This window comes from Gordonia alkaliphila, assembly GCF_023017165.1.
Lineage (GTDB): Bacteria > Actinomycetota > Actinomycetes > Mycobacteriales > Mycobacteriaceae > Gordonia > Gordonia alkaliphila.
This window is the reverse complement of the sequence record NZ_JALKBW010000001.1, coordinates 1,196,780-1,254,186: the sequence shown is the minus strand read 5'-3', so window position 1 is coordinate 1,254,186 and position 57,407 is coordinate 1,196,780. Positions and strand designations below refer to the sequence as shown.

Annotated in this window: 50 protein-coding genes and 3 pseudogenes (2 of these 53 running past the window's edge); 29 read left to right on the top strand and 24 right to left on the bottom strand. The window is 69.1% G+C overall.

All coding sequences use genetic code 11. The features are described from left to right. Positions 1–102 carry the end of an SDR family NAD(P)-dependent oxidoreductase gene (locus MUG78_RS05555; protein WP_246992952.1) on the top strand. It extends 711 nt beyond the left edge of the window, so only the last 102 of its 813 coding nucleotides appear in the window; its start codon lies off the left edge, out of view; the stop codon is at positions 100–102. A 21-nt stretch (positions 103–123) separates the two neighbouring features. On the opposite strand, the gene MUG78_RS05550 is transcribed toward MUG78_RS05555, so the two are convergent. Then, the gene (locus tag MUG78_RS05550) at positions 124–507 is read right to left on the bottom strand and encodes a YidH family protein (RefSeq protein WP_246992950.1); all 384 of its coding nucleotides are present in this window, start codon (positions 505–507) and stop codon (positions 124–126) included. A 116-nt stretch (positions 508–623) separates the two neighbouring features. Between MUG78_RS05550 and MUG78_RS05545 the strand changes: the two genes are divergently transcribed. The 3 genes from MUG78_RS05545 to MUG78_RS05535 are packed head-to-tail and all read left to right on the top strand — an operon-like array spanning position 624 to position 2,789. Next, positions 624–1,436, top strand: a complete 813-nt coding sequence (locus tag MUG78_RS05545; protein ID WP_246992947.1) for an SDR family NAD(P)-dependent oxidoreductase — start codon at positions 624–626, stop codon at positions 1,434–1,436. 1 nt (position 1,437) lies between these two features. Further along, complete coding sequence (locus MUG78_RS05540) at positions 1,438–2,295, top strand: LLM class F420-dependent oxidoreductase (protein WP_246992945.1); 858 nt, start codon at positions 1,438–1,440, stop codon at positions 2,293–2,295. After that, positions 2,292–2,789: a nuclear transport factor 2 family protein gene (locus MUG78_RS05535; protein ID WP_246992943.1), complete on the top strand. Its 498-nt coding sequence runs from the start codon at positions 2,292–2,294 to the stop codon at positions 2,787–2,789. The genes MUG78_RS05540 and MUG78_RS05535 overlap by 4 nt, the downstream gene beginning before the upstream one ends. A 19-nt stretch (positions 2,790–2,808) precedes the next feature. Here the strand turns inward: MUG78_RS05535 and MUG78_RS05530 are convergent, their stop codons facing one another. Then, positions 2,809–3,273 carry a MarR family winged helix-turn-helix transcriptional regulator gene (locus MUG78_RS05530; protein ID WP_246992941.1) on the bottom strand — a complete coding sequence of 155 codons (465 nt, stop codon included), beginning with the start codon at positions 3,271–3,273 and terminating at the stop codon, positions 2,809–2,811. A gap of 114 nt (positions 3,274–3,387) precedes the next feature. On the opposite strand from MUG78_RS05530, the gene MUG78_RS05525 reads away from it, so the two are divergent. From MUG78_RS05525 to MUG78_RS05510, 5 genes and pseudogenes are all read left to right on the top strand, one after another. After that, entirely contained in the window at positions 3,388–3,774 is a 387-nt protein-coding gene (locus MUG78_RS05525; RefSeq protein WP_246992939.1) for a DUF5313 family protein, read from the top strand. A gap of 80 nt (positions 3,775–3,854) precedes the next feature. Further along, on the top strand, positions 3,855–5,003 hold the full coding sequence (locus MUG78_RS05520; protein ID WP_246992937.1) for an acyl-CoA dehydrogenase family protein: 1,149 nt from the start codon (positions 3,855–3,857) through the stop codon (positions 5,001–5,003). Positions 5,004–5,045: 42 nt separating this feature from the next. Next, positions 5,046–5,255: pseudogene (locus MUG78_RS18410) on the top strand (glycohydrolase toxin TNT-related protein); the annotation flags it as partial. A gap of 75 nt (positions 5,256–5,330) precedes the next feature. Further along, a complete protein-coding gene (locus MUG78_RS05515; RefSeq protein WP_246996860.1) occupies positions 5,331–6,350 on the top strand; it encodes an IS30 family transposase in 1,020 nt (339 codons plus the stop codon). 31 nt (positions 6,351–6,381) lie between these two features. Then, complete coding sequence (locus MUG78_RS05510) at positions 6,382–6,915, top strand: hypothetical protein (RefSeq protein WP_246992934.1); 534 nt, start codon at positions 6,382–6,384, stop codon at positions 6,913–6,915. A gap of 387 nt (positions 6,916–7,302) precedes the next feature. Here MUG78_RS05510 and MUG78_RS05505 read toward each other — a convergent pair whose 3' ends face one another. From MUG78_RS05505 to MUG78_RS05485, 5 genes are all read right to left on the bottom strand, one after another. Next, positions 7,303–7,758 (bottom strand): MaoC family dehydratase, encoded by a 456-nt coding sequence (locus tag MUG78_RS05505; protein ID WP_246992933.1) that lies wholly within the window; start codon positions 7,756–7,758, stop codon positions 7,303–7,305. Further along, on the bottom strand, positions 7,755–8,663 hold the full coding sequence (locus MUG78_RS05500) for an HTD2 family dehydratase (protein ID WP_246996858.1): 909 nt from the start codon (positions 8,661–8,663) through the stop codon (positions 7,755–7,757). The genes MUG78_RS05505 and MUG78_RS05500 overlap by 4 nt, the downstream gene beginning before the upstream one ends. Continuing rightward, a complete protein-coding gene (gene fabG / locus MUG78_RS05495; protein WP_246992931.1) occupies positions 8,656–9,399 on the bottom strand; it encodes a 3-oxoacyl-ACP reductase FabG in 744 nt (247 codons plus the stop codon). The genes MUG78_RS05500 and fabG overlap by 8 nt, the downstream gene beginning before the upstream one ends. Continuing rightward, positions 9,396–10,568 (bottom strand): acyl-CoA dehydrogenase family protein, encoded by a 1,173-nt coding sequence (locus MUG78_RS05490; protein ID WP_246992928.1) that lies wholly within the window; start codon positions 10,566–10,568, stop codon positions 9,396–9,398. The genes fabG and MUG78_RS05490 overlap by 4 nt, the downstream gene beginning before the upstream one ends. A gap of 62 nt (positions 10,569–10,630) precedes the next feature. Then, on the bottom strand, positions 10,631–11,827 hold the full coding sequence (locus MUG78_RS05485; protein WP_246992926.1) for an acyl-CoA dehydrogenase family protein: 1,197 nt from the start codon (positions 11,825–11,827) through the stop codon (positions 10,631–10,633). A 95-nt stretch (positions 11,828–11,922) separates the two neighbouring features. Between MUG78_RS05485 and MUG78_RS05480 the strand changes: the two genes are divergently transcribed. The 4 genes and pseudogenes from MUG78_RS05480 to MUG78_RS05465 all read left to right on the top strand — a co-directional run. Beyond that, positions 11,923–13,134 (top strand): acetyl-CoA C-acetyltransferase, encoded by a 1,212-nt coding sequence (locus MUG78_RS05480; protein WP_246992925.1) that lies wholly within the window; start codon positions 11,923–11,925, stop codon positions 13,132–13,134. Between the two features lie 3 nt (positions 13,135–13,137). Beyond that, the gene (locus MUG78_RS05475; protein ID WP_246992923.1) at positions 13,138–14,352 is read left to right on the top strand and encodes a CoA transferase; all 1,215 of its coding nucleotides are present in this window, start codon (positions 13,138–13,140) and stop codon (positions 14,350–14,352) included. A gap of 83 nt (positions 14,353–14,435) precedes the next feature. Then, a complete protein-coding gene (locus MUG78_RS05470; RefSeq protein ID WP_246992921.1) occupies positions 14,436–15,113 on the top strand; it encodes a hypothetical protein in 678 nt (225 codons plus the stop codon). Positions 15,114–15,128: 15 nt separating this feature from the next. Continuing rightward, positions 15,129–16,904: pseudogene (locus MUG78_RS05465) on the top strand (YhgE/Pip family protein); the annotation flags it as partial. Between the two features lie 237 nt (positions 16,905–17,141). Here MUG78_RS05465 and rnhA read toward each other — a convergent pair. Continuing rightward, positions 17,142–17,588 carry a ribonuclease HI gene (rnhA, locus tag MUG78_RS05460; protein ID WP_246996856.1) on the bottom strand — a complete coding sequence of 149 codons (447 nt, stop codon included), beginning with the start codon at positions 17,586–17,588 and terminating at the stop codon, positions 17,142–17,144. A 49-nt stretch (positions 17,589–17,637) separates the two neighbouring features. On the opposite strand from rnhA, the gene MUG78_RS05455 reads away from it, so the two are divergent. Beyond that, entirely contained in the window at positions 17,638–18,192 is a 555-nt protein-coding gene (locus MUG78_RS05455; RefSeq protein WP_246992919.1) for a DUF1697 domain-containing protein, read from the top strand. A 114-nt stretch (positions 18,193–18,306) separates the two neighbouring features. On the opposite strand, the gene MUG78_RS18255 is transcribed toward MUG78_RS05455, so the two are convergent. The 7 genes and pseudogenes from MUG78_RS18255 to MUG78_RS05415 all read right to left on the bottom strand — a co-directional run bounded on the left by MUG78_RS18255 (position 18,307) and on the right by MUG78_RS05415 (position 28,151). Next, positions 18,307–20,988, bottom strand: coding sequence for a multicopper oxidase domain-containing protein (locus MUG78_RS18255; RefSeq protein ID WP_308221332.1), 2,682 nt, complete (start codon positions 20,986–20,988; stop codon positions 18,307–18,309). 85 nt (positions 20,989–21,073) lie between these two features. Then, entirely contained in the window at positions 21,074–21,415 is a 342-nt protein-coding gene (locus tag MUG78_RS05440) for a hypothetical protein (RefSeq protein WP_246992917.1), read from the bottom strand. 158 nt (positions 21,416–21,573) lie between these two features. Beyond that, positions 21,574–23,493, bottom strand: coding sequence for an ABC transporter ATP-binding protein (locus MUG78_RS05435; RefSeq protein ID WP_246992915.1), 1,920 nt, complete (start codon positions 23,491–23,493; stop codon positions 21,574–21,576). Next, positions 23,490–25,222, bottom strand: a pseudogene (locus MUG78_RS05430) (ABC transporter ATP-binding protein). Before MUG78_RS05430 ends, MUG78_RS05435 begins: the two are co-directional and overlap by 4 nt. A 54-nt stretch (positions 25,223–25,276) precedes the next feature. Then, positions 25,277–26,074 (bottom strand): family 1 encapsulin nanocompartment shell protein, encoded by a 798-nt coding sequence (locus tag MUG78_RS05425; protein WP_246992913.1) that lies wholly within the window; start codon positions 26,072–26,074, stop codon positions 25,277–25,279. Between the two features lie 35 nt (positions 26,075–26,109). Beyond that, positions 26,110–27,087: a Dyp-type peroxidase gene (locus MUG78_RS05420; RefSeq protein WP_246992911.1), complete on the bottom strand. Its 978-nt coding sequence runs from the start codon at positions 27,085–27,087 to the stop codon at positions 26,110–26,112. A 98-nt stretch (positions 27,088–27,185) separates the two neighbouring features. Continuing rightward, positions 27,186–28,151, bottom strand: coding sequence for an alpha/beta hydrolase (locus tag MUG78_RS05415; protein WP_246992909.1), 966 nt, complete (start codon positions 28,149–28,151; stop codon positions 27,186–27,188). A gap of 210 nt (positions 28,152–28,361) precedes the next feature. On the opposite strand from MUG78_RS05415, the gene MUG78_RS05410 reads away from it, so the two are divergent. Next, positions 28,362–30,065 carry an FAD-binding dehydrogenase gene (locus MUG78_RS05410; RefSeq protein ID WP_246992907.1) on the top strand — a complete coding sequence of 568 codons (1,704 nt, stop codon included), beginning with the start codon at positions 28,362–28,364 and terminating at the stop codon, positions 30,063–30,065. Positions 30,066–30,134: 69 nt separating this feature from the next. Here MUG78_RS05410 and pgfA read toward each other — a convergent pair whose 3' ends face one another. Both pgfA and MUG78_RS05400 read right to left on the bottom strand, forming a co-directional pair. Beyond that, positions 30,135–31,700: a cell envelope lipid trafficking protein PgfA gene (pgfA, locus tag MUG78_RS05405; protein ID WP_246992905.1), complete on the bottom strand. Its 1,566-nt coding sequence runs from the start codon at positions 31,698–31,700 to the stop codon at positions 30,135–30,137. A 10-nt stretch (positions 31,701–31,710) separates the two neighbouring features. Continuing rightward, positions 31,711–33,081, bottom strand: coding sequence for an ABC1 kinase family protein (locus MUG78_RS05400; RefSeq protein WP_246996852.1), 1,371 nt, complete (start codon positions 33,079–33,081; stop codon positions 31,711–31,713). 93 nt (positions 33,082–33,174) lie between these two features. On the opposite strand from MUG78_RS05400, the gene MUG78_RS05395 reads away from it, so the two are divergent. From MUG78_RS05395 to pntB, 9 genes are all read left to right on the top strand, one after another. Further along, positions 33,175–34,779 (top strand): L-aspartate oxidase, encoded by a 1,605-nt coding sequence (locus MUG78_RS05395; RefSeq protein ID WP_246992903.1) that lies wholly within the window; start codon positions 33,175–33,177, stop codon positions 34,777–34,779. Positions 34,780–34,814: 35 nt separating this feature from the next. Continuing rightward, positions 34,815–35,741: a hypothetical protein gene (locus tag MUG78_RS05390; RefSeq protein ID WP_246992901.1), complete on the top strand. Its 927-nt coding sequence runs from the start codon at positions 34,815–34,817 to the stop codon at positions 35,739–35,741. 206 nt (positions 35,742–35,947) lie between these two features. After that, positions 35,948–36,238 carry a metal-sensitive transcriptional regulator gene (locus tag MUG78_RS05385; RefSeq protein ID WP_246992891.1) on the top strand — a complete coding sequence of 97 codons (291 nt, stop codon included), beginning with the start codon at positions 35,948–35,950 and terminating at the stop codon, positions 36,236–36,238. A gap of 59 nt (positions 36,239–36,297) precedes the next feature. Then, positions 36,298–36,501: a heavy-metal-associated domain-containing protein gene (locus MUG78_RS05380; RefSeq protein ID WP_246992889.1), complete on the top strand. Its 204-nt coding sequence runs from the start codon at positions 36,298–36,300 to the stop codon at positions 36,499–36,501. Then, entirely contained in the window at positions 36,498–36,698 is a 201-nt protein-coding gene (locus MUG78_RS05375) for a hypothetical protein (RefSeq protein ID WP_246992888.1), read from the top strand. Before MUG78_RS05380 ends, MUG78_RS05375 begins: the two co-directional genes overlap by 4 nt. After that, the gene (locus MUG78_RS05370; RefSeq protein ID WP_246992886.1) at positions 36,685–38,979 is read left to right on the top strand and encodes a heavy metal translocating P-type ATPase; all 2,295 of its coding nucleotides are present in this window, start codon (positions 36,685–36,687) and stop codon (positions 38,977–38,979) included. Before MUG78_RS05375 ends, MUG78_RS05370 begins: the two co-directional genes overlap by 14 nt. 42 nt (positions 38,980–39,021) lie before the next feature. Continuing rightward, entirely contained in the window at positions 39,022–40,491 is a 1,470-nt protein-coding gene (locus MUG78_RS05365) for an FAD-binding protein (protein WP_246992884.1), read from the top strand. Positions 40,492–40,732: 241 nt separating this feature from the next. Then, a complete protein-coding gene (locus MUG78_RS05360; protein WP_246992882.1) occupies positions 40,733–42,265 on the top strand; it encodes a Re/Si-specific NAD(P)(+) transhydrogenase subunit alpha in 1,533 nt (510 codons plus the stop codon). 6 nt (positions 42,266–42,271) lie between these two features. Further along, positions 42,272–43,726: a Re/Si-specific NAD(P)(+) transhydrogenase subunit beta gene (gene pntB, locus MUG78_RS05355; protein ID WP_246992880.1), complete on the top strand. Its 1,455-nt coding sequence runs from the start codon at positions 42,272–42,274 to the stop codon at positions 43,724–43,726. 225 nt (positions 43,727–43,951) lie between these two features. Here the strand turns inward: pntB and MUG78_RS05350 are convergent, their stop codons facing one another. Beyond that, complete coding sequence (locus tag MUG78_RS05350) at positions 43,952–44,389, bottom strand: hypothetical protein (RefSeq protein ID WP_372493131.1); 438 nt, start codon at positions 44,387–44,389, stop codon at positions 43,952–43,954. On the opposite strand from MUG78_RS05350, the gene MUG78_RS05345 reads away from it, so the two are divergent. Then, positions 44,366–45,516, top strand: a protein-coding gene (locus MUG78_RS05345; protein ID WP_110477080.1) for an IS3 family transposase whose coding sequence is annotated in 2 segments (ribosomal slippage) — positions 44,366–44,636 and positions 44,636–45,516 — 1,152 coding nt in all. Because the reading frame shifts where the segments join, the coding sequence is not laid out codon by codon here. The genes MUG78_RS05350 and MUG78_RS05345 overlap by 24 nt on opposite strands. Before the next feature lie 10 nt (positions 45,517–45,526). Here the strand turns inward: MUG78_RS05345 and MUG78_RS05340 are convergent. The 4 genes from MUG78_RS05340 to MUG78_RS05325 form a co-directional block, all read right to left on the bottom strand. Next, positions 45,527–46,759: a DUF222 domain-containing protein gene (locus tag MUG78_RS05340; RefSeq protein WP_246992878.1), complete on the bottom strand. Its 1,233-nt coding sequence runs from the start codon at positions 46,757–46,759 to the stop codon at positions 45,527–45,529. Positions 46,760–47,005: 246 nt separating this feature from the next. Further along, positions 47,006–47,752 (bottom strand): metallophosphoesterase, encoded by a 747-nt coding sequence (locus tag MUG78_RS05335; protein ID WP_246992876.1) that lies wholly within the window; start codon positions 47,750–47,752, stop codon positions 47,006–47,008. Between the two features lie 143 nt (positions 47,753–47,895). Continuing rightward, a complete protein-coding gene (locus MUG78_RS05330; RefSeq protein ID WP_246992874.1) occupies positions 47,896–49,053 on the bottom strand; it encodes a glycerate kinase family protein in 1,158 nt (385 codons plus the stop codon). A gap of 52 nt (positions 49,054–49,105) precedes the next feature. Further along, positions 49,106–50,650, bottom strand: a complete 1,545-nt coding sequence (locus tag MUG78_RS05325) for an SLC13 family permease (protein ID WP_246992872.1) — start codon at positions 50,648–50,650, stop codon at positions 49,106–49,108. Positions 50,651–50,817: 167 nt separating this feature from the next. Here MUG78_RS05325 and MUG78_RS05320 point away from each other — a divergent pair, with 167 nt between their 5' ends. Genes MUG78_RS05320 through MUG78_RS05310 form a run of 3 tightly spaced genes read left to right on the top strand, consistent with a single transcriptional unit; the run spans position 50,818 to position 53,367 of the window. Then, a complete protein-coding gene (locus tag MUG78_RS05320) occupies positions 50,818–51,207 on the top strand; it encodes a hypothetical protein (RefSeq protein ID WP_246992871.1) in 390 nt (129 codons plus the stop codon). Further along, the gene (locus MUG78_RS05315; protein WP_246992869.1) at positions 51,182–52,711 is read left to right on the top strand and encodes a sensor histidine kinase; all 1,530 of its coding nucleotides are present in this window, start codon (positions 51,182–51,184) and stop codon (positions 52,709–52,711) included. The genes MUG78_RS05320 and MUG78_RS05315 overlap by 26 nt, the downstream gene beginning before the upstream one ends. Further along, complete coding sequence (locus tag MUG78_RS05310) at positions 52,708–53,367, top strand: response regulator transcription factor (RefSeq protein ID WP_246992867.1); 660 nt, start codon at positions 52,708–52,710, stop codon at positions 53,365–53,367. Before MUG78_RS05315 ends, MUG78_RS05310 begins: the two co-directional genes overlap by 4 nt. Here MUG78_RS05310 and MUG78_RS05305 read toward each other — a convergent pair. Next, positions 53,352–54,593 (bottom strand): GAF domain-containing protein, encoded by a 1,242-nt coding sequence (locus MUG78_RS05305; RefSeq protein WP_246992865.1) that lies wholly within the window; start codon positions 54,591–54,593, stop codon positions 53,352–53,354. The genes MUG78_RS05310 and MUG78_RS05305 overlap by 16 nt on opposite strands. A 176-nt stretch (positions 54,594–54,769) precedes the next feature. On the opposite strand from MUG78_RS05305, the gene MUG78_RS05300 reads away from it, so the two are divergent. Further along, complete coding sequence (locus MUG78_RS05300; RefSeq protein ID WP_246992863.1) at positions 54,770–56,629, top strand: NAD(P)/FAD-dependent oxidoreductase; 1,860 nt, start codon at positions 54,770–54,772, stop codon at positions 56,627–56,629. Between the two features lie 25 nt (positions 56,630–56,654). Here MUG78_RS05300 and ligD read toward each other — a convergent pair whose 3' ends face one another. Then, a protein-coding gene (gene ligD / locus MUG78_RS05295; RefSeq protein ID WP_246992861.1) for a non-homologous end-joining DNA ligase crosses the window boundary here: on the bottom strand, positions 56,655–57,407 show its final stretch. The gene runs 1,143 nt beyond the window's last position; the window shows 753 of its 1,896 coding nt (coding positions 1,144–1,896); the start codon falls outside the window, past its right edge; the stop codon is at positions 56,655–56,657.

Below are 57,407 nucleotides of genomic sequence, written 5' to 3'. Positions count from 1 at the left end.
AAGGACGCGCACGTCTTCGACGTGCTGGGTCGGTTCAGCACCAACCTCGCCGAGCGGGTGTCGTACCTGCAGGTGGCGAGCTTCGTATACAAGGACCGGTAGGACGGTCGACGTCGGCTCGGCCTACGTCCAGAAGGCGAAGCCGATCGCGACGACGACGATCAGGCCGGTCAGCGCCCAGATGGGCCACGGTCCCGGGAGCGGCCCGCCGAGTTTGAGTGCGCGGTCGATCTCGTACCAGCGCAGCGCGCCGACGATCGCGGTCGCGGCGCCGACGATGAGCAATGCGATGCCGAGTCCGGTGCGTGTGCCGCTCTGGCCCATCGGCTCGAGGAGATGGAGCACCGCGACGCCGGCGGCGATCAGGCCCAGCGCGGTCCGCAACCACGCCAGCATGGTGCGTTCGGAGGCGAGGGTGAAACGCGCGTCGACGGCGCCGGGCAGCAGGTCGGGGCCGTCCGGACCACTGTCGTGATCCATCGGGGGTGGCTGATCCGTACCGCTCATCGTCGATCCCCTCGTATATCAGGTGGGCGCTTTTCAGCGTGCCATAGGTCCCAAACAAGAACGTGTGTCAGTGTGAAAGTCTCTGAAGTGAGAACCATTTCCGAGAGGACGCTGCTATGTCAGATTTGAGTGAATACGGTCCGTGGGCGGTCATCGCCGGAGGCTCCGAAGGCGTGGGGCGAGCCTTTGCCGAGCAACTCGCTGACGCCGGTGTGAACCTGGTGCTGATCGCGCGCAAGCCCGGTCCGCTGGAAGAGACGGCCGAAGCGGTGCGGGCGCGCGGCGTGGGGGTACGGACGCTGTCGGCCGACCTCACCGATCGGGCGGCGATCACCGCGATCCAGGAGCTCACCGTCGACCTCGAAGTGGGTCTGTTGATCTACAACGCGGGCGCCAACTCGTACGGCAACGAGTTCATCTCCGGCGACCTGGACGGTTTCCAGCAGGTGATCGATCTGAACATCACCGCGCCACTGGCACTGGTCCGCCACTACGGCGCGGCCATGGCCGAAGCCAAGCGCGGCGGCATCCTGCTGGTCGGCTCGATGAGCGGTTACCTGGGCGGTCCGACGCTGAGCGTGTACTCCGGCGTCAAGGCGTTCGGTCGTGCGTGGGCCGAGTCGCTGTGGCTCGAGATGCGCGAATACGAGGTCGACGTGCTGGAGCTGGTGCTCGGCGTCACCCGCACCCCGGCGATGGCGCGGGCCGGCCTGGACTTCGACGTCCCCGGCATCGACGCCGCCGATCCGGACGACGTGGCGCGCGAGGGCCTCGCGAACCTGAAGAACGGTCCGATCCACATCGCCGGCGGCAACGAGGCGCGGGTGCATGCGAGCAGCGGGCACAATCGTGCCGAACTGCTGCTGGGCCAGCAGCGCATGATGAAGAAGCTCCTCGCTCGCGTCCCACGCGGTGGAGCGGAGGCCTGACGTGCGAGTGGGGTTGGCGACGCCGATCGTCACCCGGCTGCCCGGGGTGGTCTCCGATTGGGAGGCCACCGCCGGACCGGCCGAATTGGCGCGCATCGCCCAGGCGGCCGACCGCCTGGGCTTCGCGCATCTCACGTGCAGTGAGCACGTCGCAGTGCCGACCCCCATCGCCGCCGAGCGCGGCGGCACGTACTGGGATCCGTTGTCCACCTTCGGTTTTCTCGCCGGACAGACGCAGCGGATCCGCTTCTTCACCCAGGTGCTGGTGCTCGGTTATCACCACCCGTTGGAGATCGCCAAGCGCTACGGCACGCTCGATCTGGTCAGCGGCGGACGCGTCACTCTCGGCCTGGGTGTCGGTTCCCTGAAGGAGGAGTTCGAGCTCCTCGAGGTGCCTTTCGCTGGGCGCGGTGCGCGCGCCGACGACGCGATCCGTGCCCTTCGTGCGTCCTTCGGGACTGCTGAACCGGAATACTCCGGCGACCACTACAGCTTCGGCGGCATGCAGGTGGATCCGCATCCGAGCGCCGCCGGGATGCCGCTGTGGATCGGCGGGCAGACGCCGCGTTCGCTCCAGCGCGCGGTGGAGCTCGGCGACGGCTGGACGCCGTTCGCGCTCGGCCGTCGGCAGGTGCGGGAGATGCTCGACGCGGTGTCGCCGCCGTCGGGCTTCGATGTGGTGTTGGCGACCCCGCCGCTCGATCCGATCGGCGACCCCGACGGTGCGGCCCGCGCGTTGCACAATGCCGTCGGCGCCGGTGCCACGGTGATCAACGCCGCGGTGCGCGCGACCTCGGCGGACAACTACGTGGCCGCGCTGGAGGCGCTGGCCCCGCTCGCGGAACTGGAGACGGCATGAGTCACCTCGAAGCCCGGTTGGCGGCCCTCGAAGCTCGGCTGCAACTGCTCGAAGACGAACGCGAGATCGCGGCGCTGATCTCCTCGTACGGTCCGCTGGTGGACGACGGCGCCGACGCCGACGTGGCGGCGCTCTGGCTCGACGACGGCGTCTACGAGGTGGACGCCTACCTGATGGACGGGGCCGCGGCGGTCGCCGAGATGGTCCGCTCCGCGCCGCACCAGGGCCTCATCGCCGGCGGCTGCGCGCACTTCCAGGGGCCGTCGCACGTGCAGGTCGACGGTGATTCCGCCGTGGCTGTCGGATACTCGTTGCTCATCACGCATCGGGCCACGGAATCGGGCAGCCCGCGCTTCGCCGTCGCCCGTGCCACCGCCAATCATTGGGCGCTGCAACGGGTTTCGGGCACGTGGCGGGTGGAGCGTCGGACCAGCCGTCTGATCGACGGCCAGGCCGCCGCCCACGAGCTGGTGGCCGGGCCGCTCAAAGCCTGAGCTCCGGGCCGATCGCGGCTCAGACCGCAGCGGCCTCGGCGGCCAAGGCGGCCGCGTTGACGCGGGTCAGCACGTCGTGCAGTTCGCCGAGGTCGTCGAGCGAGACACCGAGCGCGGCCACCACCTGGCCGGGGACCTCCAACGCCTGTGTCCGGAGATCGGCACCGGCGTCGGTGAAGACGATGTCGACGCTGCGCTCGTCGTCGTCGCGGCGTCGTCGTTCGATCAGACCGGCTGTTTCGAGGCGCTTGAGCAGCGGCGAGAGCGTCGCCGAGTCGAGCTGCAGTAGTTTGCCGATCTCCTTGACCGGCAGCGGCGCGTGCTCCCAGAGGGCGAGCATCACCAGGTACTGCGGATGGGTGAGGCCGAGCGGTTCGAGGATGCGGCGATAGATCTTGAGCACCGAGCGGTTGGCGACGGCCAGCGCGAAGCACACCTGGCTCTCCAAGAGCAGGGGGTTCTCGTCGAAGGCGGTGCTCTCCATGGCTTCAGTCTAGCCGCTTCGCCGATATAAATCGGGCGCGATTGAATTGCACCCGCCGCGGGTGGCATACTCGATAGCGCACGATCTATCTTCCCCAGCAGAAAGCGCGCCGCGATGAGCAAGCGACCGAATCCGATCCAGTGGATCGGCTACGTGTACGGGGCCAAGCTGCCCGAGAGCCAGACGGACTGGGTGGCGAACGACCTGATGGGTCCGCACGCCTTCCTCCGGCACATGATTCGGTCGCAGGTCTCCTTCGTTCCCGTGTACCTGGTGCTGTTCTTCGCCTTCCCGAGCGGGCCGGTCTGGGTGCGCCTGCTGATGGTGCTGCTGGGCGCCTGCCTGGCGCTGATCTTCTCGGTGTCGTATATGGATCAGAATCGCGTCCGCCGCCTCCAGAAGCACGGTCTGGGCAACACTCCGGAGACGTACCGGCAGCGCGCGGAAGCCGAACACCTCAAGACGCAGTACGAGAAGATCTACGGCGCGCGCAACGGGTGACCTGAGGCCGCCCGCGACCACTTTGTAGTGTCGGAGACATATCGGCGTGCGTCGGGTGCTCCGGGAATCGAGGTCGGTCGGTGGCGTTAAGTGCGGACGAGCTGGAGATGGTCGCGTTGGTGCGCGACTTCGTCGATCAGCGGGTCGTGGGTCGCGTACGCGATTACGAACAGGACGACATCTATCCCGAAGAATTCATCGAGGAGATGAAGACCCTCGGCTTCTTCGGCCTCCTGGTCCCGGCCGAGTACGGCGGCGTCGACGTCAGCACCGCATGTTTCTCGGCGGTCACCGAGGAATTGGCGCGCGGCTGGATGAGCCTGGCCGGCGCGATCGGCGGACACTCGGTGATCAGCTTCCTGGTGAAGACGTTCGGCACGCAGGAACAGAAGGAGCGGCTGCTGCCGCAGATGGCCGACGGCCGGATGCGGGCCACGATGGCGCTCACCGAGCCCAGCGGTGGCAGCGATCTGCAGGCCATGCGCACGTTCGCGACTCCGGTCGAGGGTGGCTACTCGATCACCGGTTCCAAGACGTGGATCTCGAACGCGGCGCACTCGGGCCTGATCGGGCTGCTGTGCATCACTGATCGCTCGGCCGAGTCCGCGCACCGCGGGATGAGCGTGATTCTGGTGGAGCCGGGCGACGGCATGACGATCTCCAAGAAGCTGCCCAAGCTGGGCTATCGCGGCGTGGAGGCCTGTGAGCTGGTCTTTGATGAGATGTTCGTGCCCGCGAGTGCCGTGCTCGGCGGTGAGGCGAATCTCGGCTGGGGCCACATGATGCGCGGACTCGAGATGGGTCGCATCCAGGTGGCTTCGCGCGCGCTCGGCGTCGGGCAGGCCGCGCTGGAGGCCGCGGTGAAATATGCGCAGGAGCGCGAGTCCTTCGGTAAGCCGATCTGGAAGCACCAGTCGGTGGGCAATCTGTTGGCCGACATGGCCACCAAGCAGCAGGCCGCGCGCCTGCTGACGCTGGACGCGGCCGACAAGCTCGATCGCGGCGAGCGCGCCGACATGGAGGCCGGCATGGCCAAGCTGTTCGCGTCGGAGACGGCGATGGCCATCGCGCTCGACGCGGTGCGCGTGCACGGCGGCTACGGCTACTCCCGCGAATACGAGGTGGAGCGCTACTTCCGCGACGCGCCGCTGATGATCGTCGGCGAGGGCACCAACGAGATTCAACGCAATGTGATCGCCGCGCAGCTGATCGCGCGCAACGCGATCTGAGCGTGCACGAGACCCTCCGCAGCGGCTCAATGCACGGTCCGGCGCGGTCTCCCTCCAGATGCATTGCGGCGCGACTATCGTGTCTTCACGATCGGTGATGTTCCGCTGCCGGAAGGGTGGCGCTTAGAGCTCGGCCGAATCGCGCCCGGATTCGAACAGGTCGGGGGAGGGATGCAGGTGAAGATACACCCCCCGAAGGATTTTGCACTGCTCTACAATACGACGATTCTCGAGTACCTGGCGGTGTCATAGCGTCGTAGCAACACTGCAGGCCACCAGGGGTTGCAGGTAGCACGACGGGAGACCCGGGTGGGGCTTGGACGGATGATGCTGACGGTGGCGGATCGAACGGAGATCGCCGTCGGCAGACGGGCGGGGATGACGGTCACCGCGATCGCCGAGCAGATCGGCCGGGACAAGTCGATCGTGTCGCGAGAGATCAAACGCAACGCCACCAAAGCCGGCACCTATCGCGTCATACACGCCGACAAGCAAGCGAAGGCACGACGAGCCCGCCCACAGACCAGAACGATCGACACCGACTCGGTACTCGCCGAACGAGTACGATCCGACCTGCGCGCATCGCGGACACCCAGACAGATCGCTGGCCGATTGAAACTCGAGTCCGAAGACTCCACAGTGGACCCCATGACGGGATCACCGAACGCCCACGGACGCCGCATTTCACACGAATCGATCTATCGGTGGATCTACGCTCTCCCGAAGGGAGAGTTGGCTGCTCAGGGCATCCTGCTGCAGTCCAAACGCACCGTGCGCACACCGAGGAAGTCGGCCGGTGAGCGATCAGCGCGGATCGTGGGCATGGTCAGTATCGATGACCGCCCCGAGACAGCATCTGATCGGCGGGTGCCGGGCTGGTGGGAGGGGGATCTGATCGTCGGGAAGGCCGGCCAGTCCGCGGCGGTAACACTGGTGGAACGCACGAGCCGGTACACGCTGATCCTGGGTCTGCCAGACGGGAAGAAAGCGTCGGGTGTTGCCGATGTGCTGATCGATCACCTGCGGGGACTACCGCAGTTCATGCGGAAAGGGCTGACGTGGGATCAAGGCACTGAGATGGCTGAGCATGCCAGCGTCACCGTAGCCGCCGACCTGCCGATCTACTTCGCTCATCCCCGCTCACCATGGGAACGACCTACCAACGAGAACACCAACGGCCTGATCCGCGAGTACCTGCCCAAGGGCACCGAGATCCCGTCCGACCAGCTCTACCTGGAAGCGATCGCCCGCGAGCTCAATGAGCGGCCACGCCAATGCCTGGGCTTCTACACCCCGAGGGAAGCCTTCGAACGCCTACTCAAAGACAACGTTGCTTCCACGATTTGACACCGCCCCTTGCAGAGATTGGATTCCTTGAATGGTAGATCAGCCCACTGGATTCAGCGAGGAAGAATATTTGAAGTTCGCCGATCTATTTAGGTTCTGGGGAGAGCGGTATTCGGAGATTGGGGTGCGGCCAGACTGGTCTGGAATCGCGCCTCAGGAACCTCATGGGTACCCGGCAATGGAGATTTCCGCTAGGGAGATTGGCGGTGATCCTGGATATATACTCCGACGGGAAGGGGCACTGGTTCACCAGTACTGGATCGAACGTGGATCGCTCGACGATATGGGCGAGTTCAGGCAATTCTCTGACGCACTGAAGGCGATGTCCATCCTTCTCGCCTCGGGATATCGACGAGCAAAGGGGTACGAGCCACTCTACTCCAAATTGGATGGGATAATGCCCGAGGGGGTCGAGGTCTCATCTTTGGGCGACGTGGAAGTCTATCGGATTGTCGGCGGCGATCCTGATCGGTACTTCCGGGTATACGGTGATCCCGGTGGATTGTTGCCCTATATGCTTGCGCATAGCCTGAGCGAGGTTAATGCAGATCTCCTCCGACCGTAGAGTTCATTGACGGCTCTGGGGGCAAGCCGGCTCTTAGGATTTCAGAGTGCGTGGACTCGATTCGCGAGCTGGCGGGAGCGCGGTAGGACCGCAAGATGTAGCGGTCGAGGTTGCGGAACCCTCGGGCTGTCCTGGCCCCGGTGTCCGAGTACATCTGCGGGATCCGTTGCCTGCACAGGTCGAGTATTCTCGCGCGGCGAGATGCACGCCGTGGAAGGGATCCATCACCCGGGCAGCTGCGCGCGTACGGCAAGGCGCGATATCTCATGGGCGGAGCGCGTGAAACCGTAGCGGATGGTGGGCTGTGACCATCAAGTGCGACAGTTTCGCGACAGGAGGAATTGGGGTGGGCGCGCGCAGGCCCGTATTCCGCGGTCCGACTCGGTGTCAGGGGGTGACGACCACCAGGGTTTCGGCGACCAGGGCGGGCTTGGCGGCACCTTCGGCGGTCACCACGTACTTGATCGTGATCATCGCGCCGGCGGGGCCGTCGGCCACGTCGACCACGGTGGCGGTGGCGGTCAGGACGCTGTTCACGAGCACCGGTGCGGGGAAGCGGACCTTGTTGGCGCCGTAGTTGATGCGCGCGCCGCCGAAGTCGATGGTGAACAGGTCGGCGCCGAATTGCGGCAGCAACGACAGCGTGAGGTAGCCGTGCGCGATGGTGGCGCCGTAGGGCCCGGCGGCGGCGCGCTCCGGATCGACGTGGATCCACTGGTGATCGCCGGTGGCGTCGGCGAAGGCGTCGATCCGGCTCTGTTCCACGGTGATCGGGGTGCCGGGGCCGAGCTCTTCGCCGATGGTGGCGCGGACGTCGTCGAGGCTGCTGAATACGCGGGTCATGATGCTCCTGGGGTGTCGAAGGTGAGGTCGAGGGTCGTGTGGATGCGCGGCTCGGCGTCCGGGTCGGTGTGGGTGACCACGGAGACCGCGGTGCCGCTCTCGCTCGGAACGGACTGCAGCACTGCGGGTTCCGCGCAGAACAACGGTGCCAGATTGCGGTGCGCCAGGCCGGCGATGCGCCGGTCGTCGGCGCCGAGACGGTGGGTCTCGGCGAGCGCCAACGTCATCAGCGGTCCGTGCACCACGAGTCCGGGATAGCCCTCCACCCCGGTCGCGTACGGCCAGTCGTAGTGAATGCGGTGCGCGTTCGCGGTCGCTGCGGAGAAGCGCATGAGCAGCGTCGGGTCGGTCACCAGCCGCCAGCGGTCAGGGCCGTCGGGCACCACGGCCGGTCCGCAGGGAACCAGCGCGGCGGCCGATTCCGGGCTCGGCGGCTCGCCGGTGACGGCGGCCGCTTCCCGGTAGATGAGGTTCTGCTGTTCGGTCACCGCGAGGGTGCCGTCGGGCGCGTAGAGCTCGATACCGACGACCACCACCACGAGCGTGCCGCTGCGGCCGTGCTTCTCGGTGACCGACTCGACGCGGGCCTCCCGGCGAACCGTGTCGCCGACCCGCAGCGTGCCCGGAAAGGCTGCGGTGCCGCCGGCGAACATCCGCCGCGGCAACTCCACCGGCGGCAGGAACGAGCCTTTGAACGGGTGGCCGTCGACCGCGAGCAGCGACGACGGCGACCAGCGGGGCAACGCGACCCAGTGCCACAGCGGCGGCAGTACGTCGCCGACGCGGGGGGCGGGGAGTCCGTCGTCGAGCAGGGCGGCCAGCGCGGCGACCGGTGCCGGGTCGAGGTACTCTTCGCTGACGACGGTGTGCGGCGCCCACTCCGCGTCGCCCGAGCGACTAGAGATGGCGGCCGCCGGTCACCTCGGTGAGCGTTCCGGTCATGTACGACGACAGGTCGCTCGCGAGAAACAGTGCGACGGAAGCGATCTCGCTGGGTTCACCGGCGCGGCCCATCGGGATCTCGGCCATCTTGGACTCCCAGATGCGCTCCGGCATGGCCTCGGTCATCGCGGTGCGGATCAGGCCCGGCGCGATCGCGTTGATCCGGACGCCGAGGTGCGCGACCTCCTTGGCGGCGGCCTTGGTGAGACCCACGATGCCGGCCTTCGCGGCCGAATAGTTGGTCTGGCCCAGCAGGCCCACCTTGCCGGAGATCGACGACATGTTCACGATGGCGCCGCCGCCGTGCTCGCGCATGTACGCGGCCGCGGCACGGGTGCCGTTCCACGTGCCCTTCAGGTGGACGGCCACGACGAGGTCGAAGTCCTCTTCGGTCATCTTCCGCATGGTGGCGTCGCGGGTGATGCCGGCGTTGTTCACCATCACATCGAGCGCGCCGAATGCGGCGACCGCCTCGTCGACCAGCGCCTGCACCTGCTCGGACGAGGTCACGTCGCACCGGACACCGACGGCCACGTCGGTGCCGCCGAGCGCGTCGACGGCCGGGTCGAGGGCCTCGATATTCAGGTCGCCGAGCACCACCTTGGCGCCCTCGGCGACGAAGCGTTCGGCGATCGCCAGGCCGATGCCCTGGGCGCCGCCGGTGATGACGGCGACCTTGCCGTGGAGCAGAGTGGTCATGCGTTGGTCTCCTTACGGGTCTGGCGGACCAGGCCGCCGCCGATGATCAGACGTTGAATCTCACTGGTGCCCTCGTACAGACGGAGCAGTCGCACGTCACGATAGATCCGCTCCACGGTGGAGTCACGCATGTAGCCGCTGCCGCCGTGCACCTGCACCGCCTTGTCGGCGACGTCGCCGGCCATCTCGGTGCAGAACAGTTTCGCGGCCGACGGCGCGATCCGTCGATCGGTGCCGGCGACCCAGGAGGCCGCGGCCTCGCGGACCAGTGCGCGCCCGGCCATCACGCCCGTCGCCATGTCCGCGAGCATGGCCTGCACCAGCTGGAAGTCGCCGATCGGCTGACCGCCCTGGGTGGTCACCGCGGCGTGACGGAGGGATTCGTCGAGCGCGCGCTGCGCGGATCCGACGGCCAGCGCGGCGATATGCACGCGGCCGCGGGCCAGCGAGGTCATCGCGGCGCGGTAGCCGACGTCGACGTTGCCGCCGACCAGCGCCGCATCGTCGACCGCGACGGAGTCGAAGTGGACGTCGGCGGTCCAGGCGCCTTCCTGTCCCATCTTCTTGTCGCGGGGCGCCACCGAAACACCCGCGGCCTCGGCGGGCACGAGGAACACGGCGATTCCGGGACCGTCGTCGTCCGCGGGCCGCACCCGGGCGAAGGTGACGAACAAGCCGGCCAGCGGCGCGTTGGTGATGAAACGCTTGCTGCCGTTGAGGATCCAGCTGCCGTCGGCCTGCTGGACCGCCTTGGTGCGCAGGCCCGCGGGGTTGGACCCGGCGCCCGGTTCGGTGAGCGCGAACGACGCCACCACGTCGCCGGAGGCGATCGGACCGAGCCACTGCTGCTTCTGCTGATCGGTGCCGAAGTTCACCAGCACCTGGCCGGCGATGCCGTTGTTGGTGCCGAACATGGAGCGCAGCGCGAGGCTCGTGTACCCGAACTCCTGGGCCAGCTCGACGTCCTGCGCCAGGTCCAGACCGAGGCCGCCGTACTCCTGCGGGATCGCGTAGCCGAACAGGCCGATGTCCTTGGCGGCCTGGCGGAGGTCCTCGGGGACGGCGTCGCCGTCGGCGATCTCCGCCTCCCGGGGGACCACCGCGGTGCGGATGAAGTCCCGGACCGCGGCGTGGATGGTGGCGAAGTCGTCAGCGCTGACCTGCGACATACGGGGCCTTCCTGTTGGCAAAACATGTGGGGGATAAGGGGAATGGGTGAAGCGGGGTACCGCTATTTGGCGTAGTCCTCCAGCAGACGCCGGCCGATGATCATTCGTTGGATGTCCGCGGTGCCTTCGCCGATCAAGAGCATGGGAGCTTCACGATAGAGGCGTTCGATCTCGAAGCCCTTCGCGAAGCCGTACCCGCCGTGGATCCGGAAGGCGTCCTCGACCACCTCGTGGCAGTATTCGGCGGCCAGATACTTGGCCATTCCGGCTTCGAGGTCGTTGCGCTGGCCGGAGTCCTTGATCCGCGCCGCGCGCACCACCATCTGGTGTGCCGCTTCGACTTTCGTGCCCATCTCCGCGAGACGGAACAGCACGGCCTGGTGTTCGGCGATCGGCTTGCCGAAGGTCTCGCGGTCCTGGGCGTAGTCGATGCCCAGCTCGAAGGCACGGTTGGCCATGCCCACCGCCCGCGCAGCGACGTTCACTCGGCCCACTTCCACGCCGTCCATCATCTGATAGAAGCCGCGGCCGGGCTCGCCGCCGAGGATCCTGTCGGCGTCGATCGTGAAACCGTCGAACAGCAGCTCGGTGGTGTCGATGCCCTTGTAGCCCATCTTGTCGATCTTCCCGGGGATGGTGAGGCCGGGCGCCACCTCGCCGAAGCCCGGGGTCTTCTCCACCAGGAACGTGGTGAGGTCGCGATGACGACCGCCCGGCTGTCCGCTCGGGGTGCGCACCAGCACCGCCACCAGCGACGACGAGCCGCCGTTGGTGAGCCACATCTTGGCGCCGTCGAGGGTGTACCGGCCGTCGTCGCCGCGCGTGGCGGTGGTGGTGATGGCGGCGACGTCCGAACCCAACGCCGGCTCGGACATGGAGAACGCGCCGGTCAGCTCGCCGCGGGCCAGACGCGGCAGGTACTCGGCCCGCTGCTCGGGGGTGCCGTGCTGCGCCACCAGGTGGGCGACGATGAAGTGGGTGTTGATGACGCCGGAGATGCTCATCCAGCCTCGCGCGAGCTCTTCCACGACGAGCGCGTAGGTGAGCAGCGACTCGCCGAGACCGCCGTATTCCTCGTCGATGGTGATCCCGAAAACGCCCATCTCTTTCAGTGCTTCGACGATCGCCGTCGGGTATTCGTCGCGCGCTTCGAGCTCGGTGGCGACCGGCAGAATCTGCGTGTTCACGAAGTCGCGAACACTCGCGAGCATGGCGCGTTGAACGTCGGTGAGGTCAGCGGTTTCGCAGAGTCGGCCCATGTTCGGATCATGGCAGAAGTTTCGAGGGGCCGGAATAGTCGCGTGGTACAGATAGGTCGAACGCTGACAATTCCCAATGCGAGAGGGGTCTTACTGTGCGTGAGGCCATTGTGTGCGAGCCGTTGCGAACTCCGGTCGGTCGTTACGGGGGTGCGTTGGCAGCGCTGCCACCTGCGGATCTGGCGGCCACGGTGATCCGAGAACTGGTGGCGCGCACCGGTATCGAGAGCTCCGACATCGACGACGTGATCTTCGGGCAGTGCTACCCGAACGCCGAGGCGCCGGCCATCGGTCGCGTCGCCGCGCTCGACGCCGGACTCGATGTCCGCGTGCCCGGCATGCAGGTGGATCGACGGTGCGGTGCAGGCCTGCAAGCGGTGCTCGACGCCGCGATGCGGGTGCAGACCGGTGTCTGCGATCTGGTGCTGGCCGGCGGTGCGGAGTCGATGAGTCAGGCCGAGCACTACGCGATGGGACTCCGGTTCGGATTGAAAGGCGCCGACACCGCGCTCGTCGACCGCATCGGCCGCGGCCGCCTCACCCCGGGCGGCAAGTTCCACCCGGTGCCGGGCGGCATGCTGGAGACCGCCGAGAACCTGCGCGCCGAGTACGGGATCACCCGGGCCGCGCAGGACGAGCTCGCCTACCAGTCGCATCGGCGGGCCGTCGCCGCCCACGAGGAGGGCCGATTCGCCGACGAGATCGTGCCGGTGACCGTGCCCGGCCGACGGGGCGACACGGTGGTGGACCGGGACGAGCATCCGCGTCCGGACGCCTCCCTCGAACAGCTTGCGACGCTGAAGCCGGTGCGGGCCGGACAGGACCCGGAGTCGACCGTCACCGCGGGCAATTCCAGTGGTCAGAACGACGGCGCGGCCGTCGCCATCGTCACCACACCGGAGAAGGCGGCCCAGTTGGGGCTGCGTCCGCTGGCGCGACTGGTGTCGTGGGCGGTGGCCGGTGTGGAGCCCTCGCGCATGGGCATCGGTCCGGTCCCGGCCACCAATCTGGCGCTCGAACGGGCCGGGTTGGGGATCGCCGACATCGACCTGATCGAACTCAACGAAGCCTTCGCCGCACAGGTGCTCGCCTGCACCTCGGCGCTCGGGCTCACCGAGGCCGATCTGGCGCGGGTCAACGTGAACGGTTCGGGCATCTCGCTCGGCCATCCGGTGGGCGCCACCGGCGTGCGGATCCTGGCCACGCTGCTGCGTGAACTCGACCGCCGCGAGGCGCGCTACGGCGTCGAGACCATGTGCATCGGCGGAGGTCAGGGCTTGGCGGCGGTCTTCGAGCGAGTGAGCTGACCGATGGAGCTGGGAGCACCGCTGGCCGGTGTGCGAGTGGTCGAGTTCGCGAGCTTCGTGGCCGGCCCGTCGGCCGGGCTGGCGCTGGCGCAACTCGGCGCCGACGTGATCCGCGTGGACCAGTTGGGCGGGAACGTCGACCATCGACGCTGGCCGCTGTCGACGGCGACCGGGGAGAGTCTGTACTGGAACTCCCTGAACCGCGAAAAGCGTTCTGTCGCACTGAATCTGCGCGAGCAGGCCGGACGTGACCTGTTGCTGGAACTGGCCACCGCACCCGGCCCCGACGCGGGCATCGTGGTGGACAACGCGGTCGGCCGCGACTGGCTCGCCTACGACGCGCTGGCCGCACGACGCTCGGACGTGATCTCGGTGAAGGTGCAGGGGCGCGCGGACGGCGGCGGCGCGGTGGATTACACCGTCAACAGCAGCAGCGGGGTGGCCACGATGACCGGGCCCGCCGACTCCTCGGATCCGGTGAACCACGTGCTCCCGGCCTGGGATCTGCTGTGCGGTCAGCAGGTGGTGTCCGCGGTGCTGGCGGCGCTGCGTCGTCGAGATCGCACGGGTGCGGGCGCGCAGATCGAGATCGCGCTGGCCGACGTCGCCCTCGCGGCGGTCGCCGATCTGGGCTGGTACTCCGAGGCCGCCGAACGCGGCGATCGCGTGCGGCACGGCAACCACCTGTACGGGGCGTTCGGCGTGGACTTCGCCACCGCCGACGGTGATCACGTCATGGTGGCGGTGCTGACGCCGCGCCAGTGGGCGGCGGTCGGCGCGGCCACCGGGACCGCGGAAAGCCTTGCCGCACTGGCGGATTCGTCGGGGTCCGACCTGTCGACCGATGAGGGGCGGTACGCCCAGCGCGCGCAGATCGAAGCGCTGCTCGCGCCGTGGTTCGCGGCGCGCTCGACGTCGGACGTCCACTCGGCGCTGACCGCCGCGGGCGTGCTGTGGGGCCCGTATCGGAGCACCGCGCAGGTGGCCGCCGACTTCGCGGCGAACCCGGGCGGCGAGCCCGTCCTGGCGCGGCTGGACCAGCCCGGCATCGGCCCGGTGATCTCGGCGAACTCGCCGATGCGGATCGACGACGCCTACTCCGGCACCCGCCCGGCGGCGGCGCTCGGCGCGGACACCGAAGCGGTGCTGCGGGAGGTTCTCGGTCACGGAGACGCCGACGTCGCGCGTTTGCGGGAGGCCGGAATCATCGCGGTGTGAGCCCCGACACCGCGATTCTGCGCACGTGTGTTTCCACACTTGCGGGGCGTTGAGCAGGGACTTCGGGTTTAGCATCGTCGTTCATGAGTGAAACTCCCCCGCTGGCGGTGCTGGCGCGCGGACTGATGCAGACCGGCCCCTGGGGTCGCGTGTACGGTCCGCTGGATCTGGAGATCCCGGCCGGCGGCCTGACCATCCTGCAGTGCCCGGCCGGGCCGGGCCGCACCGCGTTGCAGATGACACTGGCCGGACGGATGAAGCACAAGTCGGGCGTGTTGACCGTGCTGGGACGCACCGGCGTCGGCAAGATCTTTCCGCTCGCCGGGCTGGCCGCGATCGCGGACCTCGACGCGGTGTACGCGTCGGTGCGCGTCGTCGACCTGGTGACCGAGCAACTCCGCTGGGACGCTCCCTGGTATCGGATCGTCCGCCGGGCCGATCAGGAGACCTACGAGCGCTTCTGCGCTCCGGTGTTCGGGGAGCTGCCGCCGCCTCCGCTGGACGAGTACGTGGAGAATCTCTCCGAGCTGGACGGGCTGCTGTTGCGGGTCGCGCTGGCGAACACCGGGCGCCCGCCGCTGCTGGTGGTCGGCAACATCGACCAGGTCACGAGCGACGAGAACCAGCGCACGCTGGTGCGTCGTCTCGTCGCACTGGGCCGGGAGCAGACCGTGATCACCTGCACCGTGAACACCGTCGACCCGGCCCTCGGGTACCGGGAACAGATCGTCGTGGAGCTCGACCCGGAAGGCGAGGAGTAAGCCGTGCTGGCTGGAATGTCACTGGGGACCGAGCTCAAGCGGTACTCCAAGGGAGCGATGCCGCGCATCGCGATCGTCACCATCGTGCTGCTGCCGCTGCTGTACGGGGCGATGTATCTGTGGGTCTTCTGGAATCCGTTCGACGACGTCAACAAGCTGCCGGTGGCGCTGGTCAACGAGGACACCGGCGCGCAGGCGCAGGGCAAGCACCTGGCTGCGGGCGACGAAGTGGTCGCGAATCTGAAGGCCAGCGGCGAGCTGGATCTGCGCAGCGTCGACGCCGCCGAGGCCGCGGACGGGCTCGCGCACGGCCGCTACTACTTCACCATCACCATCCCGAAGGACTTCAGCTCCGCGATCGCCTCGGCGACCGGACCCGATCCGCACAAGGCCACCGTCGAGTTCACCTTCAACGACGCCAACAACTACCTCGCCACGGTGATCGGCAACAGCGCCGCCGCCCAGGTGACGGCAGCGTTGAACGAGGGGATCGGCGAGCAGGCCGTGGACCAGGTGCTGGTCGGACTGCAGAGTGCCGGGACCGGTCTCGTCGAAGCCGCCGACGGTGCCAAGCAGCTCGCCGACGGCCTCGGCACCGCCAACTCGGGCGCGCAGCAGTTGTCCCAGGGGGCCGACGAACTGGCTGCCAACTTGGGCGTCGCCCGCGACGGCGCCGCCCAGCTGGCCGCCGGGAACGCGCAGCTGGCCGACGGCGTCGCCGCGGCGACCGCGCCGCTGCTGCCGCTGCTCGACCAAGCGTCGTCCCTGTCGATGACGGCGGAATCGGCGGCCGAGCTGGGCCGCGTGGCCGGGCAGGTGGCCGACCTTCTCGAACCCGTGCACGGCGTGCTGGTCCGCGCCGGGATGGATCCGACGATCACCGCGCAGATCAAGCAGTTGGCCGGACAAGCGCGGGCACTGTCGACGCAGTTCGCGGGACCGAACGGGTCGGCGTCGTCGATGCTCGCCCAGCTCCAGTCGGGTGATCTGTCCGCGAAGGTGGAGCAATTGCGCTCGGGCGCAGCGCAGTTGAAGGACGGGTCGGCCACGCTGTCCGACGGTCTGGGGCAGCTGTCCGACGGCAGCAACCGGCTCGCCGACGGCGCGGGTCAGCTCGCTGCGGGTCTACCGCAGCTGGACGCGGGCGCGAACCGTCTCGCCACCGGCCTGGCCGACGGCGTCAAGGCGATCCCCGACTTCGGGGACCAGGCGCAGCGGCAGGACGTCGCGGGCAACCTGTCGACGCCGGTCGCGTTGAAGGAGACCACGCACAACCCGGCGCCCACCTTCGGCGTCGGCTTCGCGCCCTTCTTCCTCACGTTGGCCCTGTTCATCGGCGCGATGATCATCTGGATGCTGATCAAGCCGCTGCAGCCGCGGCCGGTGATCGCCGGGGTGAGCGGCCTGCGCGCGGTGCTGTGGTCGTACTGGCCGGCGTTCCTCATCGCCGCCGCGCAGGTGGTGGTGATGTTCGTGGTGGCGCAGTTCGCCGTCGGCCTGAACGCGGCCCACGCACTGGGGCTGGTGGCGTTCATGCTGCTGATCTCCGCGGCGTTCCTGGCGGTGATGCAGATGTTCAACGTGATCCTCGGCGTGGCCGTGGGGCGCGTGATGTCGTTGGCGTTCCTGATGGTGCAGATCGTGGCGTCGGGCGGCATCTATCCGGTGCCGACCACCGCGACGCCGGCGCAGGTGCTGCACCCGTGGGATCCGATGAGTTATGCCGTGACCGGCATGCGGCAGATGATCTCCGGCGGCGTGGACAGCCGCTTCTGGGTGGCCGTGGCGGTGCTCGCCGGACTGCTCGTGGTGAGCGTGGCGATCAGCGCCTGGGGTGCCCGCCGGAATCGCCAGTACACGATGGTGCAGCTCTTCCGCCGATCCAGATCTGACGTCGCTCCGGGCCCGCGCCCGCGCCCGCCCCCGCTCTGGCGTGTCGCGACCCTGCTGCCGCGTCGCCGCGCGGGCTCCGCGAGCGACCCGGGATCAGGGTCGCGACACGCGGGCGGGCGGGCGGGAGGGAGTGGCTCAGCCGTCGCGGAGGGTGCGGGCGGCGGAGGTGGCGAGGTCGTCGGCGATCTCGTTGTAGTGGTCGCCGTTGTGGCCCTTGACCCATCGCCACTCGACCCGGTGCCGCTTCTCCTCGTCGACCAGGCGCTTCCACAGCTCGTCGTTCTTCACCGGCTTCTTCGCCGCGGTCTTCCAGCCGTTGCGCTGCCAGCCGGCCACCCACTTGGTGATGCCGTCGCGCACGTACACCGAGTCGGTGTAGAGGATCACCGACGACGGCCGGGTCAGCGCGGCCAGTCCCTCGATGGCGGCCTGCAGTTCCATCCGGTTGTTCGTGGTGTTCGGCTCGGCGCCGGAGAGCTGCTTCTCGGTGCCCTTGTAGCGGAGCACCGCGCCCCAGCCGCCCGGCCCCGGATTGCCCAGGCACGCACCGTCCGTCGAGATCTCGACCACCGCATCGCTCATGGGACGCAACGGTACCGGGCGGGCGGCCGGGCGTGAAAAGCTGAGAACCATGTCCGACGACGCGCCCCGAGTCCACCTGTTCCGTGCGGTCAACGTGGGCGGTGCGAAGCTGCCGATGGCGCGGCTGCGGGAGATCGCCGCCGACCTCGGGGCGACCGACGTGTCCACCTACATCGCGTCCGGGAACCTCCTCGCGCGGCCGCCGGCCGAGCCCGCCGACTTCGATCGGGCACTCGAGCGGGCCGTCGAGGACGAGTTCGGCTTCTTCCGCGAGGTGATCTCGCGCAGCGTCCAGGAGCTGGAGGCGGCCTTGGCCGCCTATCCGTTCGCCACCGCGCCCGACTTCGCCGAAGCACCGTCCGGACACATCTGCTTCCTGGCCGGCCCGCCCGACCCAGTGGCCGCCGCGGAGTTCGTCGCGCGCGAGTTCGGTGCGGGCGAGAAACTCGCCGTGATCGGCGACGACCTGCACCTGGACTACCCCGGCGGTGCGGGCAAGACCCGGCTGTCGGCCCCGGTGATCGCCAAGGGGCTCGGCGTGCCGGGCACCGCCCGGAATCTGCGCACCGTCGCGAAGTTGATCGAGCTCGCCACCGCGGGCTGAGCGGGGCCGGCAGGAATCCGGCGGGTGGGGAGTTCACTGGCACCGGCGGGGGCACCGTGGTCACTATGACCACGGTGACCGTCTCTGTGCCAGCGAACTCGTGGGTAGCGGTGATCAGTCGACGATGATCTCGCCCATGGCGCCGCGGTCGCTGTCGAACATGCGGTGGTTGAGGAAGGTGTAGGTGCCCGGCTCGGTGAAGGTGAGCTCCACGAAGCCGCCCTGCGCCGGAAGTAGGCCGAGGGCCTGGGAGCCGCCGCCGAGGGGGTCGTCGCGCCGCAGCTGGTAGGCGCCCTCGGAGTAGACGGTATCGAACAGGGTGCCGATCACGTGGAACGACAGCGGTTCGTTGGGACCGGCGTCGAGCACCCACAGGCGGAGGCGGTCGCCCACCTTGGCCCGCAGCGGGCGGTACACGTACTGGTTCGCGTAGCCGTTGAACATCACCAGGTCGGGCACTCCGGCGGCGACCTTGGCGGCGTCGATCGGTCCGCCGTCGGGCCCGAGGTACCACTCGGACTGGGTGAACAGGTACTCGGCGTCGACCGGGGATAGATCCGGCGGGTCGATCACCACGGCCCCGAACATGCCCGCGGCCAGGTGGACGGGCATGGGCATGGTGGCGCAGTGGTACAGCCAGATGCCGGTGCGCACGGCGGTGAATCGGTACACCAGGCGCTCGCCCGGGTTGATGTCGCGCATGTTGGTGTCCGGCGAGACCATGCCCGCGTGGAAGTCGATCGAATGCGCCATGGTGCCGTTGTTGACCAGGGTGATCTCGAAGACGTCGCCGCGCTTGCCGCGCAGCGTGGGCCCCATCGCCGTGCCGTTGTAGGTCCACAGTGTTTGCCGCACGCCGGGCGCCACCTCGCCGGGGCCCTCGGTCACGGTGAACGTGTACTTGTGGGTGTTCTCGGCGGGTGCGGGTGCCAGCCGTGGATCGCGGGCGACGAAGCCGGGCCCGGGCTCGTCCATCAGGTCGACGGGCGGGGCCGCGCCGGACCCGCCGGACATGTCCATCTGGTGTCCGCCACTGCCACCGGTGTCGGGTGCGTCGCCGGTGGTGCGGATGTGCAGCACCATGCCCTGCTGCCGATGTCCGACGATGGAGCACCAGCCCTCGATCGCCCGACCGACCACGCCCACGTCGATGGTGGCGCTGGCGCCGGGGGCTAGACGACCGGTGCTCTGACCGGTCTCGAGCACGAGGTCGTGCACCTGGTCGGCCTTGTTGGTCACCGTGAGGATCAGGCGGTCGCCGGGCGCCACGGTGATGGTCTCCGGGGTGAAACGCATGCCGACGGCGTCGACCTGCACGGTCTCGGTCTTGCCGGTGGGGGCCACGGAACCGGAGGCGTCGATCACCGCGGCGTCGGAGCCGCCGAGGGCGGTGGCCACCGAGACCACCAGGGCCAGGGCCGCGGCGGCCGCGACCGACTGCAGGCCGCGCTGCGGTCCGGGCTTCGGAGCGGGCGCACTGGGGGCGTCGGCGTCGGAATCGGAGTCGGGGGCGTCGGCCTCGGCGGCTAGCGCGCGACGCACCTGCATGGCGGCGCGGGCGCTGAGGATCATGATCGGCAGGAACAGGATGAACGCGAGCATCACCAACGACGACAGCCCGACCTTGGCCCAACTGCCCAGCGGCAGCAGCCACAGCACCAGGCCACCGTTGATCACCAGCACGCGCCACAGCCACCACCGGTTCATCTCGGCGGCACCCGCCGCGGTCACCGGGCCGCCGCCCATCAGGGTGGGGAGCAGGTGACTCATCACGCCGAGCAGCAGCTGTCCGGCGAATCCCGCCAGGAACCACATGGACAGCAGGCTCAGCCGGGTCACCTCGAACGGTCCGGTCAGCAACACCACGAGGTACGCGACCAGCGACCCCAGCAGCCAGAGCAGCGCCGCCGAGATCGACGCGGACGCATACGAATCGGGCGGATGACGCAGGGCCACCGGAACGAACGGCACGACGATCAGCAGCCACCCGGCCAGGTAGAGGCCCACACCGGCTGCGGCCAGTACCGGCAGGTCGGCGAGCGCGCCCGCGCAGATCACCGCGATCGCGGTGGGCAGCACGACGAGGGCGTAGGGTCGTCGCCGATTCCGCACCTGCGTGGCACCGAGCAGTCGCGGGTACATCACCAGCAGCACGCCCGCGGTCGCCAGCCCCAGGAAACCGAGCACGTTCAACGCCTGGTGGGTCAGCAGGAAACCGGCCTGCTGCGGATCGGCGAAGCCGTAGGCCAGCAGCACGCCGGCGGCCGCGCCGAAGGGCAGGAGACAGGCCGAGGCGACGAAGAACCACGCGCTGATCGCGTTCTCCGCCGGCCCCTGCCCCTCCGCGTGGCGGTGCCGTTGCGCTTCGACGATGAGCCGGGCCAGAGCCCAGGCGTGCCACGCCACCACCGTGCCGATCAGCACCGCGCCCACCAGGGTCACCGGCCAGAGCACCGCCAGCATGCCGACGATGGTCACCAGCAGCCCGAGGTTGAGCGTGTAGATCCGCAGCAACTGAACCAAGCGACGTTCCGGCGGCAGGTGGTAGCCGAGGAAGCGTTCGGCGAGGGTCTGCGACCACACCAGAATCGAGTTCGCGACCAGCCCGATGGTGAAGACGTGCACGATCAGCCAGCGCGACTCGGGAAGCGCGAAGTGCGTCAGCCCGATGCCGATCAGCACCACCATCCACACGCGCACCGGCATGCCGGCCCGCTGATGCCAACTCCGCGGACGGCGGGTGTCGGGTTTCGCCGAACCCGGTCCGGTCGGGGTCTGCTGTGCGGCGGCGTTCACAAGGCCAATACTACGGAGCCGTAATCCGCTCAATCAGAGGCCATGGGCCCGTCGACGATCGACGTGACTCCGGGGTGCCGGGCGATCAGCGGCACTGGCCGGCGGGGAGGGTGCTCACCGAGTTGCTGGTGTAGCTTGCGCCGCGGGTGATGCCCAGTCGAATGCACCCGCCCTCGCTCGCCGCGTCGTCGGCCCCCATCTGGATCATGCGACCGAAATGCGGATTGAGGAGGACGGTCGGGATCTGTGGGACGTTCGAGAACGCGTCGCCGAGGCCGTGCGTGGCGATGACGGCGGTCTCGGCGCGGGACAGGGTCACCGAGTAATTGTCGGCCGCCGTGGCCGATCCGGCACCCCACACACCGGCGGCCGCGCCCGCCGCGCACATCGCCACTGCTGCTCCGGCCAGGACCTTCTTGGTACGCATCGTTCGCGCCTCCCCTTCGTTCTTTCGTATGTCGCGGCGAGCTTGCCGCGCCGGAACGAGGGTAGGCAGGAACGACCGGCCGACATCGGACGGGAACGCCCGAGATCTGCCATCGATGCAGCTAGCGGCGGCGAAGAGGGATTCCGGTCCGGAACTGATCAGTCGACGGCGGCGGCGAACTGTGCGTTGTAGAGGGTGTAGTACGCGCCGCGCGACTCGAGCAGCTCCCCGTGCGTGCCCTGCTCGACGATGTGGCCGTCCTCCATCACCACGATCAGGTCCGCGTTCCGGATGGTGGACAGGCGGTGCGCGATCACGAAGCTCGTGCGGTCACTGCTCAGGTTGGCCATCGCCTCGCCGATCAGCAGCTCGGTGCGGGTGTCCACCGAACTGGTGGCCTCGTCGAGGATCAGGATGGTCGGCTTGGCGAGGAAGGCGCGGGCGATGGTGATCAGCTGGCGTTCACCGGCGCTCACCCCGCCGCCCTCGTCGTCGAGCACGGTGTCATAGCCGTCGGGCAGCGTGTGCACGAAGTGGTCGACGTGGCTGGCCTTGGCCGCCGCGATCACCTCCTCGCGGCTGGCGCTCGGGTCGCCGTAGGCGATGTTGTCGTAGATGGTGCCGCCGAAGAGCCACGAGTCCTGCAGCACCATGCCGGTGCGCTCGCGCAGATCGTCGCGGGTCATCTGGGCGGCGTCGGCGCCGTCGACCAGAATTCGGCCGGAGTCGACGTCGTAGAACCGCAGGATCAGATTCACCAGCGTGGTCTTGCCCGCGCCGGTGGGTCCGACGATGGCGACCATCTGGCCGGGCCGCGCCTGTAAGGACAGGTTCTCGATCAGCGGGCGATCGGCGCGGTAGCGGAACGACACGTGGTCGAACTCGATGTGGCCGGAATCGGAGCGCGGGGTCACCGGGTCGACCGGGTCCGGCGACTCCTCCGGCTCGTCGAGCACGTCGTAGATGCGTTCGGCCGAGGCCACACCGCTCTGCATGAGGTTGAACATCGAGCCGATCTGCGTGAGCGGCTGCGTGAACTGGCGCGAGTACTGGATGAAGGCCTGCACCTCGCCCAGGCTCAGCTGGCCGGACGCCACACGCAGGCCGCCGACCACGGCCACCGCGACGTAGTTCAGGTTCCCCAGGAACATGATGGTCGGCATGATGATGCCGGAGATGAACTGGGCCTTCCAGCTCGACTCGTAGAGGGCCTCGTTGTCCCGGTCGAAGACCTCCTCCACCGCTTCGCGGCGACCGAAGGCCTTCACCAGCTCGTGCCCGGTGAAGGTCTCCTCCACCTGCGCGTTGAGCTTGCCGGTGGAGCTCCACTGCCGGACGAAGTGCGGCTTGGACCGCTTGGCGATCAGCGCCGTCGCGATCACCGCGAGCGGCACGGTGGCCACCGCGATCAGCGACAGCAGCGGCGAGATGGTCAACATCATCACCAGGATCGCGGTCACCATCAGCACCGAGTTCAGCAGCTGGCTGATGGTCTGCTGCAGGCTCTGCGACAGGTTGTCGAGGTCGTTGGTCACGCGGCTGAGGAGGTCGCCGCGCGCAGCCTTGTCGTAGTACGACAGCGGGAGGCGGTGCACCTTGTCCTCGACCCGCGCGCGCAGGGCGGCGATGGTGCCGACCACCACCTGATTGAGCAGGTATGCGGCCAGCCAGCCGAGCAGCGCCGACCCGAGGTACAGCGCCAACACGATGAGCAGCACGCGCCCGACCGCGGAGAAGTCGATGCCCTGACCGGGGGTCAGATTCATCGAACTCACCATGTCGGCGAAGGTGTTGTCGCCGCGGGCGCGCAGCCCGTCGACGGCCTGTTCCTTGGTGATCCCGGCCGGCAGCTGGCCGCCGATCACGCCCTCGAACAGCAGGTTGGTGGCATCGCCGAGGACGCGGGGAGCGAGCGCGGTGAGTGTCACCGACGCCACGATCGAGCCGAGCACCAGGATCAGACGGCCGCGATAGTCGGAGAGGTTGGCGATCAGCCGCTTCAGCGACGGACCGAACGAGCGGGCCTTCTCCAACGACGGGCCGGCACCCGGGTGACCGCCGCCACCGGGCCGCGTCACGACGCTGCTCCGATCGCCAGCTGGGATTCGACGATCTCCGCGTAGGTCGGGCAGGAGAGCAGCAGGTCGTCGTGCTTGCCCAAGCCGACCACCGCGCCCTGCTCCAAGACCAGGATCTGATCGGCGCCGATGATGGTGGACATGCGCTGGGCGACGACGATCACGGCGGCGTCCCGGGTGGCCGGGGCCAGGGCGGCGCGCAGCTTCGCGTCGGTCGCGAGGTCGAGCGCGGAGAACGAGTCGTCGAACAGGTAGATGGACGGCCTGCGGATCAGGGCCCGGGCGATCGCGAGGCGCTGACGCTGGCCGCCGGACACCGTGGTGCCGCCCTGCGCGATGTCGGTCTCCAGACCTTCGGGCATGGCCCGCACGAAGTCCTCGGCCTGCGCGATCGCCAGCGCCTCCACATCTGCTCTTCGGTGGCGTCGGCCTTGCCCTGCCGCAGGTTGTCGGCGACGGTGCCGGAGAACAGGAACGCGCGCTGCGGCACCAGGCCGATGTGCTGGCGCAGGGCATCCGGATCGACGTCGCGGATGTCGGTGCCGCCGACGCGGACCGCGCCGCCGGTCACGTCGATCAGGCGCGGAATCAGATTGATCAGCGTCGACTTGCCGGTGCCGGTGGAGCCGACGACGGCGGTGGTGGTACCCGGCGCGGTGGTGAACGCGACGCCGGAGAACACCGGATCGTCGGCGCCCGGATAGCCGAACTCCACGTCGTCGAACTCGACGACGGCCGGATCGCCGGTGATCGGGGCGGCCACGAGCGGTGCGCGCACCGAACTCTCGGTGTCGAGGACCTCGCAGATGCGGTCGGCGCAGACGCCGGCGCGCGGGGCCATCATGGCCAGGAACGACGCCATCATCACCGCCATCATGATCTGCATGACGTACGTGATCATCGCGGTGAGCGCGCCGATCTCCACGCTGCCGCTGTCGATCTGCTTGCCGCCGAACCACAGCACCGCCACCAGCGTGAGGTTGGTGATCAGCATGACGGCCGGGAACATCAGCGCCATCATCTTGCCGACGCGCAGCGAGGCGTCGGCCAGCGAATCGTTGGCGACGCCGAAGCGGGCGATCTCGTGGCGTTCCCGCACGAAGGCGCGGACCACGCGGATGCCGGTGATCTGCTCGCGCAGCACCCGGTTCACGTCGTCGATCCGCTCCTGCATGGCGCGGAACGCGGGCACCATCCGGGCGATGATCACGCCCATCGTGAGGCCGAGCACCGGCACCGCGACCACCAGAATCCAGGAGATGGAGAACGCGATGGTCATGCCCATCACGATCCCGCCGATCCCCATGATCGGGGCCATCACCAGGATCGAGATGCCCATCACCGCCAGCAACTGCACCTGCTGGACGTCGTTGGTGGTGCGAGTGATGAGCGACGGCGCACCGAACTGCCCCACCTCGCGGGAGGAGAAGTCGTTGATCCGATGCATCAGATCGTGCCGGATGTCGCGGCCGGTGCCGAGGGCGGCGCGGGCGCCGAAGAACATCGCCGCCACCGAACAGATCACCTGGGCCGCCGAGATCGCCAGCATCCAGCCGCCGATGCGCAGGATGTAGCCGGTGTCGCCCTTGGCGATGCCGTTGTCGATGATGTCGGCGTTCAGCGTCGGGAGATACAGCATGGCGACCGTGGCCACCAATTGCAGGCCGACCACGGCCGCCAACAGTCCCCGGTACTTCGCGAGATAGGAGCGGAGCAGGCGGATCAGCACGCGACCCACCCTACGTGGTGCGCCGCACCCGCGCCGCCGGTGCCGGGGGACCGGTCAGTGCAGCGGGACAGCGGCCTCGGGCGAGTAGGTGAGGTAGGTGAACGACTCGGTGAAGTACAGGTTCACCACGTCGCCGTCGTGCGAGTCGTAGCCGATCGAGACGTCCTGGCCGATGGTCAGCTCGAAGTCGCCGCCGCGGGTGCTGATCAGCACCGCACCGGTGATGGCCGGCGCCCACACGATCTCGCCGTCGGTGAGGATGCGCTGCAGGTGCTGGCGCACCGGGTAGCCGTCGTTCACGGTCTCGTTGACCTCGGCGTACAGGTCGGCGCTGAGTGCCAGCGAGTACGGGCCGTCCACCGAGTTGAGACGCAGGCGGTTCATCGCGGCGCTGATCGCCTCGGGGAAGTCGACGACGTTCTCCGGCAGGTCCAGGGATTCGCCGGAGGCGGCCTCGGTCATGCCGGTGATGCTCGCCGCAGCGAAGCCTTCGAAAATCGCCTTGTCCTCGGTGCGGGCCAGCTCGCTGGCCGCGCGCACCACCGAGTCCCAGTCGGAGTCGGGGGCGCCGCGGTCCACGTTGTCGACCGCTTCGCGGGACACCGTGAAGGGCACCTTGACCTCCACCAGCGGCTGCGAGTGGCGCAGGTACGCCTCGACGCCGTCGGCGGGGGCGTCGATCTTGGCGCGACGACCCAGGGTCACCGCGTCGACGTCGAGTCCGAGCGGGCCCTTGACGTCGACCAGACGACGCCCGGCGCTGTTGCGCTTGAACGAACGGGTGGCTTCTTCTTCGATCTCAGCCCACGCGGCGGACGAGATGGGGGCCAATTCGCGGTGCAGATTGTTCATCGATACTCCTGAATCTTGTGGGGTGGTGCGGGGCGTCAGCTGCGCGGGCGCAGGCTGCCGATACCGAGCGAGCCGCCGGTCGACGGCGCAGGCGGCAGGTCGTCGAGGAAATCGGCGGACGGCGCGAAGAACTGGGCGCCGGTCACCGCGGTGGTGAAGTCGAGTAGTCGGTCGTGATTGCCGGGCGGATCGCCCAGGAACATGTTCGCCAGCATCCGTTCGGTGCTGTCCGGGCTGCTCGAGTAGGCGATGAAGTAGGTGCCGATCGGGCCGTCGCCGCCGATCTGGCCGTACGGCATGTTGTCGCGCACGATCTCGATCTCGTTGCCGTCGGCGTCCTCGATCACGTTGAGCGCGATGTGCGAGTTGCTGGGCTTCACCTCGTCGTCCATCTCGATGTTCTCCACCTTGCTGCGGCCGATCGCGTCCTCCTGGTCGGCGACGGAGAGGGCATCCCAGGCAGCGAGGTCGGTCACGTAGCGCTGGACGGCGACGTAGCTGCCGCCGGCGAACGCGCGGTCCTCGGGGCCGACGGTGATGGCGTCGATCGCGTCCTGGCCCACCGGGTTCTCGGTGCCGTCGACGAAACCGATCACGTCGCGCAGGTCGAAGTACCGGAAGCCGTGGACCTCGTCGGCGGTGCGGACGGCGTCGCCGAGTTGGCGGCTGAACATCTTGCCGACCTCGAAGCACAGGTCCATCTGGTCGGACTTGAGATGCAGCAGCAGATCCGCGGCGGTCGCCGGGGCGGTGTGCGTCTCGCCCTCCAACTGGCGGAACGGATGCAGCGCTGCGGGGCGGGGGCCGGTGAACAGGCGGTCCCAAGCGTCTGAGCCGATGCCGATGATCGACGTCAACGCGGCCTCGGGCTGGCGGGAACCGACCGATCGGGTCAGTCCGGCCAGGCCGGCGAGTGCCTCGCGCACCGTCTCCTCGCCTCCCGGCTCGATGGTGAGCGTCAGGAAGATGGCGTAGCGCGTCTTGCGCGTCAGGATGGTTTGTCCGGTTGTCACGCCTTCCACCCTAGCCGGGGTGCGCGAACGGCGAAGGCCGGGCGATCTGTGATGATCGCCCGGCCTTCGCCGATTGCGTGAGGGTGTCTACCGACGGCTCAGAAGAACGCCGGACGGAACGTCTTGTTCCAGGACTCCTTGAAGCGCTCCTCCCAGTAGTCCCACCAGTGAGCGCCGTCGGGGCTGATGTGGGTGGTCAGGCGCACGCCGGGCACGGTGGCCACGCGGGCGATGTACAGCTGGCTGCTGGTCGACGCGGCGACCTCCAGCGGAACCATCTGTGCGAACTTGACCGGGTTGAAGCCGCCGTTGCCGGGGGTCAGCGAGCCGTCGTAGCGGCTGCCGACGCCGGTGCCGGACGAGACGTAGACGTGCTTGCCGACCAGGTTGCCCGCGGTGAGGAACGGATCGTTCGCTCCCCACTCGCCCAGCGGGTAGGTGCCCCACATGTTGGAGGGGTTGCCGCCCATTTCGGCGACCGAAGCCTGAATGCCCTGGGTGAAGCCGGGCATGGTGACAGTCGGGTAGCCCGAGTAGGAGGCCACGGCGTCGTAGAAGCCCGGGTGGCGCGACGCCAGGTTCAGCGCGGCGGTGCCCGACATGGACAGGCCGGCGATACCGTTGCGACGGTTGTCCGACTCGTGCTTGTTCTTCATGTACCGCGGGAGTTCCTGGGTGAGGAAGGTCTCCCACTTGTTCACGCCGAGTGCCGGGTCGCGCTGCTCCCAGTCGGTGTAGAAGCTGCCGCCGCCGCCGAACGGGATGGCGACGTTGACGCTCTTGCCGTTCATGTACCGGGCGACGTTGGTCTCGATGAGCCAGCCGCTGTTGTTGCGGGGGGCGCGCAGACCGTCGAGCAGGTACAGGGTCGGAGCGTTCGGCTTGCCGGCGCTGACGATGCAGACCGGAACGCTCCGGTGCATGGCGTTGGAGCGGACCTGCTCCACGTTGCAGCCGGGGGCGGCCTCAGCGGTCGGGGTGGCGATGGCGGCGGCGGCGCCGCCGAGCGCCGTGGCGGTGGCCAAGGCAACGGCGAGCAAGCGCTTACGGGCGCTGGAGAACATGCAAGATTCCTTCACTGCGATCTCGGCCACCATGGGCGGCCTCGGTCGTGGGCCACCACAGAGTACTAGTACCTAGGGCCCGCGTACGAGTTGAAGGGTAACGGACCGATAACGACGACGCAATCGGATGAGGTCCGGGGGCCTGCGCCTATTGTGTGGAGCAGGCCACATTCGGTGTGTGGGGCCGGGGTGAATACGGAAGGAACTGCTGTGGGCGGAGAACGACAGGCCGATGCGATCGTCGTCGGAGCGGGGTTGGCCGGGCTGGTGGCCACCTATGAACTGACGCAGGCGGGCAAGAAGGTCGTCGTCGTCGATCAGGAGAATCGGAACAACCTCGGCGGGCAGGCCTTCTGGTCGCTCGGTGGACTCTTCCTGGTGGACAGCCCCGAGCAGCGGCGCCTCGGCATCAAGGACTCGCCCGAGCTGGCCCTGCAGGACTGGATGGGCTCGGCCGGTTTCGACCGCGAGGACGAAGACTTCTGGCCGCGCCAGTGGGCCAGCGCCTACGTCGACTTCGCCGCCACCGAGAAGCGCGACTACCTGCACGCCCTCGGCCTGCGCTTCACCCCGGTGGTGGGGTGGGCCGAGCGCGGCGGCGGGTTCGCCGACGGACACGGCAACTCGGTGCCGCGCTTTCACCTCACCTGGGGTACCGGGCCCGAGGTGGTCCGCGTCTTCCTCGAACCGGTGCTGGAGGCGGAGAAGAAGGGACTCGTGGAGTTCCGCTGCCGCCACCGCGTCGACGAGCTGGTGCTGTCCGGGAACGGCGCGGGGAGCGAGGGGAACGACGGTCCGGGCGACGCCGCGGTGATCGGGGTGCGCGGCGCGCTGCTCGAGGACACCGATGCCGAGCGCGGCGTGGCGAGTTCACGCACCGAGGTGGGGGAGTTCGAGATCCTGGCACCCGCGGTGATCGTCACCAGCGGCGGCATCGGCCACAACCACGACATGGTGCGGGAGAACTGGCCCGTCGAACGTCTCGGCCCGGTGCCCGAGCACATGATCGCCGGCGTGCCCGCCTATGTCGACGGACGCATGCTGCGGATCACCGAGGCGGCCGGTGCCAATCTGGTGAACCGCGACCGGATGTGGCACTACACCGAAGGCATCCACAACTGGGATCCGATCTGGCCCGACCACGCGATCCGCATCATCCCGGGACCGTCGTCGCTGTGGCTGGACGCGAACGGCAACCGGCTGCCCGCACCGAACTTCCCGGGCTTCGACACCAACTCCACCATGAAGGCGATCCTGGACACCGGCTACGACTACTCGTGGTTCGTGCTGACCGGCGACATCATCGCCAAGGAGTTCGCGCTGTCGGGCTCGGAGCAGAATCCGGATATCACCGGGAAGTCGTTGAAGACCGCGGCCAAGGCGCGGCTGGCCAAGGGCGCGCCGGATCCGGTCAAGGCGTTCATGGACCACGGCATCGACTTCGTGGTCCGCGACAACCTGCCCGACCTGGTCGCCGGGATGAACGAGATCGGCCGCGGCGGACACATCGATCTGCAGAGCCTGGAGCGCACGCTGTCGGCCCGCGACACCCAGGTGGAGAACGGCTACGCCAAGGATGCGCAGATCATGGCGATGCACAATGCGCGAAACTACCTGGGCGACAAGGTGGTTCGCGTGGCGAAGCCGCACCGCATGCTCGACCCCGAGCACGGCCCGCTCATCGCCGTCCGACTGAACATCCTGACCCGCAAGACGCTCGGCGGACTCGAGACCAACCTCGACGCCCAGGTGATGCGGCCCGACGGCAGCGGGTTCGACGGCCTGTACGCGGCCGGTGAGGTGGCCGGCTTCGGCGGCGGCGGCGTGCACGGCTACAACGCGCTGGAAGGCACCTTCCTCGGCGGCTGCATCTTCTCCGGTCGTGCGGCGGGCCGGGCGGTCGCTCGACTCTGAGCATTCCCCGGTCCTGACGACGAGGCCCTGTCCGCTGTGTGCGGACAGGGCCTCGGGTCGTTCTGGAGCTCAGGGGGCGGGAGGAGCGGTGCGGGGAGGATCCTCCGGCGGCACCGGGATGTCGGCGATCGGGTTGCCCTCGATGGGGGCGAAGTCGTCGACCGGGGCGCCCGGCAGCGGCGGCAGGTCCAGATCCGGGATCGGCCGGAACGAGACGGTGTCGGCCATCGCGTCGATCGGCCGGCCCCAGTAGTCGGGATCGTCGACTGCCGGTGTGTAGGGGAGGGCCGTGGTCGGCGGGTCGTTCGGGATCACCTCGGTCGCCGCGGCCGCGGCCGGAGCTGCGATCACCGCGGTGTGCGCCCCCGCGGAGCGCCCGTCGAAGTCGTAGCCGGGCAGGTCGCCGGCTGCGGGGCCGTCGTCGAGGGGACCGTCGTTCGGGTCGTCCCCGTCGGCGTGCTCCCCGTTGCCGTCGCCCCCGTCGTCGGACGGATCGCCGTCCTTGCGGCCGCGGAACACCAGCAGGCCCCACACGGCGAGCATCAGGGCGCCGAGCACGCCCAGGATGATCGGTACGTAGGTGCCGCCCCACTTGAGCAGGTTCACGTACTTGTCGGCCCGCTGGACCTGTTCGGTGACGGTGGCCTCGGACCACTGGAAGTTGGCGTTGAGGGCGTCCATCCGGAAGTCGCGGATGGCGGCCGGGACGTTCTCGCTGTCGTCGACCGACCGGAAGTACTGGTGCTGCTCCTCGTAACCGTCGACGATGGTGCCGGTCACCGGCTCCACGTAGACGTGCCGTTCGGCGGTGGCGAAACGGTGCATGTTGATCATCCGGCTGGAGCGGATGCCGCGGCCGGAGATGCCCCACCATTTGGCGGGCATGTTCAGAATGGTGCCGAGCGGCGCCTCACCCTGCGGGTTCGGCAGATCCGATAGGTCGGTCTCGGGCACCTCGGTCTTGAAGTGGTACACCTTCAGGCCCTGGATCGTCTTCTCCTCGACGAAGCTGGCGACGGTGTCCTGGCGCGTGTTCAGGTCGTAGTAGTAATAGTCCTGCTTCTGCACGTCGAAGCCGAACTTGTACTGGAAGCCCTTGCGGTCCTCGAGCTGCACCGAGACGTCTTCGAGCGGCACGCCCTCGGTGTCGGCCTCCAACTGCAGCGAGCTCACCACGCCGTTGGGCGCAGAAGTCTTGCGGTTCACCGAGACTCGGTCGATGTTGGCGGTCAGCAGACCGTCCGAGCATTTCCGCTCTTCGTCGGCAGGGGCCACGGTCGGCACGGTCTCCTTGCCGTCGCGCCCCTCCACCCGGTCGATGAGCACCGTCTGCGCGGACTGCAGGGTCGCCTGATCGGCGTTCGACGGCTCGACGATGATCGAACGACGCTGCTGAACGAGGTTGACGTTCAGCAGCGCGGCCTTGGACTTGGTGACCGAGCAGCGGTCGAATATGACCGCCGGGAAGCGGCTGGCGGACTCGCCCGGCGCCGAAACGGTGCCGGCGTCGGAGGTGATGTCCAGGTCCAGCGGCACCACTTTGAGCTGGCCGACCAGATAGGTCGGGATGGTGATCGCGGCGGCGATGCAGGCCAGGCCGAGGAAGGCCAGCAGGGCCATCGCGACTCGTCTCATGAGTAACAGCCTAGGCGTTTGGGCGCTCTGCGCGGCGATCCCGCTCGGCTTCCTTCATGATCGAGGCCATGTATCCGTAGATCTCGCGGTCGGAGATCGCCTTCCAGCGCGGCGCCAGGAGCTTCATGTACTTCTCCACGTAGAGAAGCTGTTTGCCGACGAGGACCAGTTCACGGGGGAGCCGGGCGTCGTGCGCCTTGGCCACCGCGGCGAGCTGTCGACCGAGGTCGGTGTAGCTCATCGACCCCAGTTCGGTGGTCGACAGCGGCGCGGCCACCTTCTTGAGATCTTCGCCGCCCTTGGTGGTGGAGCCCGGTCGGTGCACGGCGCCGAGGAGGAAGATGGCGCGCCCGGCCGAGTCGTAGTCCTGCTTCACGATCAGGTCCACCACCAGCTGACGCAGGATGCGGCGGGTGCGCGCGTTGAAGCGTCCAACGATGCCGAAGTCGAGCAGCACCAGCTTGCCCTCGTCGTCGACGAGGACGTTGCCCGCGTGCAGGTCGCCGTGGAAGAGGCCGCCGTGGAAGGCCGAATCCAGTAGGGACAGAAGAAGATTGCGGCAGAGTGCCTCGCCGTCGTGGCCGGCGGCGCGGACCGCGGCGGCGTCGTCGATCCGGGTCGCGTAGATCCGTTCCATCGTCATCACGCGCGCGGTGGTCAGTTCCGTATAGACCTTGGGGACGCGCACGCGGGAGCCGAACTGGCCGGGCTGCAGGCAGTCGAACCACTCGGTCATGGTGGCGGCTTCGTTGCGGAAGTCGAGCTCGGCGTCGAGGCCGTCGGCGAAGTCCTCCACCACGTGCCGCGCGCTGAGCATGCGGCCGTACTCGGAGAACTCGACGAGGCCGGCGAGGCGTTCGAGGATCGCGACGTCGGGGGCGAGGCGGTCGGCGATGCCCGGGCGCTGCACCTTGACCACCACTTCTTCGCCGGTGTGCAGGGTGGCGGTGTGCACCTGCGCGATGGAGGCGGAAGCGATCGGCTCGTCGTCGAACGTCGCGAAGACCACCTCGGCGGGTCGGCCCAGCTCCGCTTCGACGATGCGGTGCACCTCGGCGGTCGGTGCGGGGCGGACCTGGTCGAGCAGCGATTCGAACTCGTTCGACAGTGCCGGACTGAACACGCCGGGGCTGGAAGCGATCAGCTGGCCGAGCTTCACGTACGTCGGTCCGAGGTGCTCGAAGGTGGTGCGGAGTTCGCGGGCCACGTTCGCCGGGCCGGGGAGTTCACCGCGCGTCAGGCTGGTCGCCGAGCTCAGCAGCAGTCGGCCGACGCCGGCGGCGGCGTGGGCGGCGGTGGAGGTGAACCGGGTCACCTCGGTGGCGGTCGACACCGCGGGCAGCTGTTTCCGGACGAGGCCGTCAGCAGGCGTTTGGGTCATCACGGTTCCGGAGTCTAGTCGCAGGTACGCTGAACCCTAGTTTTCGATTGTGGGTCGATAACTGGTGTGTAGCAGCGGAAGGCAGGTGACGCGATGAACGAGGAAACCCGGGCTGACCTGGTGGTGGTCGGTGCAGGAGTGGCCGGATTGACCGCGGCGCTGTCCGCCGCCGAATCGGGACTAAAGGTGGTGGTCCTGAACAAGGGGCGGCACTGGCGTCCCGAGGACGCCGACCAGTCGACCTCGACCTTCTACGCCCAGGGCGGCATCGCGGTGGTGCTGCCCGACAACGACGAGGACAGTCCGGAGCTGCACGTGGCCGACACGCTCGCGGCCGGGGCGGGGCTCACCGAGCAGGCGCCGACCGCCGAGATCGTCGGCGCGGGCTGGGCGTCGATCCGCCGGTTGATCGGGTGGGGCGCGCAGTTCGACACGGGCGCCGACGGGCGATTCCTGCGGACCCGCGAGGGCGGCCACTCGGTGCGCCGCATCATCCACGCGGGCGGCGACGCGACCGGCGCGCAGGTGCAGGCGGCGCTCGGCGCGGCCGTGGTGCAGTCGCCGGTGCAGGTGTTCGACGAGGCCCGCGCGGTGGAGGTGTTGACCGGAGCGTCGGGCCGGACCGCCGGGGTGCGCTACCGCACCGACGACGGGGACGGCGTGGTGTGGGCGCCGACCGTGCTGCTCGCGACCGGCGGCGTGGGGCATCTGTACGCGGCCACCACCAACCCGGCCGGGGCCACCGGCGACGGTCTCGCGTTGGCGCTCCGGGCGGGCGCGGCGGTCGCCGACCTGGAGTTCGTCCAGTTCCACCCGACGATGCTCTACGTGCCGGGGGCGCGGGGGCGGCGCACGCTGGTCAGCGAGGCGCTGCGCGGTGAGGGCGGCCGGCTGGTCGACGCCGAGGGGAACTCGGTGACCGCGGGCGTGCACCCGATGGGCGATCTGGCGCCCCGCGACGTCGTGGCGCGGGCGGTCACCGCGGCGATGGCGCGCACCGGCGCTCCGTGCGTGTACCTGGACACCACGCCGATCGACGATCTGGCGCGTCGCTTCCCGACGGTGATGGCCGGCGTGGCGTCCGCGGGCGTGTCGCCGGTCGACGGGCTGCTGCCGGTGGTGCCCGGCGCGCACTACCTGTGCGGCGGCGTCGCGACGGACGTGTACGGACGCACCCGCGTACCGGGTCTGCTGGCGGCCGGCGAGGTGGCGCGCACCGGTTTGCACGGCGCCAACCGGCTGGCCTCCAACAGCCTCCTGGAGGGGTTGGTGATGGGGCGACGGGCCGCCGAGGTCGCGGTGTCCCGGCGCACGGAACCTGCCGAAGCGGCGTCCACGCAGGTGGCCGACGAGCTGCCCGCCGCCGACCGGAAGTCGTTGCAGGACAAGATGTCCGGAGCGGTGGCCCTGCTCCGCGATGCCTCCGGACTGGCCGCGGTCGCGGACTTCCTGGACGCGGCGCCGCGGCGTGATCAGCAGTCGCGTGCGGGCACCGAGGACGCCGCCTTGACGCTCACCGCACGGGCCGTGGTGGCGGCCGCCGCCGCGCGGGAGGAGTCGCGCGGATGTCACTACCGGGCCGACCATCCGGACCCGGCCGCCGCGTCGTCGTCTCGGACGTTCCTGCTCCGCGAGGGGGAATTGGTGGTTGACTCGGCGTTTGCGGGGTCCTGGCGTGATGTAGGTGCAGGTTCGTAGACTACTTGCGAGTACTCGAGAGAAGGTGGCCGTCGATGGCGCAAGACCGTTGCTGGTCATCGATCGTGACTGCACCCGCCGATAGGGCGGCACTTCGTCTCGATAAAGCCGCCGCCTGGCCGCTCGCGTGCGAGCTCCCCAAGGGGCACGGCGGACCGCACGCCAGCGACGGCGGACGCGGCGGGGCGGGCCGTCGCCGGTGGATGCTGTGGGACGATTTCGCGCGCACGCCGCGCGCTGCGCGCGATCTCGACGCCTGCCGAGGCCGATCCATCGACAATGCGGCGTGTCGCCTGTTCGACGGCCACGGCGGTGCCCACGTTTTCCCCGCGCCGCGTTCGGCGCCTGCTCGACCGATCCACCAGGGGGCGGAGATGGCCAAACAGTCGAAGAAGCCCAAGCCCAAGGCCGCGCCGAGCGTGCCCGCGGCGCCGAAGCCGCGCCCCGTCGTCGAACCTCCGGCGCCCGCGCCGGTGCCGCCGACCGCTGCGGCGCCTCGGCCCCCGGTTGAGCCGGTCAAGCCTGCTGTCGTTCCGCCGAAACCTGTTGCGGAGCCGGTCGAGCCGGCCGCCGAAAAGGTCGAGCCCGTCGCTGATCCGGTGGCACCGGCGGCGGAGCCGGTCGCCGAGCGGCCTGCGGAGCGGGTCTCGATGATCACGATCAACGAGTACAACGACCTGACCCGGACCTCGCTGATCGAGGTGATCCAACCCGACGGCACTGCTCGCACGGTGATCGCGCCGGTCAGCGCCGTTCCGGCGGCCGGTCGGACTCGGCACTCCGCCACCACGACGACGATCGAGGGCTCGCTCTCGGACTTGGAGGCGGCGACCGCCGAGGCCGCCGTCGCCGCGGCGGCGCTGCCGGAGGGCGAAGGCCTGGTACGACAGCAGGTCAGCGAGGCCCTGCGCGAGATGGCGCAGGCGCTGTCCAAGCTGGCCGAGAGCCTCGACCCCCGCTGACAGCCGGCCCCATTGGGCGGCGACCCGCCCCAAAAGGCGTCACTCGTGCGTAGAGGCGGCACCCGGGGTTGCCGCCCCTGTTCCCGGCTGCCGCCGTTGTTGCGGAGGGCCGCCTCAACGTCGGACTAATACCCCTACTGGGTAGGGGTTGACACCGGGGATCGGTAGTCGCATACTGCTAGGGGGTAGAGGCAAGGAGGTCGCAGATGAGCGACGGTCACGGGTACATCGCCGACAAGGCGGCCTACGTTCGACGGCTCAAGCTGATCGAGGGTCAGGCCCGCGGCCTGCAGCGCATGGTGGACGACGAGGTCTACTGCATCGACATCCTCACGCAGGTCACCGCGATGAAGCGGGCCCTGGAGTCGGTGAGTCTGGAACTGCTGCGCGACCACATGGGGCACTGCGTGGTCGACGCCGCCCGCGAGAGCGACGACGCCGCGGCCGCCAAGATCGACGAGGCCATGAAGGCCATCACCCGCCTGGTCAAGAGCTGACCGCTCCCCGCGGGCGGCACACGAAGTCGAAGAGAACAGCACGGAGAAGAGGAATCACCATGAGCGTCAAGAACATCACCGTCACCGGCATGACCTGCAACCACTGCGCGATGTCCGTGCGCGAGGAGATCGAAGAACTCGCCGGCGTCACCGGCGTGCAGGTGGATGTGGAGTCCGGTCGCGTGCAGATCACCAGCGACGCCGACCTCGACGACGCAGCGGTCACCGCGGCCGTCGTCGAAGCCGGTTACCAACTCGCATGACCTCGCCGGTGGCGCGGATCGGCGCCTTCGTGGCCGGACTGCTCGCCGTCTTCGGCATCGCCTTCGGCGTCGGCGTCGCAGTCGGTCCGTGGGACGTCGACACCGCGCCCTCGCACTCCACGCACCAGCAGGAATCTCCTCAACAGGGTTCTCCTCAGCAACACGTAACGACGGAAGTGCCTCATGACGGCCACTGATATCGCCGCGCTCACCAGCGGCACCACCGCGCGCGAGATCGACCTCGAGCTCACCGGCATGACCTGCGCCTCGTGCGCCAACCGCATCGAGCGCAAACTGAACAAGCTGCCCGGCGTCAGCGCCGTGGTGAACTACGCGACCGAACAGGCGCACGTCGAGTTCCCCGACTCGGTGACGCTCGACGACCTGGTCGGCACCGTCCAGTCCGCCGGATACGACGCGGCGCCGGTGCCCGAGCCGTCGGCCGCCCCGACCGTCGACGACGGCAGCGGCGACGGGCCGCAGACCCGCGCGCAGCGCGAGGTGGCCGAACTCCGTCAGCGCCTGCTGATCTCCGCCGTGCTGACCATCCCGGTCATCGCGGTCGCGATGATCCCGGCCTGGCAGTTCACCAACTGGCAGTGGTTCTCGCTGACCCTGGCCGCGCCGGTCGTGGTCTGGGGCGCGTGGCCGTTCCACAAGGCTGCCTGGATCAATCTCCGCCACGGCGCCGCGACCATGGACACCCTGGTGTCGGTGGGCGTCACGGCGGCCTTCGGCTGGTCGCTCTACGCGCTCTTCTGGGGCACCGCGGGCACGCCGGGCCTCCGGCACGGCTTCACCTTCCTCGCCTCGCGCGGCGACGGAGCGTCGCACATCTATCTGGAGGCCGCCGCGGGCGTCACCACCTTCCTGCTGGCCGGCCGCTACTTCGAGAAGCGGTCCAAGCTGCAGGCCGGCGACGCCCTGCGCGCGCTCGCCGAGGTCGGCGCCAAGGACGTGACCGTGCTGGTCGACGGCCGGGAGAAGACCATCCCGATCACCGAACTCGCGGTGGGCCAGCAGTTCGTGGTCCGCCCGGGCGAGAAGATCGCCACCGACGGCGTGATCGTCGACGGCGCCTCCGCGGTGGATCAGGCGATCATCACCGGTGAATCCGGGCCGGTTCAGGTGCAGGCCGGCGACACGGTGATCGGCGGCACCGTCAACGCCGACGGTCGCCTGGTGGTCACCGCCAGTGCGGTCGGCGCGGACACGGCGCTGGCCCAGATCTCCAAGCTCGTCGCCGACGCGCAGACCGGCAAGGCGCCGGTGCAGCGTCTGGCCGACCGGGTGTCCGGCGTCTTCGTGCCGATCGTCATCGCGATCGCCGTCGGAGTCCTCGGCTTCTGGCTCGGCGTGGGCGGCGGCACCGTGCTCGCGTTCACCGCCGCGGTCGCGGTCCTGGTGATCGCCTGCCCCTGCGCGCTGGGTCTGGCGACCCCGACCGCGCTGATGGTCGGCACCGGCCGCGGCGCCAAGCTCGGCATCCTGCTCAAGGGGCCGGAGGTCCTCGAGTCCACCCGCCAGGTGGACACCATCTTCCTGGACAAGACCGGCACCGTCACCACCGGTGTGATGGCCGTGCGGGACGTGCACCCCGCCGACGGCGTGAGCGCCGACGAGCTGCTGGCGCTGGCCGCCGCGGTGGAAGCCGGATCGGAGCACCCGATCGGGCGGGCCATCGTCACGCACGCGACCGAGCGCGGTCTGACCGTGCCGAGCGCGGCGGACTTCACCAACCTGGCCGGCGCCGGTGTGATCGCCGTGATCGACGGCGCGTCGGTCGCGGTCCGCGGTCCGCGCGACGTCTCCGTGGCGCTGCCCGAGGCGCTGTCCGGGCAGATCGCCGCGGCGCAGGCCGAGGGCGGCACCCCGGTGATCGTCACCCGGGGACAGCACGACGACGAGTCGGTCCTCGGCGTGGTGGTCGTCGCCGACGAGGTGAAGCCGACGTCGGCGGCCGCCATCGCCCAACTGAAGAAGATGGGGCTGACGCCGGTGCTGCTGACCGGCGACAACCGCGGCGCCGCCGAGCACATCGCCCGGCAGGTCGGTATCGATCAGGTGATCGCGGACGTGACTCCGGACGGGAAGATCGCGGCGATCGCGGCCAAGCAGGCCGAAGGCCACGTGGTGGCGATGGTCGGCGACGGCGTGAACGACGCGGCGGCGTTAGCCGGCGCGGACCTGGGGCTCGCGATGGGTACCGGTACCGATGTGGCCATCGAGGCCAGCGATCTGACGCTGGTGCGCGGTGACCTGTGGTCGGTGGCCGACGCCATCGCACTCTCCCGCCGGACGCTCCGCACCATCAAGGCCAACCTGTTCTGGGCGTTCGCCTACAACGTCGCGGCCATCCCGCTCGCGGCGGCCGGGCTGCTCAATCCGATGATGGCGGGCGCCGCGATGGCGCTGTCGTCGGTGTTCGTCGTCGCCAACAGCCTGCGCCTTCGGGGCTTCCGTCCGGTGGCTCGGTAGAACAGGTTCTCGTCCCGCTAGAACATGTTCTAGTCTGGGCGCATGAGCGGATTGGACCTTCCCGAGAACATCAACATCGACGACGTCCCGGAGTTCGGCGAAAGCGTCGACGTCCTGGTGCTCGGCGCGGGCATGGGCGGGTGCTGTGCGGCACTCGAGGCCGCCCGCGCCGGCGCGTCGGTGTTGGTACTGGAGCGTTCGGCGGCGGCCGGCGCCACCAGCTGCATGGCCGGCGGACACTTCTATCTCGGCGGCGGCACCGCGGTGCAGGAGGCCACTGGCCACACCGACAGCCCCGAGGAGATGGCCAAGTACCTGACTGCGGTCTCGCCGGATCCGGAGCCGGAGAAGATCACCGCGTACTGCGAGGACAGCGTCGAGCACTTCAACTGGCTCGAGGCCCTCGGCTTCGAGTTCGAGCGCACCTTCTTCCCCAACAAGGCCGTGATCCAGCCGCAGACCCAGGGTCTGATGTTCACCGGCAATGAGAAGGTGTGGCCGTACTACGAGAAGGCCGTGCCTGCACCGCGCGGACACAAGGTGCCCGTGCCCGGCGACACCGGCGGCGCGGGCATGGTGATCGGGCTGCTCGTGGAGCGCCTGGCCGACGAGAACGTCGAGATCCGCTACGAGACCGGCGGGCGTCGCCTCGTCGTCGAAGAAGGTCCGGACGGGCAGTCGCGCGTGGTGGGCGTCTACTGGAAGAACACCGACGGCGCCGAGGGCTACATCCGCGCCAAGTCCGTGGTGATCGCCGCGGGCGGCTTCGTGATGAACCCCGACATGGTGGCCGAGTACGTGCCGCAGCTCGCGCAGAAGCCGTTCACCCTCGGCAGCACCTACGACGACGGTCTGGGCCTCCGCATGGGTGCGTCCGTCGGCGCCGAGCTCAAGCACATGGGCGAGGCGTTCATCACCGCGCCGGTGTACCCGCCGTCGATCCTGCTGACCGGACTGGTGGTCAACGCCGAGGGCAGGCGCTTCGTCACCGAAGACTCCTATCACTCGCGCACGTCCGGCTTCGTGATGGATCAGCCGGGGGCCAAGGCCTTCCTGATCGTCGACGAGGCCCACATGGAGCGGCCCGATTTCCCGCTCGCGCCGTTCATCGACGGCTGGGAGACCATCGACGAGATGGCCGACGGTCTGGGCATCGACCGCGAGGTCCTGAACGCCACCATGTCGCGCTACAACGAGTATGCCGCGCGCGGCGAGGATCCGGACTTCCACAAGACCGCCGAGTTCCTCGCCCCGCAGGACACCGGTCCATGGGCCGCGTTCGACATGTCCCTGGGCAAGGCGCTGTACGCCGGCTTCACCATGGGCGGCATGGCCACCACCGTCGACGGCCAGGTGCGTCGCGAGGACGGCTCCGTCATCGACGGTCTGTATGCCGCCGGTGCGTGCGCCGCGAACATCGCGCAAGACAGCAAGGGCTACGCCAGCGGTACCCAGCTCGGAGAAGGTTCCTATTTCGGGCGTCGTGCAGGACGGCACGCTGCCGCTCAGTGACCTAGGTAACGCGGCGAAGAGGCCGCGGGTGGCGCATGTTATCTTTTTGCCACGTTTTTAACAGCGGGTTCCAAGCCTCACCAGGCGACCCGTGACCTGACGTGTCCAGTCGGCAGCTGCACGACCAACCCTTCCCGGTAGCTGCGTCAGGGGCTGGTGGCGTTCCCGGTCTGGGAGGTCACTGAAATTTAGGTGTACAGGATTTAGGTGTACAGAACATGAGTGTGGGAGAGGCAGTTACATGCTGATCGGTATCCCCCGGGAAACGAAGGCGGGCGAGACTCTCGTCGCGGCGACGGCCAAGACCGTCGCCCAGCTGCAGCAACTCGGGTACGACGTAATCGTCGAAGCCGGTGCGGGCACCCTCGCCGAACAGCCGGATGCGGCGTTCGCCGAGGCGGGCACGCGCGTCGGTTCGGTCGACGAGGTGTGGGCGGCAGACGTCGTCGTGAAGGTGAATGCACCGACCGACGCCGAGATCGCTCGGATGCGCCGCGGCGCCGTCCTGATTTCGATGATGGCGCCTGCGCGCGATCCGGAACTGGTGCAGAAGCTGACCGACGCCGGGATCACGGCGCTGGCCATGGACGCGGTGCCGCGTATTTCGCGCGCCCAGTCGATGGATGTGCTGAGTTCCATGGCCAACGTCGCGGGCTACCGCGCCGTGGTCGAGGCGGCCCACGAGTTCGGTCGTATGTTCACCGGACAGGTCACCGCTGCGGGCAAGATCCCGCCGGCCCGCGTCTTCGTGGTCGGCGCTGGTGTGGCCGGTCTGGCCGCGATCGGCGCCGCGTCGGCGATGGGTGCGGTGGTCCGTGCCTTCGACGTGCGGCCCGAGGTGGCCGAGCAGGTCGAGTCGATGGGCGCCGAGTTCGTCCACGTCGACTTCGAAGCGGAGAAGTCTGAGGACGGCTACGCCAAGGAGATGACCGCCGAGCAGGAAGCGGCGACCGCGTCGATGTACGACGAGGAGGCCCGCGCGGCCGACATCGTCATCACCACCGCGCTGATCCCCGGCCGCCCGGCACCCAAGCTGCTGAGCGCGGACACCGTCGCCGGTATGCGCAACGGCTCGGTGATCGTCGACATGGCGGCGGCCAACGGCGGAAACGCCACCGGCACCGTCACCGGCGACAAGGTGGTGACCGCCAACGGCGTCACCATCCTCGGCTACACGGATCTGGCCGGCCGCCTGGCCGCGCAGACCTCGCAGCTGTACGGCACCAACATCGTGAACCTGCTGAAGCTGCTCACCCCGGGCAAGGACGGCGAGCTGACGCTCGACATGGACGACGTGGTGCAGCGCGGAATCACCGTGGCGCGCAACGGCGAAGGCATGTGGCCGCCGCCCCCGGTGCAGGTCTCGGCCGCACCCAAGGCCGCCGCGGCGGCACCCGTCGAGGTGGCTCCGCCCAAGGAGCCGATGTCGGCGGGCAAGAAGGTCGGTCTGGTGCTGCTCGGCATTGTGGCCTTCTTCTTGGTCAACGCCTTCGCCCCGGGTGACATCCCGCAGCACTTCACCGTGCTGATGCTGGCGATCGTGATCGGCTACTACGTGATCGGCAACGTGGCGCATGCCCTGCATACGCCGCTGATGTCGGTGACGAACGCCATCTCCGGCGTCGTGGTGGTCGGTGCGATTCTGCAGTTGGCCACCACCAATGTGACCGTTCTGGTGCTGTCGACCATCGCGATCCTGGTCGCGTCCATCAACGTCTTTGGTGGCTTCGCGGTTACCCGTCGCATGTTGGCGATGTTCAGCAAGGGGGCCTGACGCGCCATGACTATTGAAACCATGACTTTCGCGGCGTACATCGTCGCCTCGTTGCTCTTCATCCTGTCGCTGGCCGGACTGAGCAAGCACGAGTCCGCCAAGAGCGGCCTCACCTACGGCATGGTCGGTATGGCCATCGCTCTGGCCGCCACCATCACCATGATGGTCAAGGACCTCGATCACCTCGAGTTCGCCGGCGCCTCGTTCAACAAGTGGCTCCCGATCGGTCTGCTGATCGGTGCCATCGTGATCGGCGCGGCGATCGGCTTCTGGCGCGCCAAGGTCGTCGAGATGACCGGCATGCCCGAGCTCATCGCGCTGCTGCACTCGTTCGTCGGCTTCGCCGCCGTGCTCATCGGCTGGAACGGCGCCATCACCGGCGTCCACGCCAGCCCGGGTGACGCCGACTACGGTGCCCTGGTCGGCATTCACGCCGCCGAGGTCGCGATCGGCATCTTCATCGGTGCGGTGACCCTGACCGGTTCGATCGTGGCCAACCTGAAGCTGTCGGCCAAGATGAAGTCCGCCCCGCTCATGCTGCCGGGCAAGAACGTCATCAACGTCGGCTCGCTGGTGGCCTTCGTCGTGCTGACCGGCGTGTACGTCGCGCGGGACGTCAAGGACGACACCGTCGGCTACGTGCTGCTCGGTGTGATCACCGCGCTGGCGCTGTTCCTCGGCTGGCACCTGGTCGCCTCCATCGGCGGCGGCGACATGCCGGTCGTGATCTCCATGCTGAACTCGTACTCCGGTTGGGCCGCGGCCGCGTCGGGCTTCCTGCTCGGCAACGACCTGCTCATCGTCACCGGTGCGCTGGTGGGCTCCTCGGGTGCGTACCTGAGCTACATCATGTGCAAGGCGATGAACCGCTCGTTCATCTCGGTGATCGCCGGCGGCTTCGGTATCGAAGCGCCCGCGTCCGACGACACCGATTACGGCGAGCACCGCGAGATCCAGGCCGACGCCGCAGCCGAGCTGCTGGCTGGCGCCAAGTCCGTGGTCATCACCCCGGGTTACGGCATGGCTGTGGCCCAGGCGCAGTACCCGGTGGCCGACCTGACCGCCAAGCTGCGTGCGAAGGGCATCGAGGTTCGCTTCGGTATCCATCCGGTGGCCGGTCGTCTGCCCGGTCACATGAACGTGCTGCTCGCCGAGGCGAAGCTGCCGTACGACATCGTGATGGAACTGGAAGAGATCAACGACGACTTCGCCGAGACCGACGTGGTCCTGGTGATCGGTGCCAACGACACCGTGAACCCGGCCGCCGCCGAGGATCCCAGCTCGCCGATCGCCGGCATGCCGGTGCTCGAGGTCTGGAACGCCAAGGACGTCATCGTGTTCAAGCGGTCGATGGCCGCCGGTTACGCCGGTGTGCAGAACCCGCTGTTCTTCCGGGAGAACACGCAGATGCTGTTCGGTGACGCGAAGGACCGCGTCGAAGACATCATCGCCGCGCTCTAAGCTCCATCTGCTCGTAGCGTTTCGAAGGGCCGCACACCGTCTCGGTGTGCGGCCCTTCGTCATGTCGTGCGCCGGTGCGCCACGGTGCATCGGTAAAACAACGGCGTCCTGGCGGCCGCCAATGCATATACGTCGTCGGTGCGCGCCAGGACGCCGTTGTTCTACCGGCCCCGGAGACGCCTGATAGCCCGACCGCGGGCGGCCCCCTTGTCGGGGACGGCGCGGTCAGGCTGCCAGGTACTGCTCGAGGAGCCGTTCGACTCCGGATCGGTGGGACTCGTCCGGGTGCGGGCGGACCACCGCGGGCGGGATCGGTGGATCGGTGTCGGAGACTTCCGCCATGCGGGTGTTGAGTCCGGCCATCGGGTGGTGGTCGGCGAGCTTCTCCGGGTGGAAGAAGGGGTTGACCAGCCACGGACCGGGCCGTCCGACGGGTCGCCAGCCGATACGGCCCGCGTCGGGGCCGTCGGTCAGGACGGTGGACTCCCACTGGCCGGGCTTCTTGCCGTTCCACCGATTGTGCTTGCCGCACGCGGCGCCGAGATGGTCGATGTCGTGGGCTGACCCCGTTTCGTAGGTCCAGTCGTTATGAGAGTCGTCCTGTTGCCCGCGGTCGCGGGCAGGGAGACTGGTCAGATCATGACGAACAGCAGGAAGCGTCACACCCCGGAGCAGGTCGTCCGTAAGCTCGGGCAGGCCGACAGGATGCTCACCGATGGTCAGGACGTCGCGGCGGTGTGCCGGGAGCTGGGGGTGTCCGAGCAGACGTACTACCGGTGGCGGAACCAGTACGGCGGCCTCAAGGCCGACGACGCAAAGCGCCTGAAGGAGTTGGAGAAGCAGAACGCGACCCTGAAGCGTCTGCTCGCGGAAGCGGAGCTGGAGAAGGCCGCGCTCAAGGAGCTGGCTGAGGGAAACTTCTAAGCCCGGACAGGCGCCGCGCCGCCGTCGATCACCTCAAGCGCAAGTTGCGGGTGAGCGAACGGATGGCGTGCCGTCTGGTCGGGCTGAGCCGCTCCGCGTACCGGCGACCGCTCAAGGGCGACACGGTCACGGACCCGGATCGGGCGCTCAGGGAGTGGCTGCGCGCCTGGGCGAAGGACCATCCCCGCTACGGGTATCGGCGGGCGTATCACGACGCCCGCGCCGAGGGGTGGGTGGTGAACCACAAGAAGATCCAACGCCTGTGGCGTGACGAAGGGCTCCGGGTCCCGCAGCGGCGTCGACGCAAGCGCGTCGGGTCCTCGACCGTCGACGCGCCGACGGCGGACGCGCCGAACGTGGTGTGGGCCGTGGACTTCCAGTTCGACGCCGACGAGCACGGACGATTGATCAAGATCTGCTCGATCGTCGACGAACACACCCGGGAGTGCATCGGCGGCCTCGTGGAGCGCTCGATTACCGCCGACCGACTCACCGCCCACCTCGAGGACCTCGTCGCCGCCCGGGGCGCCCCGGCGGTGCTCAGGTCGGACAACGGGCCGGAGTTCATCAGCGAGGCGATGGCCGACTGGGCCGGCACCCGCACCGGCCTGTCCTACATCCCTCCGGGCTCGCCGTGGCGCAACGGGTACGTCGAGTCGTTCAACAGCCGGATCCGCGACGAGTGCCTCAACATCAACAGCTTCTACTCGCTGCTGCACGCACAGGTCATCATCGGCGACTGGAAGGACGAGTACAACCACCACCGCCGGCACTCCTCGCTCGGCTACCTAACCCCAGCCGAGTACGCTCGGCAGTGCACCCATCAAATGGAAACCGACGACTCACAGAACGTCCGGACCGAATGAAGGGGGCGGCTCAGTCGGTCCGGCCGCCGTCGGTCCAGTCCGGCATGTGGTGGGCCTGGGTGCGCGCGAACGGGACGCTGCAGCCGACGGTGGTGCAGCCGCGGTCGCGGCCGAACAGGGCCAGGCGCTGGGCACGGGAGGCGAGTCGGCGCCCGCGACCGAAGTACAGCACCTGCGAACCGGCGCCGGCGAACACCTCGAGCCACGGCACCACGCTGCCGGCCAACTGCACCAGATCGCCGACCGGCAGACGGGTACCGGTGGCGGTCAGGGCGACACCGGCCTGCCGGGCCAGGTCGGTCTCGGCGACCGTGATGACGAGTTCGGAGGACAGGCTGCCGTTCGGCGCGACGCCGGTCTGGGCGCGCTCCCACTCCATCAGCGCCTGCAGCGCATCGTGCTGACGCTGCGTGAGGGAGCGGTCGTCGCGTTCGGCGGCCGCCGCGAGGACCGCCGGGTCCAGGCCGGGCTGGTCGGCCGCGCCCCGCGGGGATTCGGGATCGTCGGGGTTGTTCATCCCCGGCGCCGCCCACTGGGCGAGGGTCACTTCCAGTCGTGCGCGGGCCACCGGGGTCAGGCGGGCGCGGATCTTGCTCATCAGCTGGCGGTCCTGGCCCTGCAGCGAGAAGCTGCGCTGCCGTCGGCGGTCGGTGTCGTCGGACAGTTCGCCGTCCGGGTCGAGCCACGCCAGAATCCGGTTGCCCACCACGCCGACCCCGTTGGGCCCGAGGGTCTTGGCGGCCTCGGCCAGCATGGCTTCGGCCTTGGTGCGGTCGCCGGTGGTGGCCGCGGCCGGCACCTTCTCCATCACCTCGGCGATGACGAGGACGTTCTCCCGGCCGATCTCACCGTCGGCGACGGCTGCCTCGGTAGCGGTCAGCGACGGCTCGAGACGTTCGCCGGTCATGGCGGTGAACCGACCGAGCGCGGTCGCAAGCCGGGCGCGGCGATGGGCTTCGCCCTCGCCCAGGCGCAGACCGCCCGAGTACAGCGCGAACGGCGAGACGAATCCGCCCTTGCGGTAGGCGCCGCGGTCGCTGAGTTCCACGTAGAGAGCGGCGTCGAAGATCTGGCGCGCGGCCAGGGTGCGCTCGCGGGCTTCCAGCAGATCGAGCAGGCCGTCCTCGTTCTGCCGGGCCAGAGCAGCCTCCTGCAGTTGCTTCTCGGCGGCGTCTTGAACGGCGAGAAGCTGCTCCGGACACAGGTCAGCCACCAGCGCGAGCGCATCGAATGCGTCGTCCATGCCGGTCACCTCCCGGGCCTGACCACTGGTTTCCTGCTTCACACTCCAAGTTACGCCCAATATGGTGTGCATGCAACACTTTGGCCGAACTAATTTTCGAGCACTTTTCCGGCGGTCCGGTGCCTCGCCGGGAGTGAGGTGACGCATCGGTAAAACAACGGCGCCCTGGCGGCCGCCGAGGCGTATAGGCCATCGGTGCGCGCCAGGACGCCGTTGTTTTACCAAGCGGTGGTGTGCGGTGGAGCCTTACCAGCTGCTGAGCATGCGGAAGTGCGTGGTGAGGCGGTGCTCGTCGATCACGTGCAGTGCAAAGCCGGGGCCCTGGCTGGCGTTGACCCAGTCCGGGCCCTCGACGGGGAGGTTCAGCGTCGAGGCCACCCCGGGTGCGACGATCAGCGGGCGGTCCGCGAAGACGGTGGCGGCAGGGCTGTGCGCGTGGCCGGTGACCACGCCGACCACGTTCGGATGATCCTGAACCAGGGCCGTGACGCGTTCGTCGGCATCGAGGCAGATCGAATCCATGTACGGCATGCCGAGATGGACCGGCGGGTGGTGCCAGGTCAGCAGTACGTCGACATCGCCGGCCTCCGCGATCTGGGCGCGCGCCCAGTCGATCGTTTCGTCGGACAGATAGCCGTCCGACCGGCCGGGGATCGACGAGTCCAGCGCCAGGATCAGGAGTCCGTCGAGGCGCAGTGCGGAATTGACCGGTGCGGTACTGGCCACGCCGTCGCGCTCGGCGGTGAAGGCCGCGCGGTCGTCGTGATTGCCGAGCAGCGTCACGATGGGGATCGGGGAGCGCAGCTCGGTGGCCGCCTCGGCGTACTCGGCGGGCAGTCCTTCATCGGTGAGGTCGCCGGTCACGAGTAACGCGGCGATCTGGGCGCCGCCGTCGACGGTGGAGTGCAGATAGTCCAGGACCGCGCGCACGCGGTGGCGATGATCGTCGGTTCCGTTGAAGTGCAGATCACTGATCTGCGCGACGACCACCATCGATTGAGCCTTTCGAGCTGCCGTTCCGTATCCCACGGACCACCGCCATCCAGGCTAGGCGTTCGCCGCCGATCCGGCCGTACCCGAGTCGAAGTTGGTGAGCAGCACCACGACGTGCCGACAATGCGATCCGGGCACTACAACTAGGCCAGTGCTCGGCCGACGAGGAGCAGCCGCATGGTGCGCTCGGCGGCGTCGGTGAGGTACTCGGCGGCGCGGCCGAGGGCGTCGTCGAGCGCCAGCGGGGAGGGCAGGATCGAGGCGATCGCGTCGATGCCGGTCGCATAGTTGAGGTGGGCGTCGGTTCCGATGGTGCCGGCCAGGGCGACCACCGGAACGCGGTGCGCGGAGGCGATCCGGGCCACCTCCGCGGGGATCTTTCCGCGCGGCGTCTGGAAGTCGATGGAGCCTTCGCCGGTGAACACCAGGTCGGCGTCGGCGATGGCACCGGCGATGTCGACGTGCTCGAACATCACCTCGAAGCGCGGCAGCAGTGCAGCGCCCAGCCCGGCCGCGAGTCCGGCGCCGAGCCCGCCGGAGGCGCCGGACCCGGGTGCGTCGCGCAGATCCCGGTGCAGGTCGCGCTCGATCACCTTGGCCCACCGTTCCATCGCCGACGAGAGCAACTCCACCTGTGCGGGTGTCGCTCCCTTCTGCGGACCGAAGACCCGGGCCACCCCGCGCTCACCGCAGAGCACGTTGTGCTGGTTCACGGCCAGTCGGATGTCGGTGCCGACGATCCGGCCATCCAGCCCGGAAAGGTCGACGGCTTCGACGTCGGCCAGGGCGGCGCCGCCGAAGCCCACCGGGCGGCCCATCGCATCGGTGATCCGGGCGCCGAGTGCTTGCAGCGCACCGGCTCCGCCGTCGCAGATTCCGGAGTCGCCGCAGCCGACCAGGATGCGGTCGACACCGGCGTCGAGTGCCGCGGAGATCAGCTCGCCCACCCCGAAGCTGGTGGTGGCGCCGGGGTCGCGGAGGTCCCGCGGAACCAAGGACAGGCCGGCCGCCGCGGCCATCTCCACCATCGCGGTGCGCGGCCCGGGGCCGCCCAGCAGGGCGTAGTGGGAGTTCACCGGCTCACCTACCGGGCCGGTCACCCGGACGGGCACCAGGTGACCGCCGGTGGCCTCGGCCAGTGCGGCAGCCGATCCCTCGCCGCCGTCGACCAAAGGCAGCGATTGCACCGCGGTGTCCGGCAGCACCCGCTCGATGCCGGCGGAGATGGCGGACGCGGTCTGCGGGGCGGACAGGCTTTCCTTGAAGCCGCTGGGTGCGACGACGATACGGCGAATGGACATGGGGACCTCCGGCGAGCGAGCGGGTGGGACGGAACGGCCGGGTGGGCGGGGATCAGGACAGGGGATCACGACAGGGGAGACCGAGGTGGGGCCACAGCCAGAGGGCGCAGGCGACGACCAGCAGCACGGTCAGCGGCGCCAGCACGCGGCTCAGGCGCAGCAGGTCGGCGGACGTGTACGCGGTGGTGCCGTCGATCTCGGCGAACATGGCGACCGGTTTGGCCGACGACGTGAGCGAATGGCAGAAGCCTGCGGCGGCGGTGGAGGCGAAGGCCAGTGCCACCGGATTCAGCCCGGCGCTCAGCGCCACCGGGATCACCAGGGGGATCAGGACCGACGATCGGGCGGTGCGCGAGGCGATGCCCAGGTGCGCGGCGACGCTGATCGTCACCAGGGCCACCAGGACCACCGCGGGCGGAGCGTCGACGATGACCCCGAACACGCCTCCGGCCAGCCAGTCGGCGGCTCCGGACCCGGCCAATGCGGCGCCGAGGGTGGCGGTGGCCGCCATGAAGACCAGCAGCCCCCACGGAACGGTGCGCAATCCGTGACTCATGGTGGTGGTGCCCAGCTGAGGGCTGGTGATCGCGAGCGCTCCGGCCAGCGCGATCAGCGCGGGATGCAGGCCGTGCCAGGGTTCGGCGATCCAGCACGCGATGATCACCGCCAGGATCACCAGCGCGCGGATCTCGCACGGACGCAGGCGCCCGGTCAGCGGGGTGGACACGTGGGCCGCGAGGTCGGCGGTGGTGACCGACAGGCGAGCGGAGCGGTCGTCGGCGGTGGTGAACAGGTGCAGCACCAGCTCCGTCGCCAGGTGCGCGGAGACCAGTGCCAGGGGCAGCCCGAGGACCAGCCAGTGCGCGAAGCCGATGTGCTCGCCGGTGGTCGCCGCGAGGATCTCGTTGGTCACCAGGTGCGCGCCGGCTCCGATGAGCGTGGCGACGGCGGTGAGCAGGATGACGGTGGGAAACAGGATGGCGAAGGCCTTCACCACGCGCTGACGGTCGGCGACGGCACCGGCGAGCGCGGTGAAGATCGGCAGGGTCAGCGCGGCCCGCCCGGAGGTGGACGGCACCGCGAAGGCGGTGGCCAGCAATGCGAAGGTCACGAGATGCGCGAGCTGTCGGACGGTGGCGGCGCGGGTGATCAGGCCGGCAGCGAAACGGGCGGTGAGACCGGTCGCCGAGACGCCGGCCGAGACCACGAACGCGGCCACCAGCAGCCAGATCGTCTCCGAGCCGAGGGCACCGAACAGCACGTCGCTGCCGACCACCCCGAACCCGACCAGGACGAGGGCCGCCCCGAGCGCGACGTACGTGTCGTCTACCCGGTTGCCCAGCCAGAGGGCGATCGCGACGAGGAACACCACGATGGAGATCCGGGCGGGGCCGTCCGGCCCGCCCGGCAGCGCCAACACGACCACCGCCAGCGCGGCGACCGCGCTGACCGCCGCGAGGAATCCGACGGACGGCCGCCGCACCCGGCGTTTGGGCAGGTCGGTCGAGGGCGGGCCGACCCGGTGGGGCGGTCCGGCAACGACCCAGGGCGGCAGCGGCCGGGCCGAGCGGCGGGGTTCGGTGATCTGCTGGTGCATGAACACCAGGTTTCGGGGCGGTGATGAATCGTCGATGAGGCCGAGATGATCAAATCTTCATCCGCGCACGCACAACATGAAGTTCTCTTCATGTTGGCTTCATCTGTGCCTCAGAACCGGGCAGCACCGTGGGAACCATGAAACCTGGACTGCGTGGAACCGGAATCGTGGGAACGGCCTTGCTCGGCATCGCCGTGGTCGCGGTGGCCATCGCCTACTTCGTGATCGGCACGTCTGATTCGGCGGGCAGCCCGCCGTCGAACGTCGAGATCGGCGAGATGTCTGCGGTCTCCGACGACCGAGACGACGGCGACGATCGAGACGACGACCGCGACGACGACCGCGACGACGACCGCGACGACGACCGCGACGATGATCGAGATGACCGGCGGGTGGGTCCGACCGGCCCGATCGGTCAGCCCCGCGTCGAGACGGCGCCGCCGCCGGTGATCGACCATGACGACCGGGGCGACTGGGACGACGACCGTTACGACGACGGTGACGACGACTGGGATGATGGCCAGGACGACGATGACGGGAACGATGGTGACGACTGATTCCGGCGACGCCGGACGGCCGGGCGGGGGTGCGCGCAGGCGCATCCCCGCCCGGCTGTTGATCATCGGTTGGGTGATGCTGCTGATGTTCGGCGTCCTCCTGGTGATCAACGTCGCGACCCGCGAAGAGCTGTATCGCGAGGTCGACGAGGACATCGATCAGGCGTTGGTGCAGGAGATCGAGGAGTTCGTCGGCGTCGCCTCCGTCGGCGTGAACCGCTCCACCGACCGTCCCTACGGCAGCGTCGCCGAGATCCTGGACAGCCATCTGCAGCGGCAGTATCCGGACGACGACGAGGTGGTGGTCGGGGTGCTGCCCGACGGCGGCATCGTGCGCCAGGACCGCAGCGAGCCGTACCCGTTCGCGTCCCGCCCCGAGCGGGTGCTGCAGGTGGCCGCCGAGCCGGCGGCGCGGGGCTCGCTGCACACCGACGACGGCGAACTGCGCTGGCGCAAGGTGTCGGTGACCGCCCCGAACAGCGGAGAGGCGGCCGGGACGTTCATCGTCGGCTTCGCGATCGACCGCGACCGCGACGAGGTCGTCGCCACCATGCGCACGCTGACGTTGGTCAGCTTCGTGGGTATGCTGCTGGCGGGGGCCGGCGCCTACCTCGTCTCCGGGCGGATCCTCGCGCCGATTCGCTTGGTGCGCAACGCCGCCGCCGAGATCAACGAGAACGACCTGACCCGCCGGATCGAGGTGCAGGGGCGCGACGACGTCTCCGCGCTGGCCGAGCAGTTCAACGCGATGCTCGACCGGCTCTCGCTCGCTTTCGCCACGCAGCGGGACTTCCTCGATGACGCCAGCCACGAACTGCGCACCCCGATCACGATCATCCGCGGGCACCTGGAGTTGATGGGCGACGACCCGGACGAGCGCGCTGACGTGATGCGACTGGTCACCGAAGAGCTCGACCGGATGAGCCGTCTGGTCGAGGATCTGCTGCTTCTGGCCAAGTCGGAACGACCGGATTTCGTTCGGCGGCAAGAGGTCTCGGTCGCCGAACTCACCGTCGACATCCACTCGAAGGTGCGGGCCCTGGGGGATCGGCGCTGGCTCCTCGATGCGGTGGGAGAGGGCAGTGTCCAGGTGGATCCGCAGCGCGTGACCCAGGCGATGGTGGCCTTGGCGCACAACGCCGTGGGCCATACCGGCCCGGGCGCCGAGATCCGTCTCGGTTCCGCGTTGCACTCGGATGCCCGGGGCCGGCCGATGGTGTCGTTCTGGGTGGCCGACACCGGGCCGGGTGTGAGCCCGGCCGATCAGGAGACCATCTTCGAACGGTTCCACCGCGGCTCGCGGCCGCGGGAGGCGACCGGTTACCGCGCCGGTGCCGGCCTCGGTCTGGCGATCGTCCGGGCGATCGCCGAGGCGCACGGCGGTGAAGTGAAACTGCACTCGGTCTCCGGTGAGGGTGCCACCTTCGGTATCGAGATCCCGGCTTCCGCCCCGGTCGAGCGGAACCCGATGGAGCGGGGCACAACGGAAAGGAACGCGACGTGAATCGGATTCTGATCGCCGAAGACGAGGAGCGCATCGCGTCGTTCATCGAGAAGGGCTTGCGCGCCAACGGATTCGTGACCACGACCGTCGGGGACGGCACTCATGCTCTGGAGCTGACCCGGCAGGGCGGCTTCGACCTGGTGATCCTCGACATCGGGCTCCCCGGTATGGACGGCTTCGAGGTGCTCACCGCACTGCGGGCCGAGAAGGTCCCGACGCCGGTGATCATCCTGACCGCCCGCGACGGGATCGGCGACACCGTGGCCGGGCTCGAGGGCGGCGCCGACGACTACATGACCAAACCGTTCCGTTTCGAGGAGCTTCTCGCCCGGGTACGACTGCGGGTGCGCGCCGGCGAAGCGGTCCCCGAGGTCAGCGTGCTCACGGTCGACGGTCTCTCGCTGGACCTGCGGACCCGGCGGGCGCAGACCGGTGGCCGCACGGTGGATCTGACCGCCCGCGAATACGTGCTGCTCGAACTGTTCCTGCGCCATCCCGGGCAGGTGCTGGCGCGCGAGCAGATCCTGTCGCACGTATGGGGCTACGACTTCGATCCCGGCTCGAACATCGTCGACGTCTACGTGCGCGCGCTGCGTAAGAAGATCGGCGCCGACGCCATCGTCACGGTGCGCGGGATGGGCTACCGGCTGGGTTGACGTCGCCGGGCACCCGGGTCGTCGTCGGTGCGCAGCACCACGACGTGCCCGGCGAAGCGATAGGGGTTGGCGGCGAGCAAGCCCCCGAGGTGTTTGCGCAGTCGCGACATCTCCGACCGTGCGGTGATGCGTCGTGACGGGTCGCCGAAGACCCGCGCGGCCACTTCGGCGGCGGTCAGCCCTTCGGGGTGGTCGGCGAGCAGTCGCAACAGTTGCGCATGCCGCGGCGTGGGGCGATGGACCCACGTGCCGCCCGCACCCGACACGCGCACCAGCGGTTGCGGGCCGTCGACGAGCTCCACCTGCACCAGATCCGGCTCGGCCGCGATGTCGGCCACGCGCACCAGCCATCCGCCGGGCAGTGGTTCCAGGTCGCAGTCGCCGATGCCCTGCACGCGGTGGCGTCCGGCCGACGCGGTACCGGGAATGGTCAGCCGTGCGCGCGGATCGACGCCGTCGAGGGCGGCCACCCAGCCGTAGGCGTCGACCGCGAAGGCGGGGCCCGCGGAGCGCGCGAGGATCGGTGCGGCCACCGCGCGCAGGGCGTCGAGCCCGGCGCGGTGGTGCTCGCGCAACTCGGATTCGGCGAGGCGAGCGACGGTGTCGACCAGGGCCAGCGTCGTGGGGTGGATGGTGGCGGCGGGGCCGGAGACATCGACCGCGCCGAGCACTCGGCCCGAGCGTGGGTCGCGGATCGGCGCCCCGGCGCAGGTCCATTCGTGGTGGGTACGGACGAAGTGTTCGGCCGAGAACACCTGCACTGCGCGACCGGAGGCCAGCGCGGTCCCGATGGCGTTGGTGCCCACCGAATCCTCGGCCCAGGAGGCTCCCTCGGTGAAGCCGAGGCGGTCGGCGCGGTGCAGCACTCGATTCACGCCGTTGCGCCAGAGCACGCGACCGCCGGCATCGGCCACCACCAGGATGTTCTCGCCGTCCACGATCAGCGTGTCGAGATGGTGCATCAGCGGGGCGAGGAGTTCGGTCAAGCCGGATTCGGATCGACGCTGCTCCAGGTCGACGGTGTCGAGCACGGGATCGCCGGTGGAATCCGGTCGCAGGCCGGTCTGGCGGACCCGATCCCACGATTCACCGATCACCGAACGGGGGCGCGCGGGCGGGCGGCCGCCGGTCATTGACGCGTCGTACACCGCATGCAGCACCGCGGCGTGGGCGCGCGGATCGTCGCCGGCGGCGAGGGCCGGTTCGGGCGGGACGGCGTGGGGCACGGGCGCCTTTCGGGTGTGTGGGCGGTCACAGTCGAGGGTCCCCGCGCGATCGGCCCGCGTCAACCCGTCGACGTTGCAACCCGCTGCAACCCTTGTCGGGGCGCACCGCCGCCGGGTGTGCTGGGCGTCACAACCGAACGAAGTGATCTACCTCACCCCGATGGAAGGCGTCGACCATGACCCAGACTCTGGAACCCCAGGCCCCTGAATCTCAGGCGTCCGAACACCAGTTGCTCGGATCCCCGCAAGAGCGGATCGATGCGTGGCTGGCCCGCTTCTCGGCGGCGCTGACCACCGGCGACGTCGCCGCGGCCACCGCGCTCTTCGCGACCGACAGTTACTGGCGCGACCTGGTGGCCTTCACCTGGAATCTCAAGACTTCGCAGGGGCACGACGAGATCGCCGCGATGCTCGACGACCGGCTCGCCGACACGGCGCCGTCGGCGTGGGCCACCAGCGAGCCGGCCACCGCGGCCGACGACGTGGCCGAGGCGTTCATCGTCTTCGAGACCGCGACGGGTCGCGGCGAGGGGCACCTGCGGATCAAGCCCGGACCCGACGGCGTGGATCAGGGTTGGACGCTGCTGACCACGCTGCAGGAGCTGAAGGGGCACGAGGAGTCGAACGGTTTCGCGCGGCCCCTCGGCGCCGTGCACGGCTCCGATCCCGACCAGCGGTCGTGGGCGCAGCGCCGCGAGGACGAGGAAGCCGAGCTCGGTCGGGCGGTGCAGCCGTACGTGCTGGTGATCGGCGGCGGCCAGGGCGGCATCGCGCTCGGCGCACGACTGCGCCAGCTCGGTGTCTCCGCGCTGGTCGTCGACAAGCACGACCGTCCCGGCGACCAGTGGCGCAAGCGATACAAGTCGCTCTGCCTGCACGATCCGGTCTGGTACGACCACCTCCCATACCTGCCGTTCCCGTCGAACTGGCCGGTGTTCGCCCCCAAGGACAAGATCGGCGACTGGCTGGAGTTCTACACCAAGGTGATGGAGGTGCCGTACTGGTCCAAGACCGAATGCACCAGCGCGTCGTACGACGAGGCGACGGGCCGCTGGACGGTGCACGTGATCCGCGACGGCGAAGAACTGACCCTGCACCCGACGCAGTTGGTGCTGGCCACCGGCATGTCCGGCAAGGCCAACGTGCCGACCTTCCCCGGACAGGACGTCTTCGCCGGCGAGCAGCACCACTCCAGCGCGCATCCCGGGCCGGACGGCTTCGTCGGTAAGAAGGTGGTGGTGATCGGCGCGAACAACTCCGCCCACGACATCTGCAAGGCGCTGGTGGAGACGGGCGTCGACACCACCATGGTGCAGCGGTCGTCGACGCACATCGTCAAATCCGATTCGCTGATGGAGATCGGGCTGGGGGCGCTGTACAGCGAGCAGGCCGTCGCCGACGGCATGACCACCAAGAAGGCCGACTTCACCTTCGCGTCGCTGCCGTACCGGATCATGCACCAGTTTCAGATTCCGCTGTACGACCAGATTCGCGAGCGGGACAAGGACTTCTACGCGCGGCTGGAGGCGGCCGGCTTCGATCTGGACTTCGGCGACGACGACTCGGGTCTGTTCATGAAGTACCTGCGCCGCGGCTCGGGCTACTACATCGACGTCGGTGCGTGCGAGCTGGTGGCCGACGGCACCATCAAGCTGGCCAAGGGCGGGGTGGACCACCTGACCGAGAACTCGGTGGTGCTGTCCGACGGCACCGAACTGCCCGCGGACGTGGTGGTCTATGCCACCGGATACGGGTCGATGAACGGGTGGGCCGCCGACCTGATGGGCCAAGACGTGGCCGACCGCGTCGGCAAGGTGTGGGGCCTGGGTTCGGGTACCACCAAGGATCCGGGGCCGTGGGAGGGCGAGCAGCGCAACATGTGGAAGCCCACCCAGCAGCCGGGTCTGTGGTTCCACGGCGGCAACCTGCACCAGTCGCGCCACTACTCGCTGTACCTCGCGCTGCAGCTCAAGGCCCGTTTCGAGGGACTGGACACGCCGGTCTACGGCCTGCAGGAAGTGCACCACCTGAGCTGACCGCGGTCGGCGGGCCGCACCGCCGTCACGGTGCGCGGGATGGGCTACCGGCGGGGTCGACGTCGCCGGGCAGCTTGTCTCGGCGAATGCCACGCCACGACGGATGGCGCAGGTGCCCGGTGGACGTCCAGTTCATGAACTGGACGTCCACCACCAGCTTGGGCAGCACCCAGGTGGCACTGGAGGCGACGGGGGCATCGACGGCCAGGAACGGGCTGCGGCTGATCGTCAGTGTCCGCAGTTCGGCGAGCAGATCCGCGGCCTGTGCTTGTGTCCAGCCGGTGCCGACGCGGCCCACGTAGCGCAGGCCGGTCTCCGCGGGCAGCCCCACCAGCACCGAGCCGAGGGTGCGGTTGGCTCCGTCGCGGCCGAGACGAAAACCGCCGATCACCACCTCGACGTTGTTCCAGTTCTTCTGCTTGCGCCAGTCCGGGCTGCGGGTGCCGAGCCGGTACGGGGCGGAACGACGTTTCGCGACCACGCCCTCCCAGCCCATGTCCCGAGCCCGAGTCACCGCGCGGGCGCCGGGGCCGGGGAGCAGATCCGGGATCTGGACGTTCGGCAGTGCGGCGAGCGCCGGTCGGAGCTCTTCCAGGACCCGACGGCGCTGATCCCACGGCGCGCCGGTCAGGTCGCGACCGTCGAGTTCCAGGACGTCGAAGACGAAGAACTCGAGCCGGGTGCCGTCGGTGCGACGACGCCGCGACGACAGCAGGCCGAAGTCGGTCTTCCCGTCGGCGTCCAGGGCCACCACCTCGCCGTCGAGCACCATGTCCCC

Bases quoted from the DNA above. Each gene is read 5' to 3' on its own strand.
- MUG78_RS05510 (WP_246992934.1), top strand. From the start codon at position 6,382: ATGGTAGATCAGCCCACTGGATTCAGCGAGGAAGAATATTTGAAGTTC.
- MUG78_RS05490 (WP_246992928.1), bottom strand. From the start codon at position 10,568: ATGTCGCAGGTCAGCGCTGACGACTTCGCCACCATCCACGCCGCGGTC.
- MUG78_RS05550 (WP_246992950.1), bottom strand. From the start codon at position 507: ATGAGCGGTACGGATCAGCCACCCCCGATGGATCACGACAGTGGTCCG.
- MUG78_RS05515 (WP_246996860.1), top strand. From the start codon at position 5,331: ATGCTGACGGTGGCGGATCGAACGGAGATCGCCGTCGGCAGACGGGCG.
- MUG78_RS05470 (WP_246992921.1), top strand. From the start codon at position 14,436: ATGAGTGAAACTCCCCCGCTGGCGGTGCTGGCGCGCGGACTGATGCAG.
- fabG (WP_246992931.1), bottom strand. From the start codon at position 9,399: ATGACCACTCTGCTCCACGGCAAGGTCGCCGTCATCACCGGCGGCGCC.
- MUG78_RS05475 (WP_246992923.1), top strand. From the start codon at position 13,138: ATGGAGCTGGGAGCACCGCTGGCCGGTGTGCGAGTGGTCGAGTTCGCG.
- MUG78_RS05440 (WP_246992917.1), bottom strand. From the start codon at position 21,415: ATGCGTACCAAGAAGGTCCTGGCCGGAGCAGCAGTGGCGATGTGCGCG.
- MUG78_RS05545 (WP_246992947.1), top strand. From the start codon at position 624: ATGTCAGATTTGAGTGAATACGGTCCGTGGGCGGTCATCGCCGGAGGC.
- MUG78_RS05385 (WP_246992891.1), top strand. From the start codon at position 35,948: ATGAGCGACGGTCACGGGTACATCGCCGACAAGGCGGCCTACGTTCGA.
- MUG78_RS05325 (WP_246992872.1), bottom strand. From the start codon at position 50,650: ATGCACCAGCAGATCACCGAACCCCGCCGCTCGGCCCGGCCGCTGCCG.
- MUG78_RS05400 (WP_246996852.1), bottom strand. From the start codon at position 33,081: ATGACCCAAACGCCTGCTGACGGCCTCGTCCGGAAACAGCTGCCCGCG.
- pgfA (WP_246992905.1), bottom strand. From the start codon at position 31,700: ATGAGACGAGTCGCGATGGCCCTGCTGGCCTTCCTCGGCCTGGCCTGC.
- MUG78_RS05370 (WP_246992886.1), top strand. From the start codon at position 36,685: ATGACGGCCACTGATATCGCCGCGCTCACCAGCGGCACCACCGCGCGC.
- MUG78_RS05505 (WP_246992933.1), bottom strand. From the start codon at position 7,758: ATGACCCGCGTATTCAGCAGCCTCGACGACGTCCGCGCCACCATCGGC.
- MUG78_RS05395 (WP_246992903.1), top strand. From the start codon at position 33,175: ATGAACGAGGAAACCCGGGCTGACCTGGTGGTGGTCGGTGCAGGAGTG.
- MUG78_RS05455 (WP_246992919.1), top strand. From the start codon at position 17,638: ATGTCCGACGACGCGCCCCGAGTCCACCTGTTCCGTGCGGTCAACGTG.
- pntB (WP_246992880.1), top strand. From the start codon at position 42,272: ATGACTATTGAAACCATGACTTTCGCGGCGTACATCGTCGCCTCGTTG.
- MUG78_RS05425 (WP_246992913.1), bottom strand. From the start codon at position 26,074: ATGAACAATCTGCACCGCGAATTGGCCCCCATCTCGTCCGCCGCGTGG.
- MUG78_RS05375 (WP_246992888.1), top strand. From the start codon at position 36,498: ATGACCTCGCCGGTGGCGCGGATCGGCGCCTTCGTGGCCGGACTGCTC.
- MUG78_RS05365 (WP_246992884.1), top strand. From the start codon at position 39,022: ATGAGCGGATTGGACCTTCCCGAGAACATCAACATCGACGACGTCCCG.
- MUG78_RS05535 (WP_246992943.1), top strand. From the start codon at position 2,292: ATGAGTCACCTCGAAGCCCGGTTGGCGGCCCTCGAAGCTCGGCTGCAA.
- MUG78_RS05390 (WP_246992901.1), top strand. From the start codon at position 34,815: ATGGCGCAAGACCGTTGCTGGTCATCGATCGTGACTGCACCCGCCGAT.
- MUG78_RS05300 (WP_246992863.1), top strand. From the start codon at position 54,770: ATGACCCAGACTCTGGAACCCCAGGCCCCTGAATCTCAGGCGTCCGAA.
- MUG78_RS05525 (WP_246992939.1), top strand. From the start codon at position 3,388: ATGAGCAAGCGACCGAATCCGATCCAGTGGATCGGCTACGTGTACGGG.
- MUG78_RS05415 (WP_246992909.1), bottom strand. From the start codon at position 28,151: ATGTTCTCCAGCGCCCGTAAGCGCTTGCTCGCCGTTGCCTTGGCCACC.
- MUG78_RS05360 (WP_246992882.1), top strand. From the start codon at position 40,733: ATGCTGATCGGTATCCCCCGGGAAACGAAGGCGGGCGAGACTCTCGTC.
- MUG78_RS05485 (WP_246992926.1), bottom strand. From the start codon at position 11,827: ATGGGCCGACTCTGCGAAACCGCTGACCTCACCGACGTTCAACGCGCC.
- rnhA (WP_246996856.1), bottom strand. From the start codon at position 17,588: ATGAGCGATGCGGTGGTCGAGATCTCGACGGACGGTGCGTGCCTGGGC.
- MUG78_RS05330 (WP_246992874.1), bottom strand. From the start codon at position 49,053: ATGTCCATTCGCCGTATCGTCGTCGCACCCAGCGGCTTCAAGGAAAGC.
- MUG78_RS05315 (WP_246992869.1), top strand. From the start codon at position 51,182: ATGACGGGAACGATGGTGACGACTGATTCCGGCGACGCCGGACGGCCG.
- MUG78_RS05530 (WP_246992941.1), bottom strand. From the start codon at position 3,273: ATGGAGAGCACCGCCTTCGACGAGAACCCCCTGCTCTTGGAGAGCCAG.
- MUG78_RS05335 (WP_246992876.1), bottom strand. From the start codon at position 47,752: ATGGTGGTCGTCGCGCAGATCAGTGATCTGCACTTCAACGGAACCGAC.
- MUG78_RS05340 (WP_246992878.1), bottom strand. From the start codon at position 46,759: ATGGACGACGCATTCGATGCGCTCGCGCTGGTGGCTGACCTGTGTCCG.
- MUG78_RS05380 (WP_246992889.1), top strand. From the start codon at position 36,298: ATGAGCGTCAAGAACATCACCGTCACCGGCATGACCTGCAACCACTGC.